Origin of the sequence: Pedobacter suwonensis (assembly GCF_044762335.1) — a bacterium.
Lineage (GTDB): Bacteria > Bacteroidota > Bacteroidia > Sphingobacteriales > Sphingobacteriaceae > Pedobacter.
In genome coordinates this window covers 403,565-460,699 of record NZ_JBIWEB010000002.1, presented here as the reverse complement: position 1 = coordinate 460,699, position 57,135 = coordinate 403,565, and the positions used below count along the sequence as shown (strand labels likewise).

Below are 57,135 nucleotides of genomic sequence, written 5' to 3'. Positions count from 1 at the left end.
TGGTATTGCCTTCGGTTCTAACGCCCCTGGAATTGGAGGGAACGATGCCAAAGGCCATATAAGGTCCGGCTACGTTATTATTTGAGCCCAGGTCCGCCTGGTAGTTAAGTCTCAGGTTTGGAAGGGCATTCGCCGCGGTTTCTTTCAACTGCGCGGCGCGGATGTCCACTGCTGCAGAATCAGCGGCGAGCGAGGGTGAAAAAGCGGTCACGCGATCAATAAGATCAGCGATAGCGATGGGTTTTGGGGCGGTTTGTCCATGGCTTTCCAGCCCCATATATAAAAGTGGGAACAAACAGAAAATCTGTTTAATACGGATCATGTCTTTAAATTAAAATTTAAGGAAAAAGATTTGACGGACGTCTTGGACAGGAAATACGGTGATTAACCGGCCGTCGTCACTTCATCATGTGAAGGACCTGTCAATAAAAGAAATCTGGAGATAAATCTCAGATGCGAAAGACCCGGTTGGAAATATAAATTGGGACTGATCCGGCAATCCTGTATCTGATCTCAAGAAAACACCTGTTGAGGCTGGAGGCTAAAAGTGAAACTCCTAAAAAAACAATGATCCCGATGATAACTGCTTCCAGAGCGGGCAGCACCGTTTTCTTGCGTTCATCAAGGATACACTTAAATTGTCTGGTGATTTTGGAATCCTTTCCGATCGGAGAAAAGCTGCCATTGTACTGAGCGGCTGTTTTTATTCCCCGGGCGGATTCTAAAAGAGAAAGGTTGGATAGAAAAAAGATGTTGGATAAAGAAATAATCAGGTACAGCAAAACGACTCCGATTATAGAGCAATTGGGCACCTGCTTGATTTTTACCGCTTTCAAATTTAACAACCTAAATATATTGGTGCTAAAATCCGGATTAATCTAAAAAAATGACAGCATTAAAGGCAACAAAACCGTTACAGGGCATTATAAGTAGGCAATAAAAAGGCTTAACTACCTAGCTCAAGGGCAATACCCAAGCGGCAAATATCTCCACTATGCTCAGTTAAGAATACCGTTTGGCAAATTGACGGATCTTCGGTGCTCATTGTACTACCGGCAAAGTTGCCGTCATGCTCCATAGCCGAAAACCATGGCTCAAGATCAGCTATTCCCAACTATAGATTTTTTCAAATGCGCTTAGGGGCTATTTAAACCTAGATCCCCAGGCATGCCGTAGCATGAATATAAATCAATAATATATAGATTTTACACTACTTGTTCGCATCAATTTAAAGATTCCTATTCCGAAAAATAGTTCTCTTCTGCGGATCGCTTGATGCTCACTTCAGGCGCGGAGCGCCCCCCCGGCTTTCTGAAACCGGTTTGAAAGGGCGGCCCATTGGCCGCCCTTGTCAGTTAAAATTGATCGTTCCGTTTTTAGCAAAATCGTTACAGCAGTTGAAAGCCATTTGCACTCTTTGCAGGCCGGTGCCATTCATGATACTTTTGAACTTGGCTTCCTGATCGGAAAAACTCCGTACGTTCTGAAAATATCCACTGACGGCATTATAGGCACCGAACAACGTTCCCTTTGTGGTCTCTTCCAGTTGTGATGGTGCACTGGATGCAAAGCGATAAACATTTTCCACGATATTCAGGTAATGGCTGGATAGCGTATCCCTTTTTTCTTCCTGCAGACTGGTTAGCACTTTCCTGCTTGGCGCCATGGCTACTTCGATCAGTCGCTTCACCTCCCTGTCGTTAATGCGAATTTTTGCCCAATGATTATAGAGTTCTTCCATTTCCTGCCCCAGGCGGCTACTAATGCCCATCAACTGATGCGCTTGCTTAAGCCTTTCGGTCGCACTGGAAGTGTGCCTGATCCTGATGGTATTCTGCTGATTTTTCATCGCTGCATTCAAGGTGTTACGGCAAACTATTCTAACGGGCGTAAAAGCAGCAGTGATGCTGCCAAAACCATCGTGCGAGGTGGTAAGAAAAAGATACTGTTCAATCAGATCGTCCCTTCCCACTCTGATATACTCGGGAAGTTTGGCGGTAATAAAGATCCGCTCTCCTTTACCCAAAGCTCCTGCGGTTTCGTATTTTATCCCATCATCATTTCCCACGATGCTGTCAAAGAAAGAAAAAGCTTCCATATTTTGCACGATTTGGTAATCCTTTCCTACTACCCCAAGCACCTCGTCTGTATCCGTTCGGACATTGGCGTAGTAGTTAGGAACGCTTACCCCTGGTTCAATCCCATCTGTAAGTGCATTGAGGAGGTCAAAGTTTACATTGTCGAGGGTAAAAAGCGGTCGTTTTTCCACGGTATAATTCAGCCCTGCAAACTTTAAGGCTTCGGCACTGGTCGGATAATCTTCAATGATCGTACCCAAGCTATGCCATGCTTTTTCTCTTACGGAAAAAAAGCTGTGTTTTTCTGTCCGCTGATTGTAATACAAGTTATGCGCCATGTCTTTAGTTTTTTGGGTTTCTGGTTTTTGTGGTCAGGATTTCTGAATTGACCACTTTAACGTTTGAGGTATCGGTCATGAGAAAACGGGATTGTTTTTCCATTTCCTTTAGGGTATCATTGATATTTTCATGCCCGGTCTGTACTTCGATGCGTACAATAAAAAATAGCTCTTCTGTTTTCATGATATTTTAGGTTTGGTACTGATTTAAAAATTGACGTTATTGGATCTTGAAGGATTTTGGATTTTGCTCCTGCAGGTTTTCAGCATATCCTTTCCAGTACAATTGGTCGAGTAATTCAAAAAATGCGGCATACATAATTTTTTGGGATTAAATTAGCCCTGCCACAAACGGGCAGGGCTAAAAGGAATTAAGCTGGTATTGTAATTTCGGCCTCAATTTCAGCGAGGCGATTCGTACATAAGTCACGTACAAATAGTGCAACGGCTTTGATGATAACAGGGTTTTTGGTAGAAAACTTGTTGCGTTTATCGTCGGTGATTTCGAGTTCGCAGCCCTGATAATAATTTGAGGTGGTGTCTTCGGCTTCTTCCTTTTGCTCGATCTCAAACTTATCAAGGTTGTCAATGGTGTGCACCAGTCTACCCCTTTGCACCATTCGGCGGTGTAGTTCTTCCACCAATTTTAAGGTGCCTTCCAAATTCAACGCAGTTTTTTCGGGTTTTCCGTCAGCCATTTTCGGTTGGCTTGTTTCTTCATTAACCTGCGGCGAGTGTACGACCGCTCCGATGGACTTTGGTACCTCGATATTTTCCTTTGTATTTTCAGGTGTCGAAACGCCTGCGGTTTCTTCTTTTTTTAATTCCTCTTTTTTCGGTTCCTCTTTTACCGTGGATTTATTATCCGTGTTCAAATTTGCCTTACCTGCCATCGGTTGATAGAATGGATTTTTTGCAGTTTTGATATCCAAGAATTCGGCTTTTCCGTTGGTGTTGTTGATACTTTGATTTTTCATGATTTCTGATTTTTAATATTGAAAATAAATTGATTAATGATCTCCCTGACCGGGGCAATGTTTCCTGTGCGTTCCGATGGGCGCGGGGTCCGGGTCGGTGGGCTTCTGTCTTTTAATGGGTCCATAGCTTAATTATTTTTTGTTCAAAGTCAGTCGGCAGGAGCCTCCCGGCTTTTTGTTAAGCCACCTCTCCTTGATACAATCCAGGTTGCAAGGCAAGACTTTGCGAAAAACAAATACGCTTTGGAGCGCAGCGAGAAAGGAAGATTTTTTTTCAGCAAACCCTTTAGGGCCCGGTCTTGCCGGCAAACGGATTGTTCAGAAATTTGCTACTCAAAATGCCTACAGGTACTTTTATTGAGTTTAAAGGAAAAGTCTTGATACCGGAATACTTTCCGGAAAGGGGAATTAAAGTGGTGATGAAGAAATAGCATGATAAAATTGTCTTGCGCGTTCACTACGAATAGATGGGATGCATAGAAAAAAAGCTCCTGCAAATCTTGGGAAATTCACAGGAGCCGCAAGTTATAACAGGCCTTCGTCGAGAAAGCTAAAATAGCGATCTGAGCAAACGATGATATGATCAAATACCTTGATGTCCAGAAGTTTTCCAACCTCCACGAGCCTTTTGGTGAGACTGATATCTGCCTCACTTGGACCGGATTCACCTGAAGGATGGCTATGGGATAGAATGATACCACTGGCACATGCTTTAAGTGCGACTGCAAAGATGATCTTGGGATCGGCAATTGTTCCGGACATTCCGCCCTGAGAAATGTTGACCATGCCCAGTACGCGGTTCCTCCTGTTAAGCAGGATGATCTTAAACTCTTCGATAAGTTCTAACTTATCCTGGTTCCAATTGTCCAGTAAAATTTGATAGGCCTTGTTGGAACTATCGATCTGTGGCCTTTCATTGGCCTTGAATTTTGGGCGGTAGCTGATCTCGATCTCTGCGAGCTGATAAAATGTGTTTTCCATAATATTTTGAATTAATTATGGTGCCCGCACAGGTTTTACCGGCCGCCAAAGCGGGAGAAGCAATGGAATAAATGGACAGGGCGAGACGGATACAGGCGGGTTTATGCCGGAATTTCTCTCCGCGTGCCGGAGGTAAAACCTAAATTTGTACTTGATTAAATAACAATATTGACCTCATCAACGTTAACCCGCTGATGGGCTATCTAAGGGCAGCTCGCTTTGCATTATCCCAAAGGGGTGGTCAAAAACGAAATTGATACCCATTTATTTATCAATATTACTCGAGGGATGTCCGGAAGTATCATTTCCGCCCTTTTGTATCATTTTGAAAGTAGATTCCACCGCACCTTATGGTCTTGCATCACTTTAAGAACTTAGGTATCGCAAAACTCGGAATTATTGAAAATCCACGCGCTCAGCCTTCTGTTTTTTTAGTTTCAGGTTCTTCCGCTAATGAATATATTTGAAGTATGGACATCATAAGATCATTATCGATATTTATTCTGGCTGGCCTTTGTGAAATTGGCGGTGGCTACCTGATTTGGCTTTGGCTTAAAGAAGGTAAACCACTATGGTATGGCATCATCGGAGCAATAATACTAATCGGCTACGGAATTGTGGCCACCTGGCAGACGGCCAATTTTGGCAGGGTATATGCGACTTACGGAGGGGTATTTATTGTGTTGGCTTTACTATGGGCTTGGAAAATTGATGGGTTTAAACCCGATAAATGAGATATTATCGGAGCTACAATAGCACTGATCGGGGCGTGCATTATCATCTATATGCCCCGGAATACCTAAAGCGCATTAATTCGCAGGCCTTATCCGGCCAGGCGCAGTGCGTCTGCAAAATCCTTTGGAAGAAGACTGTTTTCAATTGCAACAACTGAGGCCTCCACGTCATATTTCACTCTGATGAAATCGACTGTTACGCCATCGGCAATCGAGGTTGAACTATTGTCATGTAGCGTTAAGATCACATAACAGAGTCTTGGATCACCATCTTTAGGCTTTCCGACTGAACCCAGGTTGACCACATGTTTAACTTTGCCATTCGACGTTTTCAGCGGCCTATGATAGGGCTTATGTGAATGTCCAACACAGAGTATATCAGCATCCGCTTCCTCAAGCATTTCCAAAACATAGCTTTCATCGGTATCAATCAAAATATATTCATCAATACTCCTGGTGCTGCCATGCGCAAAAACAAGATTGAGTTTTTCGCTGTTCACTTTATATTCCAGCCTGATGTGTGACGGAAGTGTTCTAAGATATTCCCTGTTATCCTCACGGATCAGATGACAAGCATAGTTTTTACCCGATTCAACTAAACTCTCCGCTCTTGTGGTGATGTTTTCTACCTTTTGGTCACGGTTGCCTTTAAGGGTTGCAATACCACGTTTTCGGATTTCATCGATGACCTCATTTGGGTAAATATGGTAACCCACCAAATCCCCGAGGCAATAAACAGCATCGGGTTTTTGGCCGTCCATATCCTTTAGCATGGCCTCAAAGGCAGGAAGGTTCGCATGTATGTCTGAAAAAAGTGCTATGCTCATGGCTTATCCGTTACGTAGCATATCTGCATATTCATTTGGCAGCGGGCTATCCTCAACTGCTTTCGCGGCTTTTTCTATATCGTATTCAAAGCGAATAAATTCAACCTGGATGCTATCCTTATCAACAACCGTGCTGTCAGGGTGAATGGTTAGGATCACATATCCGCCCCGTGGGTCTTTGTCCTTTGGTTTACCGACCGATCCGATATTGATGGCATGTCTGAAGTGATCATTCCCTGCAGTTCCGGAATTTAAAATGCGGTGATATGGCTGGTGGGTATGTCCAAAGCACATGATATCAGCATCCGCCTGTTCCATGATCCGGAGCATGCTTTTTTCCTCCCGGTCTTTGAACAGGTATTCGTTTACCTTTCTTGGACTGCCGTGCACCAACAGGATATTTTGTTTGTCATGGTTCAACTGGTATTCCAGTCTGATGTGGGCTGGCAAGGCTCTCAGGTAGGCACGCTGCTCATCTTTGATGGTCTCATTGGTATAGGAGATAGAAACTTTGCCCATTGCTTTTTCCTCATCAGTCTTATAGGCACAACCGCAGTCATCACCGGAGCGACCAATTCCCCAGTCATAATTTCCGGCAATGGTAGGTATACCACGCCTGCGAATCTCATCTATTACCTCATTAGGCCAGATGTTATAGCCGACAAGATCACCCAGGCAATAAATGGCATCGGTATTTCTTGTTTCCACGTCTTTAAAGAAAGCCTCCAGTGCCGGAAGATTGGCATGGATATCAGAGAATAAAGCAATTTTCATAGAATTATTATAGGATTTGTTTCGTTAGATTAATTGGTAGCATCCTCCGTTGTGTAATATTTTTTCCGGAACCAGAAGGCCAGGTTTACCAAAGCGATCAAGGCCGGAACTTCTACCAAAGGGCCGATTACCCCTGCGAATGCCTGACCTGAATTGATCCCGAACACACCTATCGCTACAGCAATGGCCAGTTCAAAATTATTTCCCGTAGCGGTAAAGGCAATGGAAGTACTTCTGGAATAATCTGCCCCAAAATACTTGCCCGCAAAAAAGCTGATGACAAACATAATAGAGAAATAAATAACCAATGGTATGGCAATACGCACCACATCCATTGGTATCTGCACGATCAGCTTACCTTTCAGACTGAACATGATGATAATGGTAAACAGCAGTGCAATCAAAGTAATGGGCGAGATAAAAGGTACGAACCTATTCTGGAACCAATCCTCTCCCTTTAGCTTGATCAGGGTATACCTCGAGATTATGCCCATTGCAAATGGCAACCCTAAATAAATGCCCACACTTTTTGCGATCTCACCAATGGTGATATTCACTTCCAGGCTTTTCAGACCAAAATATGGAGGTAGCACGGTAATAAAAATGTAGGCAAAGACGCTGTACAAGAGTACCTGAAAGATACTGTTCAGCGCAATAAGGCCGGCGGCATATTCGCGGTTACCTTCGGCAAGCTCGTTCCATACCACCACCATCGCGATACAGCGGGCAAGTCCTATCAGGATCAGGCCAACCATGTATTCCGGGTAATCCCTCAGAAAAGTAATGGCCAGAAAGAACATCAATAACGGGCCGATCACCCAGTTAAGAACCAGGGAAACGCTCAACACTTTGGTGTCCTTAAATACTTCACCCATCTTTTCATATTTCACTTTCGCAAGGGGCGGATACATCATCAGGATCAGCCCAATAGCAAGTGGGATGTTGGTTGTCCCGCTGGAAAACGAGTTGATGGAGCCGGAAGAGGACGGGATAAAATATCCTACACCTACACCAATGGCCATCGCTATAAAAATCCATAGCGTGAGGTAACGGTCAAGAAAGCTCAGTTTTTTCCGTTCTGCAACGGGGGCACAATGGTTTGCACTCATGGCTTATTTGTTTATGTATTGACTTATAAAATCTGCTGAATAAGCTTTGATCAGCTCGCGCACCCTTCTGAACTCGTCCATCACTTCTTCTGGTGTCCCTGTAAGCTTTGCAGGGTCAGGGAAATTCCGGTGGAACCGATCAACCTTGCCCGCAAAGAAAGGGCAGGCTTCGCTGGCATTATCGCAAACGGTGATCACTGCATCAAAATCAATTCCCGAATATTCATCCACATGGTTAGAGGTATTGCCCGAGATGTCAATGTGATCTTCTGCCATCACCTGTATCGCTTTTCGGTTAACGCCGTGCGTTTCAATCCCCGCACTGTAGATCTCGGCATCATCTCCGGCAAAGTGCCTTAAATAGCCTTCTGCCAGTTGGCTCCTGCAACTGTTCCCCGTGCACAGCACGAGGATTTTCTTGGATTTCTTCCTCATCATTTTAGCAACAGCCTCCACCCGGAGTACAGCTTGAACCATTAGCGAGATTTACCATTTCAACCTTTTGTTTCTCTTGGGGGACCCTGCACTTGTCCATGGCAAGGCAAGCCGTCGTTTTTGCGATCAGTACAAAGTTTTTACCATCAAAGCCAAGGTCATATTTGCCTATAGTTGCTGACTGGTATTCCACTTCTATTTCCAGGTCTTCCATACCCAAAATCTGTTCTGAAAGGGAGATGATATTCAATAACTTTCCTGCTTTCAGGCGGTGCTCGTAGTCATCTGCATCCCATAACTGGAAGTTTGCTACCTTCTCATGGCGAACCTTTCCACCACAGTCAATAAAGTCTTTTGTGATGATGCCAACTTCTGTTACGTGAAATTGTTCCGGTACGGTTTCTCCGTTTTCAAGTCTAAAATTAACTGCTTCAGCAGTCTCCAGGATGGTTTTGATTTGTGATAATTTCATAAATTTTCTATTTTATTATCGTAATTTTACGATTGATTTAAGCAAAAAAAAGGCTTAGCAACAGCCCTTGGGATCTTGGTAAGAACCCATAAAGTCCCCAAATCGTTTTTGTAAAAGGCTCCACGTTTTGGGCTCTATACAATAGCATACTTTCACTCCCTCAATTGTACCCTGGATAATACCAGCATTTTTGAGTTCTTTCAAATGTTGCGAGATCGTTGCCTGTGCCAGTCCGAGTTCTTCCACGAGGTCCCCGCATATACAGGCATTGGCAGCAATAATCTGTTGCAAGATCGCAATGCGAGCAGGATGTGCCATTGATTTTAAGAGTATTGAAAGCTCGTTCTGCTCCTGCGTGAATATTTCTGTCTTGGTAAGTCCCATAGTTTTATATCGCAATATTACGATATATTTTTTAAATTGCCAAATATATCCGGAGACATAGAATATAACAGGTACTCATCTTAAAAAAAATCCCGACCCATGGCCGGGATTTATCACTTCCCAAAACAGCGATGTTCTTATTTTGCGCTATTTTTCTTTTCTGTAACTTCTGCTCTGATTTCCTGGGCTAAGACTTTAAGGTCCTGCATCGCTTTACGCACACGTGTGCCTGCCGCTGCATTGCCACCATCATAAAATTTAGTTGCATCTGCTTCGATTGCCGATACCAGTTCTTTTACTTTTTCAAACTTTTCCATAACTGTTTCTTTAGCTGACCAAACCGTCAGCGATTATAAAATTTAATATTCGTTTACAAAAAACGAGCCGCTAAAATACAAAATGCGCTTAAACGCCCAAGCTCTGGCTGGCGGAAACCTCTTTTCCCTTTGATTTTGTTACAGCTTTATTCAATGTGGGCTCTTTGAGAAACTGCTCTCTTTTTTCTGCCCTGCCATTTGCAGCGAACATATTCAGCTGTGAATAACGCGGCACTGCTTCCACATGCAACTTCACCTGTTCGCCATTTTTTTCTACGGTGATAGACGGACGGTCACCATTTTTTAATTGGGCTTCCAGTTTTTCTCTCTCCTTTGGATTTTCCAGTTCCTTGATGTTGAATTTATCAAGCACTTCCTTAAGGTTAAACCCATAGGAAGGATCGTGGTACTGGTTCATGTTAAAGTTCATGTGCCTGTCGCGGGGCCCGTCCAGATCAAGCTTCATCCATGCCTTATATGGTAATCCGCCCTGGGTAAGCATATCTTCACGATATACTGCCCTGCCTTCAATCAAGTTTACCGATTGGGATGCGGTAAAGCCCTTGCCCCTTTCCACCCAGATGGTCTGTGGCAATGGCGGGTTTCGGAAAGTCCTGCCGAATTCCTTGTCGACATAATTGATCTTCCCTTCTTCCATGGTGGCCAGCTTGGTCTTGTGGGCAGCATCCTTACCTACGGCCAGTTCGGCATTGCCGGTATGCTTCTTGAATACTTCAATGGCCTCGGCTACATTTTCCCTTTTGAAGACATTATTTTTTCCGGCGGTTTCGCTAGGAGAAATGACCAGATACTTTTGACCAGCCTCTAAGGGCTTGCCTTCATTGAGCGCCACATCATATTTATTCAGATAATAATTTTCGGACTGGCCGGATTGTTTGAAGTAAAGATTAAGATCAATCTGTCCCTTATGTCCGTTGATCTGATCCTTTAAAATAAACTCGGGAAGATTGGATTTCATGTTTTCTTCCATTTTTTCCTGAAGCTCCTTGCTGAAGCCAAGCGCTTTCATCTCAGATTTGAGATTTTCTAAATTGTTTAAGTTCATACTATTTATGTTAATGGTTAACTGATTAGCTGTTTTTAACTCTTGAATTAACTGGTCGGCCTCACGATAAAAAACGGGAAGATCTTCTCCCCGACCGGGCAGGTAGCCCAGACCTTCCCTTTTTTCGAATTCGTTTATTGCCTCGTCCAGGGTCTTGAATACTGATATCTGATGGGGTTGCAGCCCCATATTTGCAGGCTGCATTTCAAATACTACATGTATTTTCCCTACGCGTTTTGCATTTTCCAGAAGACGGATGATTGCTGCTGCATGATTGGTCTCCGGCCACATAGATTAATTTTTAGTGATTTTCTTATCTACCCAATCCCTGGCTTTTGTCCTTCCTATTGGTCAGATCAAGTTTTTTGATGCTGAGCTGCTGATGGTGCGGATCTTTTGACCTTTTTAAAAGATTTTCTTTAAGCTCATATAGCGGAATGACCCTTTGATTCTCATCGCGAAAAATGAGGCCCTTATCTCCGGGATTTGCTTCCAGATAAAAGGGATCAACATTTTCCGGATTGAAAACAGCCTGTGCTCCGTTTTTGATGATTTCCAGCACTTCCTGACTATTGATTGCAGGGTATTCCAGCTCTTTGGCCTTTTCAGCAAGGACCTTATCCAGTGAAAAGCGTTCATCAAGCACATGTTCCCGTAACGGGAATTGGCCGTTATGATCGGTATGCTCAAAATCCAGCTGAAGCCATTTTTCGGCCTTAAGTTCAGTCTCCTGATCTATCCTGACTGCGCCACCCTTGAGTAAATAAATTGCATGGTTGACATGCAATGCGTACCGCTCGGGAATGGAACATTTTCTGTCATATTCGCCTTTGGCAAGCAGTGTGGCCTCCATGGAAACAAGCTGATACTCATTAAATTTCTGCTCAAAAGATAGCGTGACTTCCAGAGCGCCGTTTTGCTCAAAACGGCTTGATATGGGGAGATCAATTCTTTCCCTTTCATAATCCAACTGAGACCTGAGGTGACCGGAAAGGCCGGTGATGCCCATAGCCGTCAGCCTTTTGTCCATCAATTCGAAATTTTGCTCCCGCCTGGCCTTGAAATACTTGACCAGCCCGGGCATAATGAGCAGGCGTTCTTTCCATTCCATGTACTTTCTTAATAACGGGTTTGGGAAAAAGTCCTTGCGAAGCTTTTCCATTATGGCACGAATAATCCCTGCGTAAATACGTTCGTCCATTGTTGGATCAGTGGCTAGTCTGGCCAGGCCCCGCCTTAAGAAAATGTATTTTTCTCTTTTAATCCCTCCGGACAAATCGCCTGCGCTTTCTCCAAGCAATTCGAGTTCCCGTTGTTTTGCATCCCAGTTTTTCAGGATGATTTTTCCGCGATTGACATCAAAAGCCATATTATTTTCTGATTTGGTTATTTCTAAGCAGTACCGGAAAGCCAGCCTTCACTTTCATTTTTACCCGCCTTACCTTTTTGGAAAACAGTCCTTTGGCGGCATCAATTCCAGCACCTGCTACCTGGGTACCTATCGACTGATCCATGCTCAGTAGCTGAAGACTACGCACGGCATCATCCGCTCCGCCCGATATTGCATTATCCACTATGGCATCCGGCGCTGCAATTCCTTTTATCCCATCCAGGCTGTATATGGACAGGTCTACGGGGATGATATTCTTATCAATTCGAATGGTTTTGATATCTACCAATAACCGTTGATTGGTTAAATTACAAAGTCCAAAGATTTCGTGCCCTTTGGGTATCAGGGTGCCGTTGATGGTGACGGTATCGGAAAGCACCAGTCTGAGCACTGCGCCCTGAATGAGCGTTTGCTTAGCCGCAACCTCGGCGGGAATTGCCGCAAATCTTTCTTCAGGCGCTGCATTGACTTGTTTAATGTAGGCGTCCCGCACGCGGTCGGGGTGCTGAATATCCAGTACCTTTTCCAGCATGCCGGAAAGCTGTTTCATTTCCTGATCTTCGCCAGTGCTCCCCTGCATGGAGGACATGAGCTTTTCCAGCCTGTCGACATCAGTGCTCATCCCGGGCACTTTTATGTTGCGCTCTCGTGAAGACGGCAAGACCTTAGTTTCGGTCGGGGCATTGATCTGCGCATTTAACTGCTGCAGTTTAAGATCGATGTCCCTTGTCGGATCCGGTGTCCCTGAGGTGCTAAAGCCAAATCTGCCGGCGACCTCTTCCAGATGCCCGGAATTTGTTTTTGAGGAGTCCAGCTGGGTTTCCTGATAAATCCCCATTTTGCCCGCCGGTTTTTCCTTACCAAAGCTGGCATTGGGGAGCGAGGCATTGATGCCTGCATTTTCGCTCGGTTTATGCTCTGCATTCTTTCCCCCGCCCATGGCGTAAAAGGCCAGGGAAAGAAATGGCAGGATCAGTATTGGCAGGACGAGCAGGATTTTTCTTTTGTCCTTGATTCTTTCATTTTTCATTTTTTTAATTTTTAATGGTTATTGAATGGCATCGATGATGAGCTTCAGCAAGATGGCACTCATCAGGGCAGTGAAAATGATCAGTGTAACTAAAAGCCCTTTTGAGGAAATGTTCCGGCATTTGAGATTGAGGTAATCTGCCAATCTTTTTTGCACGGAAAGTATCTTATCATTAAGCCCGGACATCCCGGTGGACTTACTTCCCTCAATATTTGATTCTTTTTCCATTGGCTATGGGTTTATGGGTTCATCGTGATTGTCAAGGGTCTCCCAGCGCTGTATCAAAAATCCGTGCGGATTGTTATCCGAGCGGGAAACATTTCTCAAGGTTCCGGCCGTAATGAGCTTTCGGGTGACCGTGGAAGTTGCCCGGATCAGTTTCTGCGTCGCGTAGCACCTGAAGCGGTAAGGATACTCCGCAAGATCAAGCGAAGTACTGTCGATGCTAATTTCCTGAGAGATATTTGCAGAGATCAGATTATTGAAATAGCCTTTTTCCTTGAGGTTATCATAGGCCCGCTTAGCACTTTCATCCGCCAGGTTCAAAGCGGACGAAATATTGGACTGAATGACCTTTTCATCCGGGTCGAGGGTAAAAAAGTAATGGTGGAACATTTTAATGTGATCACGGAGCTCCACTGCGATATTATCCTTCCTTTCCCCGGATACTGCTTCGAGCACCTTGCCATTGGCCAGGATGTAAACCCGCTGCTGGGCAAGATTTGCGAGGCTAAATCCCTTGTAGATCGCAAAGCCTGAAATGCAAATGCAGGCGACGATCATAAAAAGGCTGAAGCGCTTGATGTGCTGAAAAGCCGTATCGATGTTTTTGAATTGCGTGAACATAGGCGATAAGTTTTTAAGAATGTTTACCGGAAATTTTGTCTTTTTGATAACTGCCCTGATCAGGGAAGTAGTCCCCTTGGGCAGCCGAAGCATATCCTTGCGATTGAACACGGGCCTTATCCCCCAGCGCATCGGCGACCATGCCACCTGCTCCGGTGGCAGCACTCATTCCGGACCTTGGTGCGGCAACGATCAGTGAATTGACCTTTGTTAATATCGCATTTCCCCCACCTGCATGCACGACGTAATTGGCTACATTGGGAACCGAGAAATAGCCTACAATCCCGATGATGAGAAAGACCAGGTAAGCCGTATCGGTGGAAGAAAAAAAGGTATCCCCTTGGGCCTCGATCTGGGAAAGATCGACCTTGATCATGTTTTCCTGAATCTTTCCCAATATGCTTCCAAAGATGTTGGCAATGGGCAGCCATAAAAATATATTGACATACCTGGCGAGCCAGACGGTGAGGGTTTGCTGAAAACCGTCAAAGACGGCAAAGCCAAATACCAGCGGCCCCAGAATGGCCAGCACGATCAGAAAGAATATGCGAATGGTATTGATGCAGAGGGATGCTGCTGCATAGAGCACTTCCAATACTTCCTTAAGCCAGGATTTGATCGAATTGCGGAGATTATAGCTCTGTTTTTCCATCCAAAACTGCATCGAGTTTCCCAACCCATCCAAAAAAGTTTCATCATCCCTGTTAGGATCTTTTGGATGGGTATATTTATACCATTTGTCACTATCTCCCTGACCACTTTCCCCGACGTACATCTGCCAGTTCTTTGATTTTTTGATGGCCGCATCCTTAAGTTTTAACAGGCGCTCAATGGCTTTGTTGCTGTCGCTGACCATTGCACCGGTAGCAGAAACGGTTGGTTTGAGCACACCATTCATAATCCCGAGCACCGCCGGGAACATCATGATGCATAGGCCCAGGGCGAAGGGGCGAAGCAAGGGATAAAAATCGATAGGCTCCGCAGCTGCAATCTGCCGCCACACGCGACTGGCAATATACCAAAGAGCGCCGAACCCCGCTATCCCCCTGGCCACATCAATCAGGCGGGAACTCAAGGGGATCATCTCTTCGTACACATGGTCCAATACCGCCTGCATTCCTGAAAGCTCACCGGATATCCCTTGAGCAAAACCAGCGAAGGGAAAAACAAAAAGTATAAGGCAAACCCATGCTCCCTTAAAAGGGAGATTAAATAATCTTTTCATCATCTTAAATTTTAATTGATCTTAAACAGGTCTTTTGCGCCCTCAACATCCGTTAGTGCACCCTTTCGCTGAAGCAATAACGTACCAGCCTCCCGGTTAAAGCTTCTTAAGAAAACCAGTTTATCGGAGGTATCCTTAAAAATCCGGTCAATCGCGGAAAGTCTTTCTTCGTCATTCATTCGGAGCGAGCCTGCGGTGAGCACCAGGGTTAGTTCTTCGAGGTTGTCCTTGCTTTGATGAAATAGAACGGTATATACCCTGGAAATATAATCCAGCTCATTGCCGTTCATCAGACCCGAGGCACTGAAGTTTTTCAGGGTACGTTTATACTCTGAAACAATATCCTTTTGCACAGTGATGATGTCCGCGACCCGGCTATACTTGCGCACTTCAGGCGAGACCAACAGGAGCCCGTCCAGAAAGGTTTCGTGCAGGGAAAAATTTCCCTGCGAGATATTTTTTACCGCATTATATCCCGAGGAAATAATGGTATAACCCTTTTTCATATCGCTCAGGATATTTTTCAGCTGGCTCAATTTTTCGACATTCAACAGCAGCTGCCGGGCTTCAGTGGATTGTGCAAAGCTTTTGACACAAAATAAAATGCTGAGTATACCGAATAAAGCAATGCTGGTTATCTTACTTGTTTTCATACCATTCCTCCATTTTTTTTATCGTTTCCAATTCTCTCATCCGCTCGGCAACAAGCTGCCGGAAGGTATTTGAGAAGCTAAGCGCAAAGCTCCATTTCTCCTGCATTTGCCCATGCAAACGGTCTATGCGCAGTAGCCGCTGATCATCTGTCAATTGGGCCCTTCCGGAAGTGATGATGAGTAGCAGTTCGTCCATATCCCCCAGGCATTCATCCAGCAGATTGCTGCTGACCAAATCTAAATAAGCGATATGTTGAGCGGTTAAGCCCTTAACATCCCTCAAAGCATGGAAGGCTTTTGATACATCAATTTGCATTTGAATGATCTCCGCTACCTTTACATTATTTCTGATTTCCGGGTTTACCGCTTTTAGTGAACTGAAAAACGCACCGTGCAGGTCAAACTCTCCTTTACTGGCATCTTTAATAAAGTTGAGTCCGGAGCGGCCGATCTTATACCCTTTTTTTAAATACCCGGCGTAAAGCTTCAGGGCGGCAACCTGTTCGAGTAGATACTTTTGCTGCGTCTTTTTCTGTGCAAACCATTCCGACCAGGTCTGCGCGTTTGCGGTCCCGGACATCAACAGCACCAATATCATTAGCACTGAAAACCTTCTTTTAATCGATTCCATATAGCTCCTTTAGTTTGGCCACTTCCTCCAGCGAGTTAGAGCGTTTGATACTCAAATCGATATTCCCGGAATTGAAAGTCCTGAGGTCCGTATAATTTTCTTCCATTTTCGCCGCTGCATTACTGATGATTTCCAGCCGCTTTCCGTCACTCATTTGGGTCTTAAAGGAATTGACCACCAGCAAAACCTGATCAAGATTCTTTACGCTTTCTTCCAAAATCCCGAGATAGGTCTTTTGCATCTGATCCAGTTCGTCCCCGGTGAAGTGCCTGTCCTTTTGAAAGAGTCCCCATGCCCACTTGTATTCATCCACGATGGCAATCTGCCGCTGGGTAAGGTCTTTCACTCTTTTATAATAAGTGATCGCGGTTTTTACTTTCCAAAGGGAGGTATAATATTCACTGTAGAGCTCCTTTTGCCTTTCCGTCCAATCGGCGATCTCGGTAAGCTTGAGCTTTGAAAGCTGATTTTCCAGGACCTTTTGCGCATTCTGTAACCAGATCGTTTCGTTTTGAAGGCGCTGAACTTTCAGGTCCACCGCGCGGATGACTTTTTTTACCCCTGCCTTGATCACTTCCAGTACAGCGATCTGTGCGTTGGCTCCTTTTGGAAGGCTCACGCAGATGGTCATGGCACTGACCGGCAGGATTACCATATAGTTTTTCATACTCTTTTTGATTTTGGTTGCCAGCAGTCCCAGCATTTTCCGCGGACTGCTTAAGCTGTTTCTGATTTTGGTGCGTGGCCCTGCACCGAAGATTAGAGATCTCATATTTTTAAGCGCTATTTTTTGATGTATTTTCTTTTTCCAATCAGCAGGTATCCCGAATCAGGGTAGATGGTGATGAGTTTTCCTTTTTTTAATTCGGTTAAGGATTTGGTCCCCTCATCGTAAAGGGCTTTCCATTCTTCCCGCTCATAATGCCTTTTGCCGGCTTTTCCGTTTTTGATCAGGTTAAACCCTGTTCGGCGATGGATCAGGAAAATGTTGCCTTCACAGGCTTGAACAGCGAGCGTATCGTCAGCCTTGCTGAATTCACCTCCGGCGGAATTAATGAATGTTCCGGGCAGGAATGACCTGGACTTATCGGTCTGACAGCCCATGAGCTGAATGAGGCAAACTGCAGCTAAAATCAATCTGTAACTTTTCATAATCAATTTGTTTTTATAGGTTAATGGATTTGTTCCTGATATCTGCAGCCAGACTTGCGATACCTTTCTGCACACTCCCAAGCTTTTCGGCATATTGCTGCACCAAAAGCTTTTCCTTTTCTTCAGTGGTATAGCAGAGATATTCTTCCAGACTTACCTCGGTGCGATAGACCTGGCTGTGCTGGCCACCAAGGGAGATGAATACTTCCTTGTATTTTTTGGTTGGATCATTGTTCCGGTTCATGGAAAGAATCTGGGATTTTTCCTTTTCGGTGAGGCCAAGCAATTCCTGGATATCGCTGAACTTATTCTGATACTTGCTTTGATCAAGCAGGATTTTACAGTCCGAGTTATTGATAATGGCCTGCTTTACCACCGGAGAAGAAATGATATCTTCCACCTCCTGGGTAACCACTACAGCTTCCCCAAAGAATTTCCTGACAGTTTTGAACAGGTATTTGATGTACTCCGCCATTCCCTCTTTAGCGATGGCCTTCCAACATTCCTCAATAAGAATCATCTTGCGGACACCTTTGAGCTTTCGCATCTTGGAAATAAATACCTCCATGATGATCAGCGTGACAGCAGGAAAAAGAATAGGATGATCTTTTATGGCATCGAGTTCAAATACGATGAAGCGTTCAGAGAGCAGATCTAATTGCGCGGTTGCATTGAGCAGGTAATCAAATTCCCCACCCCGGTAATAGGGCTTTAGCACATAGAGGAAACTGTTGATATCGAAATACTGCTCACGAACCTTGTTTTCTTCGAGCACCGAAAGATACTCCCCGGCAAGAAATTCATAGAATGAATTGAAGCATGGAAAGATATCCGGATGGGCCTCAAGGTGTTTAAAGTAAAGGGTCAAACCATTTGAGAACCCAACATATTCAGAACGGGAAAAGGTTTCACCTTCCTTTTTGGAAAGCGCAAGGAGCAACGTTTTAATGCTTTCCTTTTTTTCGGTGTCCAGCATATCCCCGTCTGCCAAATAAAATGGGTTAAAGGCAATGGGACTGGCTTCACTATAGCTGAAATAATATCCATCGACCAGGTCACAAAGCCCTTTATAGCTATGTCCAACGTCGACTAAAAGCACATGGGTACCCTGTTCATAATAGCTGCGCACCATGTGGTTGGTGAAAAAGGACTTACCGGACCCGGACGGACCAAGGATAAACTTGTTTCGATTGGTGGTAAATCCCATGGAAATGGGCTCATCAGAAATATCCACATGGACGGGACGGCCTGACAGCCTCTCGCCAAGACGAACCCCGAAAGCTGACCTTGAATCCCGGTAATGGCTTTCCATATTAAACAGGCAGGTGGCCTGCTCTAAAAAAGTATCAAAGGTATCGTTCATCGGAAAGTCCGCCTGGTTGCCGGGAAATCCCGCAAACCAGATTTGCGCCTGGCCATCTGTTTCGCGTTTGGCGACCGCTTCAATAGCAGCCATGGCAGAAGACACCCGGTTTTTGATTTCCTTTTGTTCCATGGGATCATCTGACCAGGCCATGATGTTGATGTGTGATTTTACAGGCAACCTGCCCAGTGCGACCGCTTCATTAAGAAAGTCGTTGACCGCGTCCCTGGAAATAGAATTCTCCCGGGAATAGCCGGAAAGGGATTGCAGACGAAGTTTTTTTGCTTCCAGGCGCTTAATGGTTTTCTGAGCATCCCCAATGAACACATATTGATTGAGGATATGATTGCCTTTTAAAAGCTGCCCCAGCGGACTGGCAAAGCCGACGCTGAACTTGGAGCGGTCTGTTGAGTACGGCTCATAATTGATCCGGCTGCCGCAGAATGGTGGTAAGTCCTCGGTGTCGGCCAGAGTATAAATTTCCATCTTCTTCTCCCCTACAGAAATCCCTTCCTGCAGATTGATATCGCGGATTACCGGCATATCGCCTTCCCCTAACAAAAAGCAATACCGCTCAATAACGCCAGCCTTATTGGCGGTTCCGGAAAGATCGTCGTCGGATAACCTTTGAAGACTGATGAACCCGGAATCATGCAGAATACGTTCAAACTGTCCGGCTTTGTCTAAAAAATCTGCTACCAGAACCGAATTGATCGTCTGAGTGGGAACTACTGATCTACGCAGTATGTTGCTCACCGCGGAGCTGGAAGGTTTTCTTCCGGCAGGTTTTTTGGTCAAAAAAACATAGCAGGTATGCTGAGTAAAAGGGCGCTCATTAAAGAATCGTTCACTGGAGCGGGAAAGGAAGTTCTGTCCATTTTTCTCAAAATCTGCACGGAAACTTTCAGTTAAAAACCAGTCCTGTTTATGGAATATACTATCTGCGGGCAACACTTTGATCGCTTTTACCCAGGCCTGATGATAGGCTTCATAGTCCCGGTCGGAAAGAGAAAAAATCTCAGGCAATGTTGCTTTAAATCCTATGGTAATGTCCCCGCTATGAGAAAGGATGCAGCTGTGTTCTATTTTATAAATGGGCAGTATGTTAATGGCCTCTTTCATAAGCTTAGTTATTGATGATCGGGATATTTCAGTCCGGTGAAGATTCTCCTTGAAGAGAATCGGATATATTTGGGAATGCCTTTTTTGGCGATGTACTTCATGAGCCCATGTTCACCAAAGCGGTGGCTGAGGCGAAAGGTGGTCATGAATAAAGCACCTCCTAACAAGGCAATCAATGGCAGAACAATCAGCAGACTAAGGCCCGAGATATAAAGAATCGCAAAGGACAACAACAGCAGCACTAGTCCGATAGCCAGATAAGCGATATACTGCGCCTTTAATCCTTTAAAGACGATTGGCTTGGATACGCCCTTATTGATCTGATAAATGGTTCCCATATTTTCTAATTTTCTTAATAATTGATAAGTTAAAGCCGAAAAAACTCCATCTGTCTAAATCCCGAAAAAGGACTTGAGTACAGTGGCGACTACCACCAGAAATATGCAGCTACCAAACCAGGCCGCGGCGACCTTATTGGTATCGGATTCTCCGGCGTTCCATTTGTTGAAGACCTTAATGGCACCGATTATACCCACGACCGCCCCGATGGCATACATCAGATCACATCCGGTATCGAAATACCCTTTAACCTTGTTGGTTGCTTCCTGAATTCCGGCATTCCCATCCTGGCCGAAGCAGGAAACGGAAAAGATATAATTGAGTGTCAGCCAGGCAATGGAGAACATTGCGGTTTTTAACAGAGCTTTTTTTTTGGCTTCTTTGAATGAGTTATTTTCCATGATAAAATTCGTTAAGTAAAGAAATAAGATGATTAGTCCCAGAGGTATTCCAGTTCTTGCAGGGTAACTGCAAAAGGGGCATGGTCACGGATAAACTCATTGATCTTGCCGATGTTGGGATTGGATCCAATGCGTCCGTACTTCTCACTGATCATCGCGGCCAAAGAGAAAAAGTCCTGCTTAGTGCCATCCTCTTTTTCGAGGATACCAAATATTTCCTTCAGCTCCTGAATCACATCAGGCACCAGCCCTAATTGATCTGATTTTAGATTTTCATCATTGTAAGCGGAAGGATCACCAACAGAAAAACTCAATGCACCCATACTCACCACTTCCAGCCCTTCGGGCATTTTGGATTTGCCCATAATTTCCTGCTCTACCGGATCAGCTTGTTTATCAGCAGATCCCGCATTACCTACTGAAATTGTTGTGGGTTCAGCGGCCGAACCTGAGAGAAAAGCAATCGCATCTTTACGGAAGACGGTAAGCAGGAGCGCGAGATACCAGAGTGCACTTAACACTGCGAAGAAAATGAGGAAAGTTGTCCAGGAAAATTGTTGTAACATAAATTTGAGATTTTCCGGCCTGCACCATTGCCGGCCTTTGTTGGTACAAATGTTGGGAAGTGGCAAATTTTTGATTCAGTAGTACGCAGGTACTACCCAACGATTTTTTTTAAAAACAAGCCTTAAAAGCCATAACGGCTTCTTTGATCCTCAGGAATCCAGGCATCGCTATCCTCAATTCGTTTCGATACCAGTTGTTGCATTTCATCTAGGTAGCGCGTTTTGCTCATCGACTTACGCCTTTTGATATCGGCGAAACGCTTGAAGTAGCCCGAGATGTTTACCTGAAAGGCCTGACCGAAAAATTCCATGAGTTCTGACAGGCTGATCTTGCCCCCATTAACCTGACCCGTTTCATATACCCCGTAAACCAGTTCCACCATATTGACTGCTTCCCCTGTCCACTTGAGATCTTTGAAAGCATTTTTCTGCATGGCATCTTCACCACCCTTTCGCATTTCAATCTCCTGTTTGAGCAATTCCTGAAGCTTTTCGTAGGCAATGAATTTAGAGAAAAGGTAATCCGCCACAGTTGAGAATGAGGGGTCCACATCAGGAACTTCAGCAAAACCTACCAGCTGGCTACCTCCATTTCTGGTAAAGTACCGGTTGTCCAGATCAACAGCCCCGAGACGATAGTATTGATAGATAAACTCATTCTGCCTGAAAAATCGGTCAATAAAATAGAGCTGGGATTCCAGATGAGCGATCTGCTTATCCTTACCCAGAAGCGGCATGCTGGTCTCAATCGCGTATCGTTCGGTGATCAAAATCAATAACGAATAGATCTGAGGCTTTCCCTTCTTAAAAAAATAGATTTCCTCTTCTTCATCTGCAAAGCCACTCTTGGAGAGTTCGATCTTCAATTGAGCCAGCGCTTTTTGAACGAGCGCTAAACCACTCCTGAATTTCTCCATTGAATTTTCAATGGATGTGGTTTCTTCAACTTGAAGCGAAACTTCCGCATACAGTTTTTCTGATAGTTTCTTTAGGTTCATGATCATACATTTTAGGTTAACGATTTGAGCAGCAGTCAATCAGAAATTGAAAAAAGAAATTTTTAAGGAACCAAGTAAAACAAAAGCCAAATAATTCCGTTAAAAAAGTATCTCCTTCCGACAGGACAATATTATTCAGGTAAATGCAATGAAAAGTTGATTTGTGACACAATCGACACTGCATGAAAAATCATTCAAGAAATGAGGCCGATCTTTTAGAGACATTGGGCTTTATCATTCCTCTACCCGCACCCTTTCAAAAGCGCGTAAACGAAGAGGTTATCACCGAAACATTTAAACGAAAACACCAGTTGCTAAAGCCTGGTGAAACTGCCCGAAGGTTATACTTTATCCGGCATGGCTTCTTACGTGCATATTTCATTGACAGCAATGGTAAAGAGTGCACCACCTGGTTCATGGGAAAAGGCGATCTGATGATCTCGGTGTATAGTTTTTTTACCCAAAAACCCGCTTATGAGTACATAGAGGTACTTGAAGACTGTAAACTTCAATCACTGACCTGGAACCAGTTAAATAGCTATTACGCTGATTTTGAGGAAGGAAATCTGCTTGGCCGTATCGTTACCCAGAAGTACTATTTGCTAAGCGAAGAAAGGGCACTTTTCCTGCGCACCCAAACCCCGGAAAACCGGTATGAAATGCTGATTGAAAAATACCCTGATATCGAACAACAAACCACTCAAAGCAATATCGCTTCTTATCTGGGAATAAGCCGGGAAACCTTGTCCAGAATTCATCGAAAAAAACTGGGATTGTGTCACGTGACACAAAACGGCACCCAAATTTAGTATTGTTTTAAACCTCAAAATTCCGTTATGAAAACAAAACTTAAAATTTTCATCCTCTTTATGTTTACTCTTTCCGCCTGTAAGAAAGATAGCCAAGAACAATATAGCCCTGCTCCCTTTCCTACAAACATCACCCTGACATTGGCAGATGCCAAGGCTTATATCGCGCAAGCGCAAAATGACCAGGCAAACGAAAGTTCTGTTATAAATGATTTGCAATTAGATTGGCAGACTGCAACAAACACCATATTAAAGGATGGCAACATCTGGAAATTAACCCTTGCTGGACGGCCAATTTACCAAGGCGTTGAACAGGGTTATAGGCAACTAGCTATAAAAAGAAACAGTAAAACCAACGAAATTGAAGCCCGAATTGTAGAAGTATTACCAGACGCGATATATCTTCAGAAAGGAAACGTCCGAAATTCTAATTTTACGGGCCGGGTATTCGAGTATGACCTAGCGTATAAACTAACAGGCGGTCAACTATATAGTGATGGTAAGCAAATAGGAGAAATCGGACCAAAAGAAAACTTTGAGCTTCAAAAACAGGGCGTACTTGGGGATCTGAACCCACTAAAGGGTGCTCAGGGCAAACTGATGAAGATGCAGGTCATTGAAAGTTGCGCCTGGTATCAAGACAGCTATGTGGATGCCAGTGGCGAATTCACAGTTCATTCCGAAAGAATTTGTAGTTATTCCTTTTATGATGACGGGATGAGTTTCTGGGGAGGCGGTGGTGGAGAATCCTCTGGCGGAGAAAGATCAGGAGGCGGAGGTGGCGGAGGGGCTCCTTCCACAAATCCAACGCCTCCCACTCCCGCACCATCCAACCTACCCGGAGAAAACAATAATAAAGTTGATCCAAAAAAAATGATGGAATGCTTTTCACAAATCACAAATCCAAATGCTGCGTTTGTTGTAAGGGTTTATGTTGTGGAGCCACAGCCTGGAACTTCATTTAATGTTGGTGCAAATAGTTTCGGTCATGTTGCAATATCACTGAGCAAAACAAGTGGCAGCACCACGATTACCCAAACTGTGGGGTTTTATCCAACAGGTTCCGGATTAGATAAACTCGACTCCAAATCTCAAGTTTTAGACAATGGAGATATTCAATATAACATAGGCGCAACCTATTACGTTAATAGTGAAAGCTTTGAAAAGGTTATCAATTATGTGAGCAATCCACCACAACGATATCATTTTACGGATTTTAATTGCTCGGCTTTTGTATATGGAGCCGGTCAGGCGGGCGGCATTCCCATCCCAGATCCTACAACAATGATAGGAATCAGTGGACCAGGTGGTGCAGGGTATGCAAAAACACCTGCAGGTATGGCAAGCGCTTTACGAGAACAGAAAACAAGTAATCCAAATTCAGACATCAATGAAGGCGGTGGAAATGTCCCTGCTAGTAAAGGGGAATGTAATTAAATACAAGGATCATGAAAAAGAAAACCAAAGTCATATTAGGTGCTGTTTTGGCACTTATAATCATATCTAACTTACCACCAATTGCATTCTTTTTTCAAGAGAACTATTCCTATCAAAATAAAGATGGTAGTTTTAAATATCAAGAGCAATCGGGTAAAAGCTTAGATTTTGAAGTTTGTAAAATAAGGTTCGACCGATTCAAGAAGTTGAACCCAAGTAACGATCAGGTTCTATATCGAAATTTTACAATAAAGCCATGGAGATTCTGGGAATGGTGGCAAATGGTTGCTCATTTTGAAAAATTTACTTTGCCTTATAATTCAAAGACCAATTCTTAAAAGACAACTTCAATTCTGGAAAAAATGCCTAATAATTTATAATGGATACAATAACTTTAAAAAGGGAGTCAATTCTTAAGATTATTGACTTCCTATATATAAGAATCTATTGCTCCTTGTAAGAGGTTGATCAATGGATTATTTTTGGTTATAAGCATTTCTCCATAAAGCATTTCATCTTTAAATTTTGTATTTTTCTTGATATGAAGAACTTTGCCGGCGAGTGATTCAGCATGCCATTTGCTAAAAGTGATACTTCTGTGCCTAGCAAACTCATCATTCTCATAACAAAAGTATAATATTGCGTTATCACCATTTTTCCGAAAAAACTCATTGATAATATTAATAATGGTGACAGTGACATGACTTTTTCGTCAAAAGAACTGGAAAATTTTCAGAACTAAAATTTTCCCGTCTTTAAAAAGCAACACTATAGACGGTGTGATTGTAACCTTCCTTATCTAGAACTGGGCAATCGATAGAGAATACAGCATACTCAAGACCAGAGTCTGTAGTAAAAAGTTAAGACCCACTATCTGATGCAGTGAGATTATATAGGGCTGACAAATTTTATGCGTTTTAATTTTGACAAATCTTTACCCTCACGAATAGCATTGATAACACGTTTCTTATCTTCAATCATTTTGATCAAAGGATTTGGCACAGATTTTTGAGCATCTTTACCCACTACTATGTTTATATTTCTTGACATTATTGTACAAATATAATTGTGTATTGTTAATACAAAGATCTTGCTAATAATTATTCTGTTTGAATACGAGATTGAGGAAGAACCTTGAAGTATTGTTAACTAAAATTTACCAGATATCTTTTCTAGTATATCGGAGAACTGCTTTTTTGCAAACTCTAACTCAGTCTTTAGAAATTCAATCTGCTTATCTTTTTCGAGAATCACAATATCAATTAATTCCTTTTGAGTTTCATAATAATTTTGAATGAACGCCTTATCAATCGTGTTATTATGAAAACTAACAATAGGAGTATCATCAGATAATAATTGTGTGATTGTAATGTTATATAATTCTGCTAGTTTTTCTGCTTGATCTTTAGTTATTCTTTTGGGATTTTGTTCAAGTCTGGAATATGTATTTTGACTTATCCCTAAAATATCCTCACCTACGTATTTTTGTGTAAAATTATTTAATTCTCTAAAGATTCTCAGCTTAGAAGTAGGAACTGTGTTAAGTGGATTTTGCATATGATCTTCGATTAATCTATTTGTAAAGTTATGATAAATTATCCATTTTTTGCGTTTTTTATCCACTCTAAAATTCCAATATTTGTTGTTTAGTAATAAAAAATTAAAGTTTAAAAAAATTAATAACTTTGCAGTTCTCTTTTGATATATAAAGAACTGCTTACAAGCCTCGCCAACGAATCTGGTAAATTTCACGCGAGCGTAAGTGATGCATCTACACCCTATAAATAGGGTCGGTGCTCGCTTATGTTTAACGTGTGAAACCATTTCATATGAAATGGTTGGCTTACCAGAGCCTGTTGGCGTTAGACTTCGCGAGTGCCGACCCTATTATTCAAAACATCGGTGCCGCTGTTCTATTAAGGCTTGATATCAACACTAGCAAGCAATGTCGGCGTATCAAACCCTTTCTGATACTGAATTACTAATCCAATTAAAAAACGGAAACCATTCTGCGTACACCGCAATTTACAACCGCTATTTTTATTTAATGTTCACTTTCGCTTACAAGAAACTTAGGGATGAAGAACTTGCGAAAGACTTTGTTCAGGAACTTTTTATAAACTTATGGAACAAAAGAGAATTACTTTCAGAAAGCGGGAAACTCTCGTCTTACCTATACATATCTATCAGGAGCAGAATGCTTGATTATTTTGCCCATCAAAAAGTACAAACAAAGTACTTAGACTTCTTAAAAAATTATCAAATTAAAACATACGACAAAACTGATTATCTTGTAAGGGAAAAGGAACTAAATAAATATATTGAGAAAGAAGTCCAAGCCTTACCTAGTAAAATGAAGCAAATTTTTGAGTTAAGCAGAAAAAAGCATCTCACTCATAAAGAGATAGCAATAAAACTAAACACTTCAGAACACAATATATCCAAGCAAATCGCTAATGCGTTAAAAATTTTCCGTGCGAAGTTAACGAGTATCTTTTAAGAAGATATAAAAGCGTGACAGCATCATCTTATTCCTCCAAAAAAGATGTGACAAACTTATAAAGCACCATTGTTTTACCTGCTAAAGAAGTCTTCAAAATTGACACAACATTATGGTCTTTGATTGTTTCAATTAACTTTGGAGTGTACTTAAGTTGTTTTATAAACTCGACCCAACGAGCTGCAGGAAGATTTTGCCTCAATTTATATAACACTCTTCTGTCGTTAATAAAACATTCTTCGAAATAATAAACCCATCTATCAAAAGTAATATTATTTAAAACTTGGTTTGCCGCATCTTGCGCATTCCATGCATTCCCCCATTGGTTACCAAGCTTTACGCATAGCGTTGCACTGATTGCTACTGGTAATGCTGGTGTGGGAATTACACTACCCATGTTCATCAATATTTTTACGGCACTTGGTTCAGAATAGTAGTTATCAGATCCTTCATGGGCACTTATAATTTCATTCGCTGCTTTTATGAAAGCATTTGAACGTAAATCTTCAGGCACGTAATCAAATCCTTTGACTTTCAACAATAACTTCTTAAGGCCACTTACAGCAGTCAACTTACCTTCTGAATTCAATTCAGCGTAGGCTTTACCTATTTGCCATCTTTCCGGTTGCTTTAATTCAGTCCAAATTTTCGGAATGATTATATTTGCGTTAGCTAAAGAGTTTTCCAATTGTGCGCTTTGCCGGATTTTAATAATCGAAAGAAGTATTCGTAAAGTAGCTCTTTTAAAAAAATACGGCGCTGTCACTAACTTCTTTAGATTCTTATCCTCTTCAGTCAGAGTTTGATTTTCCAAAGAGTCACGGAATTCCAAAAAATTAAGAGACAGATCTACTTTTTCGTGACCTAAAATACTCTGAATGCAAGAAAGCAGCACAGTCTCTGCGTCATGTTTAGAGAAGGTATCAATATCTTCACCCTCTTCGTTTTCAGCATTATTAAAATAATTAACAAGGTCCATGGACTGTTTAAGTCTAAAACTGCTTTTATTCGTAATCAAACCTAGATCTTGAGCAAGTTGAAGAGCATCAAAGTCTGTAATAGCATTTTGAAGATTTGTAGATTCAGTAATGTCTGCTCTATCAAGCATTTCCCCAACAAATGCACTACCCATTTTAGCAAGTTGTGCTTTGAGTGCAGAGATAGTCTTCGTCCATACGTAGGTGGATAGCATCTGATAGTTTCCACTATTATATGCTGAAATTATTTGGTTTTTATCATTATCACGAAGTTGAACCGCGACATTAAGCGCGCTAGAAATATCTTGTTGATTTGATATTGCAACATCAGAATTGCTTTTCCATACTTCCAATTTACTCATATTTTCTTGTCTCCGTTTTTCCGTCTTGTGATTGAATATATATTGATTTGATTATGGAAGAAAGCCTGCCTCCTAACACAGCAAAAGTACGACTTCTTGCTCCACCTGATACATCTTCAGTATCTTTCTTAGGATGTTTAATAAAAACATTATAAGCTTTAACTGTTCCATTATCAGTAAAAACAGTAATTCCGTCGCTCATCATCATTCCAGCAATTAAATTAAACGTACCATTCAATTTTGAATTGATTTCTAAAGTATTTGACGTTTCAATAGTTGTTGATAGTTGGCGAATAGTTTCTGAAACTGAAATTTCTTGATCTAAAAGTATACCATCTGTGAGAAATTTTGGGTAAGCTTTTTTATAGTCTATTACTGTACATAAATGCCCATGTCCATTCTGAGTAACATAAAGAAAAAGTCTCGCAAAAAATATCGTCATCTGATCTTTTATTTTGGGGTCAACCTTCTCTAAGATATTTTGGATGAATTTTTTCTGTTCATCAAGAATGGATATTCCAGAAACACTGTTAACGCCAAAATTTATCGTAAGATATTGACCTTTCACACCTTTTACTTCCACAACTTTATCCGCAATTTGCCTTATTCCAATTATCCTTTCCTCTGGATCTCCATCATCAATAATATCTTTGTATATAGGTATTGAGATTATGGTCGCACCAGCTCTGAACATGCCATATTCAAATGAATCATCCGTACGTAAAATATATACACACCATCCGCCAAATGCAAGAGGGGCACATTTTTTTAGAGCTTTTGCCATAACTTTTGGTAGACGTTCACCAACTCCAATTTTAATAAAGTCAGCATTAACCAGCGATTTTTTGATTGCACTCAAGCTATCCGTTATGTAGACTTCTGGAAACAACGCTTTACCCTCTTCTTTGTAATTTGAGATTTGAACTGCTAAATCTATAATCCCTTCCAGAGTGTTAGGACAAGTCATATCCTCTTCTTTCAAAAGAGACTCCAGTTCATCAGACAATTGACTATTTAATGAGATTGATTTGTTAGGCATGAGAGACGCTTCAAACTTGTGATAGGAATTAGCTGATCAAATATATTAATTAACATAGAGTTTGCAATTAGAAAAAAATGAAAGAATTATAATATTAAGAGTGACCCTCAAATAGAATTGGTTCTATAACACTCATAAATTTTATAGAAAAAAAACTTACTACCTCCTATTCGATAACCGTACTATATCCAAATCAACTCGCTGAAATGGACAACGAACAAGCAAGGGAACTTCTAAACAAATACAATTCGGGTCAATGTACTGAAACTGAAAAGGCATTGATTGAGAAATCATTCTTTGCATTCAATGAACAGCCGGTCGAAATTTCTCAGGAAAAACTCATAGCGCTTAAAAAACAAGTTTCAAAAAAATTACCTATATCCAAATCACGTTCTTTAAAAGCCGTTATCACTATCTCAACTGCCGCAGCTGCTATTGTTTTTGCAGTCTATATGTTTTACCCCCAACCAGAGAACAATATAAACAGAAGTCTGCGCATCGCAAAACAGATTTTCCCCAAAGGAAATACAGCATTGATCACGCTAGCCAATGGAAAAACTATTGAACTTGATCCAACTCAAAGTGAGGTAAAAATAGCCAATTCTGGATTAAGCTACAGCGATGGAACAAAAATAAAAATGAATTCCTTGGCGGAATCTCAAACCATCTCCACCCCTAAAGGTGGAGAATATAAGATAGTGTTGTCCGACGGCACCAAAGTATGGCTAAACGCCGCTACTATTTTACAATATCCTACCAGTTTTAGAGAGCGAACTGAACGTAGGGTAAAATTGTTCAGCGGCGAGGCCTACTTTGAAGTTGCCAAAGACAAAAACCACCCATTTATTGTTTCTTCTAAAAATCAAAATCTCACAGTTCTAGGAACTCATTTCAATATTAATACCTATGAAAAAAATGTTAGCACTACCCTTTTAGAAGGTTCGGTTAAACTAGATACTAAAAATGATTTTGCTTCCATCATATTAAAACCAGGGGAGGAATCCATAGCAGACGGCGCAAGTTTAAAAAAAACTGATGGGGATCTGGATTTGAATATGGCCTGGAAAAATGGCAAGATAAAGTTTAGAAATGCAGATTTGAAATCGATCTTGAATGTGGCAGAACGATGGTATGATATCAAGGTCGAGTACACAGAAAACATTCCAAAGATTTATCTGACGGGTGGAATTTCAAGAAAATCCAGCCTTTCCACATTACTGAAATTGCTACAGATGAGTGGAGTGAATTTTAACTTGAATGAAAAACAAGGCATTAAAATCCTGACGATAAAATCTTAACACACAATAAAAGTCCACCTTAACCCTAGATCGCCTATGTAGAAAATTTGAAATTTAATTTTAGTTAATGATTCCAGATAAAAAAGCCGGAGGTGTTTTCGAAGAACACCACCGGCAAGTTCTGGTAAATTAATATCAAGCAGACATTCTAAGAACCAAACTAAACAAAAGTATGATTTTTTATCATTTGACGAGAAAACACGTCCAAAAACTTCCCTACCCTCCACCGAAAAATTTATCAATCCAAAACTGTCTGAACTATCTGGATAGCTTATTTATTCAAACGGTCTTATCGACAATCTTCCTGCTACTTCTATTTGGGTTAAAAGCCCACACTCAGCCCATTACGATTGAAACAAAACAGGAGCCTTTAATTTCGGTAATGAACAAGATCGAAAAACAGAGCGGTTATGATTTTTGGTATCAGCCAAAAACAATTGATGAGCAATTTAAAATAACATTGACATTAAAGAATACACCATTAAATGAAGTCTTAAAACAGGTTTTTGTGCCTATAAAAGTAAGCTATGAATTGATAGAGCAAACAATATTGCTCAAACCGATAGAGAGAAAAACTGGTACGCCAGACAGGAAAGGTATACCAAACGTTGATCAGATCAAGGGAAAAGTGGTTGGTGAAGATGGAAAACCTATTCCAGGGGCGACTGTGAAGATCAAGAATACCAATATAACAGCAATAACTGATGAATTCGGAAAATTTACAATAAAGAATACTGGGAACGGTGTACTATTGATCAGTTCCATCGGTTATGAGAGCCTTGAAGTAGGTTATCAGAGAAACAGTTCTCCTATTACGATTATGCTCAAAGAGCGAGATAATAAGCTTAATGATGTAGAGATCAATGCTGGATATTACACGGTTAAGGATCGTGAGCGGACGGGTAATATCAGCAGAATTCAATCCGAGACCATAGCAAAGCAACCCGTTAGTAATCCTTTGGCAACCTTGCAAGGCAGGATAGCTGGCCTTGTCGTTACCCAGCGCAGTGGTCTTCCAGGATCAGACTTTAGCGTACAACTGCGAGGTAAAGGTTCTATTCAGTCGGGCACTGTACCTTTATTTCTCATCGACGGGGTACCTTATCCTACGCAAGGGCTAGCCCAGACCAATTCCTTATTTTCTAACAATCCTTTGAATAGCATCAATCCTGCAAACATCGAGAGTATTGAAGTGCTGAAAGATGCTGACGCGACAGCGATTTATGGCTCCAGGGGTGCAAATGGTGTGATTCTCATTACGACAAAAAAAGGCAACGCAGGTGCTACCAGCGCTGATCTGATCCTGTCCACAGGCTTTGGTAAAATAACCAGAAGTGTTGAGATGATGAATACGGCGCAATATATCGAAATGCGAAAAGAAGCCTTTGCCAATGATGGCGTGACCCCTACGCTCGCTAATGCATCAGATCTTTTGGCCTGGGACAATAATCGTTATACTGATCTCAAGGATGTTTTACTGGGCGGGACGGCAAGAACACAAAATACACAATTCACCTTAAATGGAGGTAATCAGTCGACCAGTTACGCTTTCGGAGCCAATTACTATAAGGAAAGCACTGTTTTTCCTGGAGAAAACGCCCTGCAGAGAAAAGATGCAAACCTGAGCCTTAACCACCGATCGGCCGATCAAAAATTCCATATCAATTTACAGACAAGCTATGGTATCAATACTAGCGATTTATATATCGCAGACCTTACCATACTACAAACCCAACCACCGAATCTACCTCCTTTCTATGATGCAGATGGTAAACTCAACTGGAGCGAAAATGGCGTTAGTTTCTCGAATCCGTTTGGCAGAACACTGGAAGGCAATGATATCCGCACGAATAGGTTCACGGGGAATGCGGTAATGGGTTACAAACTCTTACCTGGACTTGAGCTGAAACTTACTGGTGGATTCAATTCCATTTCGCTAAATGAACGCAGTAAGGTACCCATTGCTGCGCAGAATCCTGCAAACGCACCAACTGGAAATGCAACATTTGGTGATAGCAATAATGAAACCTGGATACTGGAGCCCCAATTAAACTATTCTGCGGATCTTAAGCATTACGGAAAACTTTCTATGCTGATCGGTGGAACTTGGCAAGAAACTACAGGCAAATCCATGTTGGTAAGGGGATCTGGTTACACCAATGACTTGCTTCTGGGTTCCATTGAGGGGGCAGTGACCAAGACTCCTGTGAATGCATTTAATGAGTATAAATATCAGGCGATATTCGCCCGTCTGAATTATAACTTGCTCGATACATACATCATTAACCTTACCAGTAGAAGAGATGGCTCCTCCCGCTTCGGACCCGGAAACCAATTTGCAAACTTTGGCGCAATCGGCATCGCCTGGATCTTAACGGAGGAGGACTTCATCCGCAACAATTTTTCCTTTTTGAGCTTCGCTAAAATCCGGGGGAGTTTTGGGTTGACGGGCAATGATCAGATCAATAATTATCAATATCTGGACAGTTATATCTCTACTCCTGTTTACGGCAACCAAGCCGGGCTTATTCCTGCAAGGCTTCAAAATAAGAATTATGGCTGGGAGGCGAATGAGAAACTTGAAATGGCATTGGAAATGGGTTTTTTACAAGATAAAATCCGACTTAGTATGGGATGGTATCGCAACATCAGCGACAACCAGCTCATCTCCTACACCCTTCCAGGGCAAGCAGGTTTCCCAGCTATTTTGCGCAATCTAGATGCACGGATACGAAACCAAGGTCTGGAAGTCGAAATGAATACGGTAAACATCAAAAAAGCAGATTTTAACTGGTCAACCTCAGCGAATATTACCGTATCACGAAACAAATTGCTAGCTTTTCCAACTCTGGAAAATTCGAGTTACGCCACAACTTATGTCCTTGGTGAATCACTGGGAATCCTTCAAGGTTACCACTATCTTGGAATTGATCAAAACACTGGTGCATACCAGTTCGAGGATAAGAATGGTGATGGACTGCTCAATCGGCAGGATTATAGTCTGATCGGAACTAAGGATCCCATATTCTATGGCGGAATTGGCAACGCTTTCCAGTGCAAGGGATTTTCGCTTGATGTTTTTTTTCAGTTTGTCAAGCAACGAGGGAACCATTTGGTTTATGGCTCCTCTAACTTTGTGGGTGCCAGAGTAAACACATACAGCCTCTTGACGGACCGCTGGACTCCAAACAATCCGAATGCGAAATACCAGGCATATACGCAGGCGGTAACCGGACCTGTTAATTTAGCCAGGACGCTGATAGGTCTTTCCGATGCGGCTTTGGTTGACGCTTCCTTTATCCGGCTAAAGAATCTGGCATTTGCCTATTCCTTCGATACCAAAATAATCAAAAACTTGGGACTCAAACGTGCAAAGTTATTTATACAGGGGCAAAACCTGGTCACACTCACCAACTATCCAGAGATTGATCCCGAGGGTCAGAGTGTAAATAACCTGCCGCCGCTACGTGTATTGACCCTTGGCTTACAAGTAACCCTTTAAGCTCAAAAATCATGAAAAAGAAATTTGAAAATCAGTTACCAACATTCAAAATAGGCTTCATCATCATACTTTGCATGGGAACTTTCTCTTGCAGGAAGTTTATTGAAGTTAATCCGCCAATCGAACAGATTACGGCAGAAAGTGCATTTTCCAATGATGTCACCGCAAATGCGGCAATCATTGGGATCTATAGCAGGCTCTCTCAAAACAATCTCATACAAAATGTTACCCCTTATTGCGGATTATATAGTGATGAGGTTGAGTATTATTTTGAGGGTGCTCCACGTAGTGAGTTCTTCAACAGCCAATTGTCACTTGCCAGCTCCTCTTCCATCAATAGCAATTTCTGGCTTCCAGCCTACCAACTGATTTATCCTGCCAACCTGGCCATTGAAAAACTTGAGCAAAGCAGTAGGATTACCTCCACTCTCCAAACAAAATTGACAGGAGAGGCAAAATTTATCAGAGCTTATCTCTATTTACAGCTTTCGGGTTTGTTTGGCGATGTCCCGCTGGTCATTACAAGTGATTTTGAGCAAAACAGTACGCTGCCCAAAGCTCCAAAAAATCAAGTGATGGATCAGGCCATCAACGATCTACTAACAGCAATTCCTTCACTGGGAGAAAATATAGAGCCTGAAAAAATTCGCGCAAACAGGTGGGCGGCAAAATCCCTTCTCGCCAGGGCATACCTCTACCAAGGAAATTATGCACTTGCAGAACGGTATGCAAATGAGGTAATAGAGAGCAACAGATACGCATTGGCTAGTGATCTCAGCAAAACGTTCTTGAAGAACAGCTCGGAAGCCATTCTGCAGTTCTTTCCAACCCAAAGCAATCAAAACACTCCTGATGGCGTTACTTTTTTACCAGCTACAACCGCCGAATCACCTAAATATGTTGTTAGCCAGAATTTGCTCAATGCTTTTGAGCCCGGCGATTCAAGACGGAATAACTGGATTGGTTCAAGACAATTTCAGGCACGAACCTTTCTTTACCCTGCAAAATATAAAATCATCAATTCTGCAGTATTGAGTGAATACCTCATGGTCATCAGATTGGCCGAACTCTATCTCATAAGGGCAGAGGCAAGAATACAAAATGGGAATATTCTAGGTGGAATTGCGGATTTGAACAGCATCCGAAAAAGATCGAGAATGTCTGCGAGCACCCAAAACCCTAATCCACTCCCCGATTTAAATACTGGTATGTCCAAACCTGAAGCACTACTGGCGGTAGAGAGGGAACGTAGAATAGAACTGATGTTTGAGATGGGGCATCGTTGGTACGACCTTCAGCGGACTCTCAGGGCAGAGACGATACTTAAATCCCTTAAGCCGCTGACCTGGCAGTCCAGAGCTGTTCTCTGGCCTATTCCGGATGAACAACTCCGAGCAAACCCTTTTCTTACTCAAAACAACGGATATTAAATAGATATGAAAAACATAATAATACTTATTCTGCTAGTTTTATTAAACAAGCTGACATTTGGACAGAATTCTGGCATACAAAGGATAAAAATCGGTGACACACTGCCAGATACCAAAATCCATTATTCACTAAATGGGATTCCGAAGACAATTGATACCAGAACGCTACGCGGGAAAATAATCATTCTGGATTTTTGGAACATCTGGTGTGGCACCTGTATTGACCTTATGCCTGAAATGGAAAGACTGAACACTAAATACAAAAATGATATCCAGATCTTTCTGGTGACAAATAATAACCAAAAACAGATCGACGATCAGTTTAATAAAATAAATGCCAGATCTATGGATCATGATGTAAGGGTAGAAATTCCAGCTACATTGCCTTCCATTATAAGCGACTCTATATTTCATCAATTTTTCCCTCATATCAGTGTACCACATCAGATCTGGATTGACAGAGACGGAAAGGTAAAGGTTATCGCATTTGGTGCTGACGCTACTGACCAAGCAATTAGCGATCTGATAGCTGGCAAGGAGATGCATATACCTGAAAAGATCGACATTGAGAAATTTGATCTAAACGTGCCATTATACCAAGAAGGAAATGGACGGCAGTTGAAAAGGCTAAAATACTACTCCATGATCTTCAAGGAAACCCGGGAATACATGAATGCAAGCGAGAGTAAGGTTGTAGATTCTGCCAATGGCGTGTATCGTTTCAGGTGTATGAACAATACCATCCGAAACCTGTTCGTAAAAGCCACCGTCAAAAAACATCAAATGATATTTAATTCTCCCAAGCGTATTGTCCTTGAGGTAAGGGATAGTTCCGCTTTGTTCTGGCCCAAGGACCGATCAAAAATCTCTAAATGGCGAATAGAAAACCTCCACAGTTATGATCTGGCTATTCCATTAAACATGATGGATTCGGTGGGCTCGATCATGATGCAAGATCTTAATAAATTCCTTCCCTATCAGGCAAAGGTTGAAAAGAGACCCACAAAGTGTTTAGCGTTGATAAAAACCAACATCAATAGTCTATTCATCGCAAAGGACGGTACAACGCCTGGTTTGAGAACCGAGAAAGATGGAACACTGAACCTTAGCGGGGGAACCATAACGGATCTGCTCATCAATGGGTTGGGTGAGTTAAATTCTCAAACCAACCTGCCAATTGTGAACGAAACAGGCTATTCCGGCAAAATAGACATCAAGCTATCAAATCGGCGCGACATTGTAAAGGTAAGAAAAGAGTTGCGAGGCTATGGACTCGATTTTGTAGAAAAGACCATAAACTTGGACATGCTTGTCATCAGGGATAAGTTTTAGAGAAAGGATCCCGCAGAAACTTGCGGGATCCTCTTCTTAAAGTTTGAAAACGGTTGTATGCTCAATACTTAGATCGGGCTGTTCCGGATTCAATGAATTGGGTTCAGCCAGAACCGCACAGGTAATATCGCCACCTCCACAGTCAGCCGGCTGAGCATCGGTCGCTGTGTAAGAAGTTGGTGATTCTGGATCGCCTGATACATATCTGTACCATGCCGGTGCCGTTTTTGAACCAGGATTAATTAATGTTGAAGCATAAGTGGCTACACTTCCGCCAATAGCTGTTACAGCCACCAGCATTCCAAAAAATACTTTTTTCATAATAGTAATTTTAATGTTTAAAAAAAACCATATTTCTTTAGACAGGGTATGGCCTTACCTGTTTCCTCGCGTGGATATCTTTGTTTTAAAATTTCTCGTATTGATGATTAGCGTTACAAGCGCCAGCATGATAAAGCCCATATTAAAAAGCAGGTGCTGTAGCCATGTCATTTGAGAAATAACCCCTCCGCAGCTGCATGGTAATGTTGTACCAGTCCAGATGTGATAGGCGAGATATATCGTAAATACGAGCATCAATCCCAACGAACCTTTTAATCCAGAATATCTACTCTTTGGTACAATCAGGAGAATACCCAATATTAATTCTGCAGAGATTATGAATATGGCCAGCAGTGGATAATAATCCCCTACCATTGGCAATCCACTGAGAATTTTCAGAAAAAAGGGGTATGTAATGATCTTGCTCACCGCAGTATAGACGAACAACAAAATATATAGATAGGCAGTCAAATCAAAAAAGAGCTCCCTGTAAGTATATCCCTTTGCCCGCATTTGATCTTCATTGCCAGTGTTGAGCACATTGGCTTTAAAATCTGATTTAATTTCCATTGGTATGTGAATTCGAATTGTTATGATAGATATGAGAAATGAAAGCTTTTATCTCTTCGATGTCTGGACGTTCTTTAGCCAATCTTGAAACTCCCCTTCTCAAAAAATGTGCAATAAGGGATTCTCTGGTTCGCTCCCTGATAATCAGAAAGAGTGAGTCATAATCTGCTATGTCCATATCGGCCGGCCTAAGCCCAGTGAATACGGCAATCATCAAGGATGTAAGCCCGTAAATATCTTCTTTTACCTGTGGTTTGACACCCTTTCCTTGCTCGGGAAATGTAAAACCAGGCGTCCCAAAACCGAATGGAGGCAGCGGGTTTTCTGACCTTTGATCATAGGCGAGCTCCCAGTCCAGCAAAAATATTTTTCTCCTTTTGGTGATCATAAAATTTGCTGTGCTCAGATCCCTGTGAAGATATCCGTAATCATGAACCTGCCCCACCATTCCACAAATGTCCAGCAATATCTCCAAAAGGTATGATCGCTTTTTACACGGCAGTTCAAACCACATTTTACCTCGATAGGTTCGATCAATCGCTTTTCTTAATGTGATGCCCTTAATATGCTGCGTTACCAAATAAGTGTTTTGGTCCTGATTAAATAAGTCAATCACTTTTGGCATGTTTACCACTGAAGATAACTCCTCATGGATTCTATATTGCCATTTCAGCCTGTCCCCCATATCGAGGCCGGCATCATCAGAGATCATCTTATATTTGGCTTCTTTTATTATGCACCAAACGGGAAACATAAAACGATTGAGATAAATCGCGCGAATCACATCCCCCTTTGGAACGGATTTAAGCACAATCAGCGCTATGTATTTTCCATTCAGTACCTGCACTTTAGGCCTTTGGCTAATATTTGCGACAGGATTGGGATTACCATACAGACAATTCCCTAACCTAAGCCTGCCCGGAACCACAGGTCCACTAAAGACTGATAGGAGTTCCGATATTCGCTCCGATAAGTGGTCTTTATGGACGGGCAAAAAGAGAATCATCACTTTCCCCACATGCTCCGGGCCATAAGTACCATTTAGGATTGCCTTGGCAGAATCAGCATTTTTCACCACGGCAAAACCAATATCGTTTTTTACCAATTCAGGACCTATCAAACTCAACATTTTTGAGATTTGACTACATACAACGGAAATGTAAACGCGGCTAGTTTCTTTCTGATCTTCACTCCGATGGATCAGGTAGTGACCATCCACTTCCCACTTAAGGCCATAAGCAGCCAGGATCGAAATATATTCGAATTCTTTTTGTTGCTTGAATTGTGTAACAGTCCTCATCATATCTATTGTTCTCCTTTGAATGTATGTTCATCCATAATGAAGGGGACATGTCAGTGCAGTGAAGCATTCACCCTGCGGGCATACACTTTAAAAGTCTGCAATTTTTAGTTGCGCTGCTGTTTGTGTTCATGTCCTCAACAATAAGGTAAAGTTCAATATTCCAATAAAGAACAAAGAGTACATTTGTACACTTTTAATTTTAAAATGTACTTATTTTAAAGTAGTTAGCTTAGGCAAAAAGAGAGTAATATCGACGAAAACTAAAATCTTTCATTCCAAGGAAGGAGGTAATGTCCTTGTGTTTGGCCACATTGAAAAGTGCGGGGTGGGCACTGTGAAATTTCTGGTATTTCTGTTTACCTGATAAATTGAAGAGATCTTCGTTGTGGTCTAATCGGGCTTTGTCATAATAAAATTTTAGCTCCTCAACCAACCTGTTTACTTCGGGATATAATGCTTTGAGCGTTATAAAATCTTCATAGCTGATCTCCAACAATATAGTGTTTGGCAGAACTTCGATGTCTGAAATCGCTTCTTTTTGATTAAAAAAAACTGGGTATGCCAAGACGAAATCATTTGGATACCAAAACCACGTCGTGTGCATGGTGCTTTCTCCATTGCTATTGGTAATTTCTCTTAAATAGCCTTCAACAACGAACCAGGCAAACTTTGCCCTTCTCCCCTTTCTTAATATGTATTCAGAATTTGGGAATTTGTAGGTTTTTAACATCGGCCTTAGGGCATTCGAAAAAGCCAGGGATATTTCACAAAAGGAATTTATCCTGTTTATAATCGACTGATAGTGTAAATCTGAGATCATATAACGGTGTTGCATTCCGACTTATAAAAAAGAGGGGCTGTTAAACCCCTCTACATACCCTGGCTTCCGACGGCTTGGTAAACTGAAAGTTGAAATGGTTGGTTAAAAATTAAACAATTATTTCTTTTCACAAATTCAAAATTATAACGTGGTGGAAAAATAATTTTATGTGAATGACCGATTTCTTATGCGAATAGCCAATACCGTTATGTGAATGACTTTCTAAGTACGTCCCTCTTGCTAATTAAAAATACAATGTTTATTTTAGTCTTATTCGAGCTGGTAAAAACTGATAATATGACGGAACTAAAATGCATCGTCATCGACGATGAACCCTATTCTATTACTCAAATAGAGGAACTTATTTCAACAACGCCTGGAGTAATACATGAGCAAAGTTTTGATAACGCGTACGATGCTATGAATTATTTACATCATCACAGGCATATTGACCTTATTCTTTCAGATATCGGGATGCCCTATATCAATGGTATTGAAGCGGCAAAGTTACTCAAGCCATACTGTGAATTCCTGATATTCATTACTGGGCACCGAGATTATGGGGAAGAAAGCTTTGAGGTCGGTGTGGATGGTTATTTACTTAAACCTCTAAAAAAGCTCAAATTCATTCAACAAATACAGCGCTTACTCGCAATAAAAATAGCTGAGCCAAGCAACAGAAAACACGATAGTTTTGTATTGATAAAAGGGGGTTTAAAACATAAATACCTCAGTCTACAGTATGAAAAAGTGATGTATTTCAAGGCCATGTCCAACTACCTACAGATTTTCTTAACTGACAATAGACTCATTAGTTATCATACCATCACAGATATGGAGGAAGCTATTAAGGAAAGGAGTGAGTTCTTGAGGATCAACAGATCAGAGATTGTTTCTTTCAACCATGTAAAGCAAATCGATGGTTTCCAGATACAGTTGAGTAACGGTACTAAATTTACCGTTACTAGAAGCTATAGAAAAAAGTTTGAAGAATTTGTTCGTGATAGATTACCCGGTGGTGGGACAAACTGAACTATCCGTAGCGGTAATAGTTGTCGTGACAGAAGTTGTTGGCTCGGTGCTTAATCCGTTTTTCACACGAATTTTTTTAAAGATAAATACTGTTTTTTTTACTAATGTAAAATGTTTCTGAGTTTTCATAACCACTGATTTAATGGTCAATTCTACTTATAGGCTATTTTTTAAGCACTTTTATTATCTGAGATGAGTGATATTTTATCTGGACAACCTATACGGCTTGACAAAACGAGAATGGTCCATATTGCCTGTTGGGCTAGCTTTATTTTTATTGAGGTCATCGTGGCGGGAGCGGTGAAACAGCGATTCAGCGCACCGCTATATTATCTGCTTTTTTATGCGCTAAATATTGGAGTGTTTTACCTTCACGGATTATACGTCATGCCTTATTCCAAAAAATCTGGAATGGGTGGAAAGTTTCTTTTTTTTAGTCTGGTAGTTGCAGAATTCCTTTTATACCTTGTCGGTGCTGTTGTTGCGAGTTTGATTCTTAAAGAAGTCCTTGATCAAAAGAAAACACCATTTGTTTTCGACTATAATTACGTTGTGGTTGTGTTGTATCGAGCGCTGTTTTTCATCACTTTTGGTACTGGCCTATATCTATTGAATGAATATTTAACTCGTAGGGAAAGAGAAATGGCAAAATCTCTTGAGCTCGAGAAACTTGAAAACCAGCTGCTGATCGCTCAACAAGATTATTTGAGGGCACAAATCAATCCCCATTTATTGTTCAACACGCTTGACTTCATCAAAGCCGTTTCAAAGAAAAACCCTGAGCAATCGGATGAAGCAATTGACTGTCTTTCAGAGATCATGGATTACGCCCTGGAAACCAATCATAAAGAATTTGTAATTGTTGAACAGGAAATTGAACAGATAGATCATATGATCCGGTTAAATTTATTAAGGAGTGCCAGTCGTTTAAATCTTGAATTTACGAAGGAACTCCATTTTAAATCTGCACCTATCATTCCTTTAGTGCTTTTGACTTTAGTAGAAAATATTTTCAAACACGGTAATTTACTGGATAAAAGTAATCCTGCACTAATTGAGCTGAGCACAACAAGCAATGATCTAATATTTAGATCCACAAATCTAATTGCCAACACCCCACCATCCAAGGGGGAACACACCGGAATTAAAAACATTAAAGCAAGATTATTGCAATCATATCCAGATAACCACTCCTTTCAGATCAAGGTGGATAGAGATATTTTCCATACTGAGCTTAAGATAACACACGAAAGGATTTAATTCATAAGGTAAGCTAAGAGTCTACTATCAGCTTTATCTGACCGCTCTTCGACACTTTACCCCCCTGAGCCGACTTAATTTGTCATCCATCCTTAAAAAGATTGGCCTCTTTTCGAAAACTATAATTCCAATTCATGCTGAACATTACGGTAACTTCAGTTTTTCAAACTAAGGGTCTTACCGATATTGCAGCGCAAAAACTGGAGCCATTTCGATTTTATAGTGATAGCGAACCGCTAGACTTTCGCTTAATTTTAGTATTAGCCCTATCCTCCCTGATTTTTTTTGCTCTAACCTTACCGCGCCTGTCAGAATTTTCAACATCATTTTCCGTATTGGAATCCGGAAATGTAGATTCTGCCTTGAGCAGGTCTGCAATATGAGCTTTAATGCATTCATAATTCTCCATTATTTCCTCGGGAGATACCATTTTCACGACTGGTATCGGTTTATATTGCTTTTCCTCCTTTGCAATTGCATCATGATCATTCTGAATCTCAGAGTGAAACATCTTTAAAGCGATTTTTTCTTCAGGATTGTCTGCAACCATACCAACAAATTCTCCAGAAGACAGGGAGGCAATCTTAGACGCCGGAATTGCATAATCCAATTGTGTGGATTGGGAAATCGAGATATCGCTACTGTTAATACTTTTTGACTGCCTATCCTGCATTATTTTACCAAAAGTCTCGCTCAGCGTTTTGGCCGTACTACCAGTAACCTGACCTGCTATAATGTTCCCAACAATTCCGGTGATGACTTCAGATTGCTCCGCACCATAATCCTTTTTTAACTGACTAAAGTCCTGCACGGCTAAAGCCGTGGCTACCTTATTACTCCGGGCTGTTGCGATAAGACTATCCATATTATTGAAAAATATCGTTGGGAATTCATCAAAAATCAGTGCGCTTTTCAATTTACCTTTCTGGTTGACCAGTTTAATCATCCTGGATATGTAAAGCGATAGTACCGCTCCATAAACCTGGAGTTTTTGCGGATTATTGCCCACGCAAATAATCTTTGGTTCTTTAGGATTGTTTACATCCAAAGTGAAATCATTGCCACTCAATACGTAATAAAGCTGTGGCGAAGAAAGTCTTGCCAGCCCAATTTTTGCCGAAGCGATTTGACCCTCCAGTTGTGCCATTGCTTCATTCCGGTAGGCACTAATAAAAGGATTGATCAACACCTTTATTTCTTCTTCCTGCTGAAGCACATTAAAAAGCTGTTCGTAATCCGCCTGCATTAGTTCGATTACATGTGGCAGCGTACAGTATTTTCCGTCCTTATATTTTTTCAGGTACCAGATAATGGCTGTGAGAAAATTGATGGGACTTTCCACGAAGAAATCTCCCTGCTTTTTAATCCAGTCGCGATTCAGGCCCATCATTATGGTTCTGCTCGCTTCCGTAGCATCTGTGATATCGGTCATAGCAGCAGGATCGAGTGGATTGCACCGATGGGTACGGTTGAGGTCATCAAAATTTATCACGTAAAACTTAGGCTTAACCTTATACCTGCCAATATATTTAAGCAGGCAATTGTACGCGATTACGGAGAGGTCATCATACTTAAAGTCATAAATAAACATGCTGAACCCTTTTCCCATCAGCTGATCAATGAGGTGGCGGATCACGAAATAGGATTTGCCGGCGCCTGGTGTTCCTGCGACCAACAATCCCCGGAATAGATTAATGAGATTGATCCAGCTATCCCGTATCTCGCCCTTATAATTGTATTTAGCGGGAAGGTTTACAGAATATTCGTTTTCGAGTAGCCTTTCTTCCTGGGGAAAGGTTTCATTTTCTGAATTGAATATGTCTTTTACCAGACCTTGCTTAATTCTTCTCGAAATCCAGGTACCTGCAGCCAAAATCATGAGAAAGCCACTGATAGTTACCAAACAATAAAGTCCAATCAATAATGAATCTGACCAATGTAAATACAAAAAAAAGATCCCGCAGAAATATAGCAATAGCCCTGCTCCCATATAGTGATAGATCTTTTTATAGGATATGTTTTCATCTTTCCTTCCCTTTACCCCGAGCAATGATATCGCAAGAAACAAGAGTGCAGCAAACTTTGCGAGCCACCAGCCGTCAAAAATTATAAGTCTTGCCAGCTGGCCCACTATCCGATCCGTAATCTCAGAATGCCATTCCCAGCTTTTAAACATCTGGAAAAACCGGATGTAAAAATGCATGGCCAGTAGAAAAACACTGATCATTCTGCTTAAGTCGAGTATTCTTCTAAGCCCCTGAGTATCTTCACCAGTATTCATAATTTTATATTTTATTTGATAAATCTTTATTTTTTGAATGCCCTTTTTTCTTCTTCTTCTTTCTAATGTGCATCAATGGCGAGCCTGGGTCTGAGACTGGTTTCTCAAATAAAAAGTGTAAGAGCCCATCTCCCGATGATTTAGCATGATCATCCCCCAAGAACGAATAATCAGGAATTTGAACAGGTCGGGTTTTTATATTTCGGTTTGTAGTCTCCGATAATTGAGTTTCACGTTTCTTCAATATTTCCAGGACTGCTTTTGCACTGAACTGTTTGCCAAGATCACTTCCATTAAATACGAACCGGGTATTGTGGTCAACATAGGTCAGTCCATATATTCTACCCTCGTTATTTTTTCGGTATATCATTGAAACTCCCTTTCTCCCCAATCCATCCACCAATTGATTTGAGGTCGACCCACTTGCATTTGTAAGTTGCTCAAGAATAATCCCTTTCAACGATTGAGCATGCTCTTTCCTTCTTTCCAGGTTTAATCTGAACTTACTTTCAACCTTTGTCAATACCGGATTGCCTGCAAAAGAACTGGCCTTGAATGGTATACCGATACGGCTGCCGTTAATGTCCAAAACCGAATAGACAAGTCCTTTTTTTTGAAACATCACCGAATCTTCCGGTCCCCGGTCAGCAATTACATTGAAGCTTTTTAGCGCTGCATTATATTCTGAAAATGAGGTGAACTTATAACTTCTCAAGACTGCCGTGACTACATTATAAATTGATCTTTTGGTTTGTTTCTCTCCATAATGGGCCCTGTCAATATTCACTGCGGCAATTAGCTGTTCTTTGCCACGCCCCTCAGCTTTAACGAGATTATATTTGATCTCAAGCTCCTTTCTCGTCTTTTCTGAAAGTACTTTGCCAATATTGTGAAGATCAATCCTGGTCGAATCCGCTTTGATATTGGTGGTAACAATATGAATGTGCGGATGGTTAGCATCCTCATGCTTGTACACCAGAAAAGGCTGCTCATCAAATCCAATCCCATTCATGTAGTCAATAGCGATCATTTGCAATTTTTCTGTTGGCAGGATTTCGGCCGGGTCGAAGTTGAGCATAATGTGGACGGCATTAGTCTTTACTCTGCTATTAAGCTTAGTTAAATGTTCGAACCTTGCCACCTTATGACGCAGCTTCAATTGCTCAATATCCAGCCCGAATTTACTAGCAAGGATTGGTGTTGCAGTTCCCAAAGTAACCTTGGATTCGTTGTAATTAATCAGTCCCCGAATACTCTTGCCGGTTAATATCCTCGCAACCATTTCATTGACATTTTAGTTACCAGTTCCAATAACCTGTCTACCTTTTGACCAACATTTTTATATAGGTCGCTGGTCCGCATAAAATAAAAAGACCGTTGCGCCTCATTTTCCGATGTATGGAAATGCCGGGTTTGCTGATTGATATTTATCCCAATTGACCGAAGTTCTTTCCGTATGGAAGCAAGTTCTTCCATTGGTGCATTCATGGTAATATCCCTGGTCAACATAAGGATTTTTTCTTTTGACAGAATATTTCTTGCAACCTCACCTATCGATTGACAATTGCTATTGAGCAGAATTTTCTCCAACCGCTTATAGGTATTTTCGTTGACCCTGATAATGATCGGATGAGTCAGCAGCTGCTCTGGATTTTTGGATTTTTTCCTTGGCATAATCTTGCATTTAAATTGGCTTCAGCATTTTCGAGTTCCGAGAAAAATGCCCGACCTCAAGGGCGCAAGATTTTTTTGTGTATACAAAAATACATCTTGCAAAACACCCGAGTGGTTAAAGTATTCCTGTAGGTCGCTCGAATTTGTGGGTATTCAACTTTTTTGGGGTCCTGAAAAACCATGTTTTTTAATTGCACTTTCCGGTTTGAGAATAGAGGCAATTGTCTTACGCAGGTTCAGTCTTAATTCCCGGTAATAAAATGAATAGCCAGGCTTGGTTCTTGTTCTTGGGGTACGTGCTTTTTTCGGTCTGATCATAATCAAAAATTTAAAAGCAAAAGTGATGGGTTAAGAAAAGGGAAAGTGGTACTCCCGAACGTAATATCGTTATTTTATAACGATACCCGATGGCACGGATCTATCCATATGTTATCGTAGATAAAGAAAATTACAGCTAGCCTAAAACAGTGTTAACTGTACTGAGGATATTTCCAGTTTGTCAATGTCCTTCAGTGTTGCAGCGATTATCTTTTGGTTGTAATTTATAGTGTCTTTATCGCCAACCTTGGTTAGCATCATCCTTTTGAGTTTGGCTGTTGCATCCTTAAGTGCTTCCTCCCTATTGGCAAAGATTTGATCATATACGCAAATTCCAGAAGAAGACCCCGCAGTACCATATGAACATGATAATCCATAAGTCCAGATTTGATTCGGCCCGTGCCCTAATGTAATTGTGCTGTAGTTGCCATATCTACCTTTATCCGGCAGTCCAAATAACAATTCTTCGATATCTTGAAATGTTGGTCGCCTTAGCCAGTCATATTCATCAAATTCAATGTTGTCAAAACCAAACCTCAAACCCATGCGATAAGCGTGGACATTGAAGAGAATTTTTCTTAAGGTATCCCCGAACTGGGCAAACCATTCGATTGCGGCATTATCTTCTCTAACTACTGCGGCTGAAATTTCTTCAACTAACAATTTTTCATATCCAATTAGATTGTAATTCTCTACATGGTAGGTTAGTGTTTCTTCTGTGAGCAAACTGACGTTTGTTCCCATAATAATAAAAATTAGTTTTTTAATGCAGGAAATCATAACTGGCAAATACCCGTCAAGGGCAACCGGCAAGGTTGTTTATATACCCTTGTGGGTAAAAAGTTGCCAGGTATATTTTAGCATTCAAAAAAACTGATTGCTTGGAACTGTTAGGTAGCCAATGTCACCCCAAATTGAAAAACTTGTTGAGACATTGAATTTTGATACTTATCTCTAGAATTACAAAAGTAGATTTAAGGGATATGCATCCATCACAAAGCAAAAACGCAGTGCCTTCGACGTTGGATTATCATTATAACAGAAAAAATATTAGTAGAGTAAACTCAAACTGATTTTTTTAGTCAATAAAAACAACCAGTAAGAATATTACAAAAGCAGCCTGAATTTTAAATGCGTTTTTTTTACTATTATTATTGAAAAAACAATCTCAAAATAATCTAAAACGCTCTATGACCATAAAAGATTTGGTGAAATCTGGGTATTTCCCTGAAGAATTACTGCCGGTTTTTTCAACAGAAGAACTCGCAGACGCCTTACCAAAGATCATCCCATTACTTGCAAAATACATTAAGAAGCGACCCGTCAGCAAATTACTGCCCTTTTCAATTCCAAAAGCAAAAGGCTACCGACGAAATTTGAGCATTCCAAATCCACTGCAATACATTCAGCTTGCGAAGACAATTGCAGAAAACTGGGATGACATTCAAGCGCATGCAGAGAAATCTAAAATTTCAATATCTCGCTTAAATCCAGGGGGACCAAGAGCAATCAAAAAATTTAAATTTGATGACTTTATTGATGAACGTTTACACAGGTCAGTGGGAAGTCGCTATCTATTAAAGATTGACATTACCAGGTTTTATAATTCTATTTATACACATAGTATTCCCTGGGCAATACACACCAAAGCGGTAACAAAAGTTGAAAGAAGTAGAAAAATTCATTTTGGCAACGGCCTTGATCAAGATTGCAGGAATACTCAGGATGGGCAGACTATCGGACTTCCAATCGGACCAGATACAAGCAGAATTATTTCTGAAGTTATATTAGCAGCTGTTGATAAAGTTATTCAAAAATCGATTCCTGGTTTACAAGGCATAAGAATTATTGATGATTACTATCTGTATTTTAAGACCATAGCTGAGGTTGAGATCGCAAGAAGTATCATACATAAAACCTTGCACGAATACGAGCTCGAGCTCAATCCAAACAAGGAAGCCGTAATTGAAATACCGGAAATTATTGAAAGCAATTGGTACAGAGAACTTAAAGGCATACGCTTTTCCAACGATGCAACTAAACAAAGGAAAGAACTGATTGCATTTTTTGATGTAGCATTTATGTATGCTAAAAAAAATCCGGAAGATGCGGTACTATCCTATGCGATTTCAAAGATCAGACCCACGATATTCAAGAGAGTCAATACCCGGGTTTTAGTTTCGTTGTTAGTAAATGCACTAATTCAGGAACCAAAGATCATTTCACAACTTTCAGAAATCTTAACCAGCTATGACAAAAGTCGCCATCCACTCAATAAAACACTCCTTAGTGCTGCATTAAATGAATTTATATTGTTTCATTGTTTACATAATAACGATTACGAAATCGCGTGGGGGCTCTGGACCATTAAAAATTTAAAGTTAAAACTTACAAAAAATACTGCAAACCAAGTTTCTGAAAATAGAAATTCCATCATTGCATTAGTCAGTCTTGACCTGAAAAGAAGTGGCTGCATTCCTGCTGGACTGAATACAAAAATCTGGAGAAGCATGCTCACGGCAGAAAATCTTTACACCGAATCTTGGCTTTTGGCCTATGAAGCAAAAGTTAAAGGATGGTTACGGACAGCAGATGATTATATTAGCACAGATCCTTTTTTCAATCAGCTAAAAACAGAAAAAGTCCGGTTTTATAATCCAAAGAAAAAGCTCGATATATCTCGGGTGAAAGTGAGTACCAGTGATTCATCCGTTTCAGGTTATGAAGATGATGAGGAGGAAGAAAAGGAAACCCCGCCTCATCGGAACAGACCTAAACGAGTAGCATCAACACCTACCCAATCAGATTTAGATGATGAATGGTTTAAAGAAATCTTTGGCTAAAACATTCAAATTGTTCTTATTATTTATTTGATTATCAAATAAATTTCTTCATATTTGGTTAAAGCTTTTAGCGGAAGCTTGCCACTTGCCATAGCTAAGCCGTACCGGCACCGCCTTATCAAACTGATTCGTAACCCAATTTCTCGTTACGGAGAACGGTAGGCAAGTGACGTTTTTCTTCGGGAGTTTGGAGCAACGATGACTCAAAAAATAAATGGAGGCAACGCTGATGTTATCAAGCGCAGAGCCACAAAAATCAAAAAAGAGATGGGAATTCCTCATCACCAGGCATTAGAAATAGCCGCAAAGGAATTTGGATACACCAATTTCAAAAACTTAATCAACAACACAGAAAGACCTGAAAAGCGAAAAAGGTTAATTCCTCAAGAATTGGCTGTTCTTCCAAACCCGTTAGTAATTTCTTACAGTATGTTTGGAACTCCGAACGGAAAGCGACCGAATGCTAAAGCGTCCATCGACATGCATCAAAAATTGGGTGCTGTACTCAAAGAACTGCATAGTGCATCAGAATTTAATAAAAAGGCAAAGACTGCACTTTCTTCTGTTAAATCTACATTAGATGATTGGATCCAGCTTGAATACACGGACAGAAAAGAATTAAGTGATGAGTTGTTTTTCACTATGTATTACGGAGATACAGATTTCCCATCGGATCCTTGGCCAACAGAAAAACGGAAAATGGAATTACAGCAATTGGTGAAGCGTGCCAGAGCAAACCTCAAAAGCGCTTATCATGAATGCTTGCCGATACAGAACATCAATAAGAAGTTGGACGTAGTTGTTAAAGCCATCGGTAATTGGCCATCGAATAAACAAGTCAAAGGATTAAAAGAAATTAAGGGAAAAATTCCGGCAGGTACATTGATTTATCTAAAAAAGCATCATAAAAATCCGGCAATTGTTTTATCACATGATACGATAAACAACCTAATCCGGTGTTATGAAGATGCGGGTCCAACTGCCATGTCGAGAGAGGATATAACCGTTTCGAAAAACCAATCGGAGGCTAAGAATTTCCAGCCAATGAGGCTATTACTCCCGTATGGAAAATGGACCTGTGAAAATGGCATGGAAGTATTATTCAATCGGGATTATTTGCCAATCTGGACCAGGGACACAAAAAGAAAGATAAATACGATTGATCCAGATACCCACATCAATTACATCGGCGAGCCGGAATTTTATTTTGGCGACGGAAATGCTCCCTGGAATGGCGACAAAAACACCTTAGTGAAATGTCGAAATATTTTAAATCATTGGAATGTTGGACACCAAAAATCCAAATTAGTTTTAGCCTTAGCAGACTCAGTTCAGACAGGTAATGCGAGAAATTTAAAGTTCAAGGACAAAACGAAAATCTATCCTTGATTATGAGTATTTTAAGCCGGAAAATTTATTCCGGCTTATTTTTTCTAAAAGGCTCAAAATTAAATGCCTCAGTACGCTGCTATGAATACTACAAAGAGATTCGCAGTTTAGCTGCTTTAGGCTTTACAGCACCGTGAAAGAAGCTATCATAATACTTTTTCGACATCCCTAAAAGTTGGGAAAGGGAATCGAACGTATAATCCAATTGTTCTAAAAGCGCTTTCTGAACCAGTTCCAGGATTCTGGGCGGATCTAAATCAACATCATGACTCTCCACCTTTCGCTCACCAGCACGACTAATTTCTATCATTAAAGTCGTATATCTGGATTGGTTTATTAGACCAAGTGTATGTGCTCGTCTAATCAACGCTGCCTTGGAAACCCTCCAGTAATTTTTAAGATCAGAAAGATCTCGATACTTTAATCCAACCAAATCTCGTTTAATTTGCGCTTCAGGCATTAAAAATTCCGAAGCGAAGCGGTTTGCTTCTACCTCGACATCTGCATAAGGATCAAGTTCCGATGAAAATGGAACATGCATGATACAATGCGCTAACTCATGGGCAATTGTAAAACGTTTTCTGTCATTCGGAATGATCTCATTAACCACAATTATTTTCTGACCCGACTTACAGATAATTGTTGTACCATCGAATTTTTCAGGGGCATCATCAAGAAAATGGATAATGATCCCATTTTTTTCTAACGTTCGGACCAAATTGACAATTGGGCCGGCAGTAATGTTTACAGCTAACCGAACTTTTCTGGCAATTGCCTCAGGCGTATTATTACCTTCTACCTTTAATTCGGGAAAAGCAAAGTCTCCCACCTCAACCATATCCAAAAGGTCCTCAAACCATAATCTTAATAAATCAAAATTTGCTTCTAACTTATACAGGTCTTTTTTGGCAGTCGAAACCCTTTTTCTATAAAAATATTCGACGCTGTTTACATGTGTACTTTCCTTATAAAAGAAGGTTTCAGGAAAATCAAGCAACGATGCAATGTGCGACAATGTTTCCAGCGGAAGAGGAAGCAATCCTTTTTCCATTCTGGAATAATTACCCTGTGAGAGGTTTGGTACTTTTTTAACTAACTCTTCCTGTGTTAACCCTTTGGCCTCACGAGCCAGAGCTAACATCCTAAAATTGAGTTCTTTTGACATTCAATAGGTTTTTGTATTTTTGACGTATATTAAGCTGGTTTTTTAGGGTTTTTGATTTTCACAACAAGCTCATCGTTATCCGGTAATATTGGATCCGGACTGAAAAGGTCCGCAACCCTTCCAGCTCCACCTTTATAGTTTATTCTCAGATCAATTTTCCAGTCAATGGCAAAGTCTTCGATGGTAACCGCGTAAATATCAGAAACCTCCTCCCAGCTATTTTGAACCACATAGCCGATATAAACTTTCTTCTTAACCTTAAATCCGGGGAAATCGAATACACCCTGAGCAAGCTGCTTCTTAAGAGTCGAGGTCAGAATGCCTGATGGCTTACCCTTTTTCGTCAACTTCTTAAAAACAAAAGCATAGCCATCATTGATGTAGGCAAACGTATTGGTATTAACAACATGCATGTGATTGGGAAAAGTCAAAAACAGGGCCCCACGTACATTTTCGTTTACCCGAATAGGTTTGGAAAGATGTGTAATTGAACTCGGGTGCCTTCCTTTCAAATCATCAAGCATAATTTGTTTGCTATCGTCAATAATGCTGACGAAGTCATCAAGTAAAGGGCGATGTTCGTTTTCAAACTGCCCTTCTTCAATCGCACGTAAATTAATACGATGCTCATTGGAAAATTCCTGGTCTCTTAGTATGTTTGCGGCCATATAAAAATTTTTAATTCAACAAATGTTAGCCGGGGTCTGCCAACTCCGGCTTTCTTTAACAAAGCTAATAAATATTTTTAATATAAAAGTTGTAAATATTTTTTATTGATAAATTGCATTAGTTATTATCTTAAACGTAACTAGACATAAATTATCTAATATTTATCAAAGAATTATTTATTAAATCAACTAGACTGAAACTAATTCTCATTTTTCCAGTTATCTGCTTCATGCCCTCTTAAACAATGGTGCAATTTATCGGCATCCGCCTTATCCGTGGGATGAAAATTAGCATAAAGTGTAAGGCATGCGTTTTGAACTATGGGTTCAGCATGATGCGTTTTACAAAACAATGGTTCTATGGTGCAATACTCATTCGCTCCACTTCGCCCCCAAAGTTACTGGTTATAAATACACTCGCCTGTCCCTTCTCTACCTTTTGCTCATTGTAGACCAAAATTCCCCTCATATTTTTTCCGCTTAAGATTTTTACAAGTACTTTTCCGTGAGTTTATCTGCTATCTTGAGCAACCTGTCTGTAACTTCTCCAATCTGTCCGTAGAGTGTTGGTGTTCGCTCCTTATAAAAACAATTTTTCTGCCCTGCTCTTACTTACATGAAAATGATAGGTTTGCTGATTAATGCTGATACCAATAGCTTTTAATTCTAAACCTATCAAATAAACCCTGGCCATCCTGGGAATGGTAGCAGTACATCGCCCAACATGGCAGGTTTGAGCTTGATTACAAGGCTTTGCAACACACGAACCACTAACAAACTGCCTCAAATAAGAAATGTGAAACCATTATAAAAACACTCCGCATTTTGCCCTTATATTTGACCTATGACAATTCACGAGCTCAAAACCTGGTTCAGCACGGTCGAACTTCCCCAGGCACCACTTTACCTCAACCCTGCAACAAAGATCAATGATGTCAACAAGTTTTTGGAAAGCTATTTTTACCCGTTGGAAATCAGCCCCTACAGCAAGATCAATGAACCTTTTATGGAGCGACTGGTCGTTTTTAAATTGTTGATCGAGGCCAACCTTTAATCTATGGCGACCGTAAAACAGCACTTCGGGCAATGCTTTGAACTGTCGAACCATAAGGAAGCTCCACTCTGGGACCTGCCATTTTCCTTCGATACGCCGATCTTGGAGCTTTTGATCTATACCTACGAAACGGAGATCATCCACTCGGGCGATGACCCCGAACGAATAATAGGCTTTGGCAAGGCCATGCTTGCTGACATTATCGAGCTTAGGAAAAATGAGCCTGGAAAGCGCGTACTTATCAATTACCTACAGTTCCATGCCTCCGTGGATGTGCTCCAATATTTCAGTGACCGAAGAATGAACGGCTATTGTTTCGACTGGATATGCAATGGGCTTTCTGATAGCATAGCTGAAGATGGCCAATGTACATTCGACCCTGTTAGGTTAACAGAATTTACCGCGACGGAAAACCCCTACATCCAGAACAACCTGCTGCGAACGTTAAAGCGATGGTGCCAGGACCTTTTCTACTATTCCTCGTACACAGGTGGACATAAACCTCTCGCCGGTATTTTCATCGATCATTGCCTAGGGATATTTCTTAAAATAATGGAATTTCAGCCCGATACGCTTGGGGTCAATGCTCTTTGCCAGATATGTGTCTGGTGCACAACCTACAAAAAGCAACAGGCGCTGGAACAATGTAGTACTTTCCTTGCAACGTTATACCAAAATTCAGCCGATCAAACAATCAAGAAAATAATCGCCCTGCACTTTGCCTTTGCTGACTTTAATGGAACGACCAGAACAAAGGCTGAATGGTGCATCCAGGCGCTGAGTTATGAAGGATTGCTCAACCCTCAGGAATTGCTCCAGATAAAGATTAATGTCACAGGTCGGGACATTGGGAAAATCAGCAGGGAATTTGACGATATCATTGCGGCCATCAAAAACTTCAGGCACGCTACCCCTGCCGAGGATCTCGACTCCTACTATCTCAACCGGATGTTCACACTCTTCTATAGAACTTTCCACGCATTGCTCCACGCCGGAAAAGTGGATATGGTGAACCAGCTCATCGGTACGTTCTATAGTCTTTCGCAAGAACAGCAGATTACAGGCAACAACCTATATATCATCCCAAACGATAACCACTGTGTATTATATGCATTCGAGGGAACTGTGCTTTACAATGAGCGCGATAACGATAGTATAAAAGATATCATCCGACTGGAAAACGAATTTCTTGGAGGATCCCATCAGTTAAACGATGTGCTAGATTTCGAGCCGGAGATGCCCCAGCGAGAGATAGGACAACCAAACCCCAATAAGTCGCAAGCCTACTACCAAGCCCTTTCCCAGATGCTTGGCTTGCAAAAACTCCTCGAAAAACCCGGGTTCGAAAACTTGGCGGGCTTCAATTGTCTTTACGGCACGATGCTGCCCATACAGTCTATGATTACCAAGCAGCTCGGCATCACCTTGCCTGTCATCCACAGCCATCAGCAGCCATTGCCACAACGACAAATCATAAAGGTTTGTATTTGGCAGGGAGAAACCCAATTGGCCGAGCAGGAACAGGCGGGGCTAAGCGCCGTTTTCGCGTCCGCAGGTATTTTGGTTGAGATAATGGTCGCTGCGGGGTCAACAAAAGTAAATTTCTTGGATCATTACCACAATCCAGACTTTGACGTTTTCTGGATTATCTCCCATGGACAGTACGACCACTATACACCCCATAACTCTTATTTAGACCTTGGCAACGGAATCCATATCAAAGCGGCAGAATTGAACTATCGGCATGAAAAGGCAGAAAGGCGGCTGCTATTGCTTGATGTGTGCGATGGGTCGACAATTACAATGAATAACAACTTTTTTGCTAGGGGGATCGGCCCATCGCTAGTCAATAGCCATCAGTCGCTCATCGCCCATTGCTGGCCCGTGGCCGACCTCGCCGCAATGGCATACGGACTACTGATCGCCCATAGCCTTAGCCAACAGCTCCCATTTGCCAAGGCACATGCAAATTCGCTGCTACTACTTTCGCAAGGCCGAGAAAAAGTGATTTCCTTTTTGGAAGCTTTATGGCCAGATATGGAGGCGCTTGAGCGCCTACACAATAGCGGGTTGGATTTTCAGAATTTTTACTACTGGGGATCACTCAATTATTTTGAGTAACTTAAAAACATAGAACAATAAATCATTAATATATTGTGGGCAACGGATTTGATATCCACCACGACCTCAAGACCCGGTACATCAGAGGCCGTTTTATTATTTTCTTCACTCATCGCACGTAGAAGATGAGGCAGTTCGTAAGGCTGGACAAAACGTTCCCTGCTTTTCTCTTTATATTTTTTTAGCCTCGCAGTAGGATTCATTCCTTGCCAGCCCCATTCAATCGCTTTGTTGTAGATTGCCCTGGTACGAATAAGGATTCGATTAGCCTGGTAAAGGCCATTGTTTAAATAAATAGTTTCATGGATTTTTTGAATTTCTTCCCGTTTGATATGAGATAGTTTGTTCAAAAATAAATGACCTAAGAATCTTGGCACCTCAACCTCATCTTGTTTCCATGTCTTTTTATGGACTTTACTATATCTGCTAAGGTACTGGTCGAATAATTCACCGAAGGTCATTTCATTGCGGATTATACCCGTTTCTTTATTCGGGTTGATACCAATTGCAATTTTACCAAGTTTGATTCTTGGTTGATTACGGGCGTTTTCGACGCTCAAATCGGGAAATTGTCCCAGATATATTTTTTCTGTTTTTCCCTCAATTTTTTTGGTTAGATAAAAGGATTTTGTTCCACTAGAAAGGACAACTAGGGCAAGCCCTTTTACTTGTCCATCTCTATAATAAATCCTTTTTCCTTTTGAAGGTATTGGAAGCGTATTAATTGTAGTTTTGATAAAGTTAAAACGTTCGTCGGTCATTTAGGATACTCCTACTTGCTCGAGCGGTTCCCCTTTGGTTCCCCCTTCGACATTAAAAACGATTGAACGCTGTTATTGTCGAATCCTTCGATTTACCTCTGTAAGTCTTTGTTTTTCAAATACTATTAATTATTATCAAACTTCGTTTAAGTTGCTAAATAAACTTCGTTTTGCACCATTAGGAAGATGACCATAATTATGGAAATTTAAATTGTGTTTTGTTACAGTGGCTTAAACTTTCTAGTACTCCAAAAAACAATATCGGTTCCCCCTCCATGATTAAAGAAAGATTTTAATTTAAAAAATCAAAATCTTCTAATATCATAGTGTAACTCGATAAGTTAACAAGAATAAATTCTATACTAACATATATAATTATTGTCCTTTTGTCCGAGTATTGCCGGAATGGTTAATAGAACAGTAATTTTTATGCCGCATATTTATTGATTAGCAGATGATTTCAACTAATTATTTTGATTACGCAACTTCGAAATAATTCAAAATACTTTGAGTAAAAATAATTCAGGCGTTTTCGATAAATAATATCAATGTCAAGGAATTTAATCAGTGGAATGCTTTTCCCCTTGTATTCCAGCCCATACAGTACATTCAACAACAATACACCTTTCTATTTTGATTTTATTTTTTGTTAAAGGAGTGG

60 protein-coding genes and 1 pseudogene (2 of these 61 only partly in view) are annotated in these 57,135 nt (G+C 41.2%); 15 read left to right on the top strand and 46 right to left on the bottom strand.

What is annotated here, in order from left to right:
- From ACIQXP_RS05540 to ACIQXP_RS05510, 7 genes are all read right to left on the bottom strand, one after another.
- On the bottom strand, positions 1–322 hold the start of the coding sequence (locus ACIQXP_RS05540; protein ID WP_387504785.1) for a TolC family protein. 1,070 nt of this gene lie to the left of the window's left edge; the window shows 322 of its 1,392 coding nt (coding positions 1–322); the start codon lies at positions 320–322; its stop codon lies beyond the left edge, outside the window.
- 127 nt (positions 323–449) lie between these two features.
- Positions 450–836 (bottom strand): hypothetical protein, encoded by a 387-nt coding sequence (locus ACIQXP_RS05535; protein ID WP_387504784.1) that lies wholly within the window; start codon positions 834–836, stop codon positions 450–452.
- 110 nt (positions 837–946) lie between these two features.
- Positions 947–1,114, bottom strand: a complete 168-nt coding sequence (locus ACIQXP_RS05530; protein WP_387504783.1) for a hypothetical protein — start codon at positions 1,112–1,114, stop codon at positions 947–949.
- Positions 1,115–1,351: 237 nt separating this feature from the next.
- Positions 1,352–2,416 carry a DUF932 domain-containing protein gene (locus tag ACIQXP_RS05525; RefSeq protein ID WP_387504782.1) on the bottom strand — a complete coding sequence of 355 codons (1,065 nt, stop codon included), beginning with the start codon at positions 2,414–2,416 and terminating at the stop codon, positions 1,352–1,354.
- Between the two features lie 4 nt (positions 2,417–2,420).
- Positions 2,421–2,600 carry a hypothetical protein gene (locus tag ACIQXP_RS05520; protein WP_387504781.1) on the bottom strand — a complete coding sequence of 60 codons (180 nt, stop codon included), beginning with the start codon at positions 2,598–2,600 and terminating at the stop codon, positions 2,421–2,423.
- Between the two features lie 187 nt (positions 2,601–2,787).
- A complete protein-coding gene (locus tag ACIQXP_RS05515; protein ID WP_387504780.1) occupies positions 2,788–3,393 on the bottom strand; it encodes a hypothetical protein in 606 nt (201 codons plus the stop codon).
- Positions 3,394–3,918: 525 nt separating this feature from the next.
- Entirely contained in the window at positions 3,919–4,374 is a 456-nt protein-coding gene (locus ACIQXP_RS05510; RefSeq protein WP_387504779.1) for a JAB domain-containing protein, read from the bottom strand.
- Between the two features lie 470 nt (positions 4,375–4,844).
- On the opposite strand from ACIQXP_RS05510, the gene ACIQXP_RS05505 reads away from it, so the two are divergent.
- Complete coding sequence (locus tag ACIQXP_RS05505; protein ID WP_387504778.1) at positions 4,845–5,108, top strand: YnfA family protein; 264 nt, start codon at positions 4,845–4,847, stop codon at positions 5,106–5,108.
- Between the two features lie 89 nt (positions 5,109–5,197).
- Here the strand turns inward: ACIQXP_RS05505 and ACIQXP_RS05500 are convergent, their stop codons facing one another.
- The 22 genes from ACIQXP_RS05500 to ACIQXP_RS05395 form a co-directional block, all read right to left on the bottom strand.
- A complete protein-coding gene (locus tag ACIQXP_RS05500) occupies positions 5,198–5,935 on the bottom strand; it encodes a metallophosphoesterase family protein (protein ID WP_387504777.1) in 738 nt (245 codons plus the stop codon).
- A gap of 3 nt (positions 5,936–5,938) precedes the next feature.
- Positions 5,939–6,709 (bottom strand): metallophosphoesterase family protein, encoded by a 771-nt coding sequence (locus ACIQXP_RS05495; RefSeq protein ID WP_387504776.1) that lies wholly within the window; start codon positions 6,707–6,709, stop codon positions 5,939–5,941.
- Positions 6,710–6,738: 29 nt separating this feature from the next.
- Complete coding sequence (gene arsB, locus ACIQXP_RS05490; RefSeq protein ID WP_387504775.1) at positions 6,739–7,818, bottom strand: ACR3 family arsenite efflux transporter; 1,080 nt, start codon at positions 7,816–7,818, stop codon at positions 6,739–6,741.
- Between the two features lie 3 nt (positions 7,819–7,821).
- Entirely contained in the window at positions 7,822–8,253 is a 432-nt protein-coding gene (locus ACIQXP_RS05485; protein WP_391527749.1) for an arsenate reductase ArsC, read from the bottom strand.
- Between the two features lie 4 nt (positions 8,254–8,257).
- Positions 8,258–8,725 (bottom strand): DUF6428 family protein, encoded by a 468-nt coding sequence (locus tag ACIQXP_RS05480; protein WP_387504773.1) that lies wholly within the window; start codon positions 8,723–8,725, stop codon positions 8,258–8,260.
- A 54-nt stretch (positions 8,726–8,779) separates the two neighbouring features.
- Positions 8,780–9,109 (bottom strand): ArsR/SmtB family transcription factor, encoded by a 330-nt coding sequence (locus ACIQXP_RS05475; RefSeq protein WP_387504772.1) that lies wholly within the window; start codon positions 9,107–9,109, stop codon positions 8,780–8,782.
- A 137-nt stretch (positions 9,110–9,246) separates the two neighbouring features.
- Positions 9,247–9,426, bottom strand: a complete 180-nt coding sequence (locus tag ACIQXP_RS05470) for a histone H1 (protein ID WP_387504771.1) — start codon at positions 9,424–9,426, stop codon at positions 9,247–9,249.
- An 88-nt stretch (positions 9,427–9,514) separates the two neighbouring features.
- Positions 9,515–10,783 (bottom strand): hypothetical protein, encoded by a 1,269-nt coding sequence (locus ACIQXP_RS05465; protein WP_387504770.1) that lies wholly within the window; start codon positions 10,781–10,783, stop codon positions 9,515–9,517.
- Between the two features lie 22 nt (positions 10,784–10,805).
- A complete protein-coding gene (locus ACIQXP_RS05460; RefSeq protein ID WP_387504769.1) occupies positions 10,806–11,861 on the bottom strand; it encodes a hypothetical protein in 1,056 nt (351 codons plus the stop codon).
- A 1-nt stretch (position 11,862) separates the two neighbouring features.
- On the bottom strand, positions 11,863–12,912 hold the full coding sequence (traM, locus tag ACIQXP_RS05455; RefSeq protein ID WP_387504768.1) for a conjugative transposon protein TraM: 1,050 nt from the start codon (positions 12,910–12,912) through the stop codon (positions 11,863–11,865).
- Between the two features lie 18 nt (positions 12,913–12,930).
- Positions 12,931–13,140 (bottom strand): hypothetical protein, encoded by a 210-nt coding sequence (locus tag ACIQXP_RS05450; RefSeq protein WP_387504767.1) that lies wholly within the window; start codon positions 13,138–13,140, stop codon positions 12,931–12,933.
- 3 nt (positions 13,141–13,143) lie between these two features.
- Complete coding sequence (gene traK, locus ACIQXP_RS05445; protein WP_387504766.1) at positions 13,144–13,758, bottom strand: conjugative transposon protein TraK; 615 nt, start codon at positions 13,756–13,758, stop codon at positions 13,144–13,146.
- A gap of 13 nt (positions 13,759–13,771) precedes the next feature.
- On the bottom strand, positions 13,772–14,986 hold the full coding sequence (gene traJ / locus ACIQXP_RS05440; protein WP_427429411.1) for a conjugative transposon protein TraJ: 1,215 nt from the start codon (positions 14,984–14,986) through the stop codon (positions 13,772–13,774).
- Between the two features lie 8 nt (positions 14,987–14,994).
- Positions 14,995–15,636 carry a TerB family tellurite resistance protein gene (locus ACIQXP_RS05435; protein ID WP_387504765.1) on the bottom strand — a complete coding sequence of 214 codons (642 nt, stop codon included), beginning with the start codon at positions 15,634–15,636 and terminating at the stop codon, positions 14,995–14,997.
- The gene (locus ACIQXP_RS05430) at positions 15,623–16,267 is read right to left on the bottom strand and encodes a hypothetical protein (protein WP_387504764.1); all 645 of its coding nucleotides are present in this window, start codon (positions 16,265–16,267) and stop codon (positions 15,623–15,625) included. Before ACIQXP_RS05430 ends, ACIQXP_RS05435 begins: the two co-directional genes overlap by 14 nt.
- On the bottom strand, positions 16,254–17,039 hold the full coding sequence (locus ACIQXP_RS05425) for a conjugal transfer protein TraI (RefSeq protein ID WP_463357681.1): 786 nt from the start codon (positions 17,037–17,039) through the stop codon (positions 16,254–16,256). The genes ACIQXP_RS05430 and ACIQXP_RS05425 overlap by 14 nt, the downstream gene beginning before the upstream one ends.
- 11 nt (positions 17,040–17,050) lie before the next feature.
- On the bottom strand, positions 17,051–17,419 hold the full coding sequence (locus ACIQXP_RS05420) for a hypothetical protein (RefSeq protein ID WP_387504763.1): 369 nt from the start codon (positions 17,417–17,419) through the stop codon (positions 17,051–17,053).
- 13 nt (positions 17,420–17,432) lie between these two features.
- Positions 17,433–19,904 (bottom strand): TraG family conjugative transposon ATPase, encoded by a 2,472-nt coding sequence (locus ACIQXP_RS05415; protein WP_387504762.1) that lies wholly within the window; start codon positions 19,902–19,904, stop codon positions 17,433–17,435.
- Positions 19,905–19,912: 8 nt separating this feature from the next.
- Positions 19,913–20,242, bottom strand: coding sequence for a DUF4133 domain-containing protein (locus ACIQXP_RS05410; RefSeq protein ID WP_387504761.1), 330 nt, complete (start codon positions 20,240–20,242; stop codon positions 19,913–19,915).
- Positions 20,243–20,296: 54 nt separating this feature from the next.
- Positions 20,297–20,590 carry a DUF4134 domain-containing protein gene (locus tag ACIQXP_RS05405; protein ID WP_387504857.1) on the bottom strand — a complete coding sequence of 98 codons (294 nt, stop codon included), beginning with the start codon at positions 20,588–20,590 and terminating at the stop codon, positions 20,297–20,299.
- 86 nt (positions 20,591–20,676) lie between these two features.
- Complete coding sequence (locus tag ACIQXP_RS05400) at positions 20,677–21,210, bottom strand: hypothetical protein (protein ID WP_387504760.1); 534 nt, start codon at positions 21,208–21,210, stop codon at positions 20,677–20,679.
- A 122-nt stretch (positions 21,211–21,332) separates the two neighbouring features.
- The gene (locus ACIQXP_RS05395) at positions 21,333–22,208 is read right to left on the bottom strand and encodes an RteC domain-containing protein (RefSeq protein ID WP_387504759.1); all 876 of its coding nucleotides are present in this window, start codon (positions 22,206–22,208) and stop codon (positions 21,333–21,335) included.
- A gap of 182 nt (positions 22,209–22,390) precedes the next feature.
- Between ACIQXP_RS05395 and ACIQXP_RS05390 the strand changes: the two genes are divergently transcribed.
- From ACIQXP_RS05390 to ACIQXP_RS05380, 3 genes are read left to right on the top strand one after another with little or no spacing between them, the layout of a single operon-like run.
- Positions 22,391–23,017, top strand: coding sequence for a Crp/Fnr family transcriptional regulator (locus ACIQXP_RS05390; RefSeq protein WP_387504758.1), 627 nt, complete (start codon positions 22,391–22,393; stop codon positions 23,015–23,017).
- Positions 23,018–23,044: 27 nt separating this feature from the next.
- A complete protein-coding gene (locus ACIQXP_RS05385) occupies positions 23,045–24,454 on the top strand; it encodes a hypothetical protein (protein WP_387504757.1) in 1,410 nt (469 codons plus the stop codon).
- An 11-nt stretch (positions 24,455–24,465) separates the two neighbouring features.
- Positions 24,466–24,792, top strand: a complete 327-nt coding sequence (locus ACIQXP_RS05380) for a hypothetical protein (RefSeq protein WP_387504756.1) — start codon at positions 24,466–24,468, stop codon at positions 24,790–24,792.
- Positions 24,793–24,884: 92 nt separating this feature from the next.
- On the opposite strand, the pseudogene ACIQXP_RS05375 reads toward ACIQXP_RS05380, so the two are convergent.
- The 3 genes and pseudogenes from ACIQXP_RS05375 to ACIQXP_RS05365 all read right to left on the bottom strand — a co-directional run.
- A pseudogene (locus tag ACIQXP_RS05375) lies at positions 24,885–25,145 on the bottom strand (DUF6169 family protein); the annotation flags it as partial.
- Between the two features lie 197 nt (positions 25,146–25,342).
- Positions 25,343–25,504, bottom strand: a complete 162-nt coding sequence (locus tag ACIQXP_RS05370) for a hypothetical protein (protein ID WP_387504755.1) — start codon at positions 25,502–25,504, stop codon at positions 25,343–25,345.
- Between the two features lie 99 nt (positions 25,505–25,603).
- Positions 25,604–26,011 carry a helix-turn-helix domain-containing protein gene (locus ACIQXP_RS05365; RefSeq protein WP_387504754.1) on the bottom strand — a complete coding sequence of 136 codons (408 nt, stop codon included), beginning with the start codon at positions 26,009–26,011 and terminating at the stop codon, positions 25,604–25,606.
- 388 nt (positions 26,012–26,399) lie between these two features.
- Here ACIQXP_RS05365 and ACIQXP_RS05360 point away from each other — a divergent pair, with 388 nt between their 5' ends.
- Positions 26,400–26,954, top strand: coding sequence for an RNA polymerase sigma factor (locus tag ACIQXP_RS05360; RefSeq protein ID WP_387504753.1), 555 nt, complete (start codon positions 26,400–26,402; stop codon positions 26,952–26,954).
- A gap of 28 nt (positions 26,955–26,982) precedes the next feature.
- Here ACIQXP_RS05360 and ACIQXP_RS05355 read toward each other — a convergent pair whose 3' ends face one another.
- Both ACIQXP_RS05355 and ACIQXP_RS05350 read right to left on the bottom strand, forming a co-directional pair.
- Positions 26,983–28,293: a hypothetical protein gene (locus ACIQXP_RS05355; RefSeq protein ID WP_387504752.1), complete on the bottom strand. Its 1,311-nt coding sequence runs from the start codon at positions 28,291–28,293 to the stop codon at positions 26,983–26,985.
- Positions 28,286–29,332 (bottom strand): hypothetical protein, encoded by a 1,047-nt coding sequence (locus ACIQXP_RS05350; protein ID WP_387504751.1) that lies wholly within the window; start codon positions 29,330–29,332, stop codon positions 28,286–28,288. Before ACIQXP_RS05350 ends, ACIQXP_RS05355 begins: the two co-directional genes overlap by 8 nt.
- A 206-nt stretch (positions 29,333–29,538) precedes the next feature.
- Here ACIQXP_RS05350 and ACIQXP_RS05345 point away from each other — a divergent pair, with 206 nt between their 5' ends.
- The 4 genes from ACIQXP_RS05345 to ACIQXP_RS05330 all read left to right on the top strand — a co-directional run bounded on the left by ACIQXP_RS05345 (position 29,539) and on the right by ACIQXP_RS05330 (position 36,894).
- Positions 29,539–30,630 (top strand): FecR family protein, encoded by a 1,092-nt coding sequence (locus ACIQXP_RS05345; protein WP_387504750.1) that lies wholly within the window; start codon positions 29,539–29,541, stop codon positions 30,628–30,630.
- Between the two features lie 382 nt (positions 30,631–31,012).
- Positions 31,013–34,132, top strand: a complete 3,120-nt coding sequence (locus ACIQXP_RS05340; RefSeq protein WP_387504749.1) for a SusC/RagA family TonB-linked outer membrane protein — start codon at positions 31,013–31,015, stop codon at positions 34,130–34,132.
- An 11-nt stretch (positions 34,133–34,143) separates the two neighbouring features.
- Positions 34,144–35,562 carry a RagB/SusD family nutrient uptake outer membrane protein gene (locus ACIQXP_RS05335; RefSeq protein ID WP_387504748.1) on the top strand — a complete coding sequence of 473 codons (1,419 nt, stop codon included), beginning with the start codon at positions 34,144–34,146 and terminating at the stop codon, positions 35,560–35,562.
- 6 nt (positions 35,563–35,568) lie between these two features.
- Positions 35,569–36,894, top strand: coding sequence for a TlpA family protein disulfide reductase (locus ACIQXP_RS05330; protein WP_387504747.1), 1,326 nt, complete (start codon positions 35,569–35,571; stop codon positions 36,892–36,894).
- A 36-nt stretch (positions 36,895–36,930) separates the two neighbouring features.
- Here the strand turns inward: ACIQXP_RS05330 and ACIQXP_RS05325 are convergent, their stop codons facing one another.
- From ACIQXP_RS05325 to ACIQXP_RS05310, 4 genes are all read right to left on the bottom strand, one after another.
- Positions 36,931–37,215 carry a hypothetical protein gene (locus tag ACIQXP_RS05325; protein WP_387504746.1) on the bottom strand — a complete coding sequence of 95 codons (285 nt, stop codon included), beginning with the start codon at positions 37,213–37,215 and terminating at the stop codon, positions 36,931–36,933.
- 54 nt (positions 37,216–37,269) lie between these two features.
- Positions 37,270–37,785, bottom strand: a complete 516-nt coding sequence (locus ACIQXP_RS05320; RefSeq protein WP_387504745.1) for a MauE/DoxX family redox-associated membrane protein — start codon at positions 37,783–37,785, stop codon at positions 37,270–37,272.
- A complete protein-coding gene (locus ACIQXP_RS05315; protein ID WP_387504744.1) occupies positions 37,775–39,088 on the bottom strand; it encodes a protein kinase domain-containing protein in 1,314 nt (437 codons plus the stop codon). Before ACIQXP_RS05315 ends, ACIQXP_RS05320 begins: the two co-directional genes overlap by 11 nt.
- Positions 39,089–39,317: 229 nt before the next feature.
- Positions 39,318–39,818, bottom strand: a complete 501-nt coding sequence (locus tag ACIQXP_RS05310; RefSeq protein WP_387504743.1) for a Crp/Fnr family transcriptional regulator — start codon at positions 39,816–39,818, stop codon at positions 39,318–39,320.
- 387 nt (positions 39,819–40,205) lie between these two features.
- Between ACIQXP_RS05310 and ACIQXP_RS05305 the strand changes: the two genes are divergently transcribed.
- Both ACIQXP_RS05305 and ACIQXP_RS05300 read left to right on the top strand, forming a co-directional pair.
- Positions 40,206–40,940 (top strand): LytR/AlgR family response regulator transcription factor, encoded by a 735-nt coding sequence (locus ACIQXP_RS05305; protein ID WP_387504742.1) that lies wholly within the window; start codon positions 40,206–40,208, stop codon positions 40,938–40,940.
- 192 nt (positions 40,941–41,132) lie between these two features.
- Entirely contained in the window at positions 41,133–42,200 is a 1,068-nt protein-coding gene (locus ACIQXP_RS05300; RefSeq protein WP_387504741.1) for a sensor histidine kinase, read from the top strand.
- A gap of 217 nt (positions 42,201–42,417) precedes the next feature.
- Here ACIQXP_RS05300 and mobC read toward each other — a convergent pair whose 3' ends face one another.
- From mobC to ACIQXP_RS05280, 4 genes are all read right to left on the bottom strand, one after another.
- On the bottom strand, positions 42,418–44,481 hold the full coding sequence (mobC, locus tag ACIQXP_RS05295) for a conjugal transfer protein MobC (protein ID WP_387504740.1): 2,064 nt from the start codon (positions 44,479–44,481) through the stop codon (positions 42,418–42,420).
- A 4-nt stretch (positions 44,482–44,485) separates the two neighbouring features.
- Positions 44,486–45,763 (bottom strand): relaxase/mobilization nuclease domain-containing protein, encoded by a 1,278-nt coding sequence (locus ACIQXP_RS05290; RefSeq protein WP_387504739.1) that lies wholly within the window; start codon positions 45,761–45,763, stop codon positions 44,486–44,488.
- The gene (locus ACIQXP_RS05285; RefSeq protein ID WP_387504738.1) at positions 45,745–46,155 is read right to left on the bottom strand and encodes a mobilization protein; all 411 of its coding nucleotides are present in this window, start codon (positions 46,153–46,155) and stop codon (positions 45,745–45,747) included. Before ACIQXP_RS05285 ends, ACIQXP_RS05290 begins: the two co-directional genes overlap by 19 nt.
- Before the next feature lie 459 nt (positions 46,156–46,614).
- Positions 46,615–47,217: a hypothetical protein gene (locus ACIQXP_RS05280; protein WP_387504736.1), complete on the bottom strand. Its 603-nt coding sequence runs from the start codon at positions 47,215–47,217 to the stop codon at positions 46,615–46,617.
- Positions 47,218–47,627: 410 nt separating this feature from the next.
- Between ACIQXP_RS05280 and ACIQXP_RS05275 the strand changes: the two genes are divergently transcribed.
- Positions 47,628–49,316: an RNA-directed DNA polymerase gene (locus ACIQXP_RS05275; protein WP_387504735.1), complete on the top strand. Its 1,689-nt coding sequence runs from the start codon at positions 47,628–47,630 to the stop codon at positions 49,314–49,316.
- Positions 49,317–49,514: 198 nt separating this feature from the next.
- On the top strand, positions 49,515–50,705 hold the full coding sequence (locus tag ACIQXP_RS05270; RefSeq protein WP_387504734.1) for a DUF5623 domain-containing protein: 1,191 nt from the start codon (positions 49,515–49,517) through the stop codon (positions 50,703–50,705).
- Between the two features lie 88 nt (positions 50,706–50,793).
- Here ACIQXP_RS05270 and ACIQXP_RS05265 read toward each other — a convergent pair whose 3' ends face one another.
- A complete protein-coding gene (locus ACIQXP_RS05265; RefSeq protein WP_400453221.1) occupies positions 50,794–51,846 on the bottom strand; it encodes a helix-turn-helix domain-containing protein in 1,053 nt (350 codons plus the stop codon).
- Between the two features lie 53 nt (positions 51,847–51,899).
- A complete protein-coding gene (locus ACIQXP_RS05260) occupies positions 51,900–52,538 on the bottom strand; it encodes a hypothetical protein (RefSeq protein ID WP_387504732.1) in 639 nt (212 codons plus the stop codon).
- Between the two features lie 844 nt (positions 52,539–53,382).
- Here ACIQXP_RS05260 and ACIQXP_RS05255 point away from each other — a divergent pair.
- Together ACIQXP_RS05255 and ACIQXP_RS05250 are read left to right on the top strand one after the other, a co-directional pair.
- On the top strand, positions 53,383–53,592 hold the full coding sequence (locus ACIQXP_RS05255; protein WP_387504731.1) for a DUF6965 family protein: 210 nt from the start codon (positions 53,383–53,385) through the stop codon (positions 53,590–53,592).
- A 3-nt stretch (positions 53,593–53,595) separates the two neighbouring features.
- Complete coding sequence (locus ACIQXP_RS05250) at positions 53,596–55,713, top strand: CHAT domain-containing protein (RefSeq protein ID WP_387504730.1); 2,118 nt, start codon at positions 53,596–53,598, stop codon at positions 55,711–55,713.
- Here the strand turns inward: ACIQXP_RS05250 and ACIQXP_RS05245 are convergent.
- Positions 55,701–56,474 (bottom strand): tyrosine-type recombinase/integrase, encoded by a 774-nt coding sequence (locus ACIQXP_RS05245; RefSeq protein ID WP_387504729.1) that lies wholly within the window; start codon positions 56,472–56,474, stop codon positions 55,701–55,703. The two genes, ACIQXP_RS05250 and ACIQXP_RS05245, sit on opposite strands and share 13 nt — an antisense overlap.
- Before the next feature lie 560 nt (positions 56,475–57,034).
- Positions 57,035–57,135 carry the 3' portion of a hypothetical protein gene (locus ACIQXP_RS05240; RefSeq protein ID WP_387504728.1) on the bottom strand. Its footprint extends 205 nt past the window's final position, so only the last 101 of its 306 coding nucleotides appear in the window; its start codon lies off the right edge, out of view; its stop codon occupies positions 57,035–57,037.

Excerpts from the sequence above, each read along its gene's own strand:
- ACIQXP_RS05525 (WP_387504782.1), bottom strand. The coding sequence starts at position 2,416 with ATGGCGCATAACTTGTATTACAATCAGCGGACAGAAAAACACAGCTTT.
- ACIQXP_RS05520 (WP_387504781.1), bottom strand. The coding sequence starts at position 2,600 with ATGAAAACAGAAGAGCTATTTTTTATTGTACGCATCGAAGTACAGACC.
- ACIQXP_RS05515 (WP_387504780.1), bottom strand. The coding sequence starts at position 3,393 with ATGAAAAATCAAAGTATCAACAACACCAACGGAAAAGCCGAATTCTTG.
- ACIQXP_RS05510 (WP_387504779.1), bottom strand. The coding sequence starts at position 4,374 with ATGGAAAACACATTTTATCAGCTCGCAGAGATCGAGATCAGCTACCGC.
- ACIQXP_RS05505 (WP_387504778.1), top strand. The coding sequence starts at position 4,845 with ATGGACATCATAAGATCATTATCGATATTTATTCTGGCTGGCCTTTGT.
- ACIQXP_RS05500 (WP_387504777.1), bottom strand. The coding sequence starts at position 5,935 with ATGAGCATAGCACTTTTTTCAGACATACATGCGAACCTTCCTGCCTTT.
- ACIQXP_RS05495 (WP_387504776.1), bottom strand. The coding sequence starts at position 6,709 with ATGAAAATTGCTTTATTCTCTGATATCCATGCCAATCTTCCGGCACTG.
- arsB (WP_387504775.1), bottom strand. The coding sequence starts at position 7,818 with ATGAGTGCAAACCATTGTGCCCCCGTTGCAGAACGGAAAAAACTGAGC.
- ACIQXP_RS05485 (WP_391527749.1), bottom strand. The coding sequence starts at position 8,253 with ATGAGGAAGAAATCCAAGAAAATCCTCGTGCTGTGCACGGGGAACAGT.
- ACIQXP_RS05480 (WP_387504773.1), bottom strand. The coding sequence starts at position 8,725 with ATGAAATTATCACAAATCAAAACCATCCTGGAGACTGCTGAAGCAGTT.
- ACIQXP_RS05475 (WP_387504772.1), bottom strand. The coding sequence starts at position 9,109 with ATGGGACTTACCAAGACAGAAATATTCACGCAGGAGCAGAACGAGCTT.
- ACIQXP_RS05470 (WP_387504771.1), bottom strand. The coding sequence starts at position 9,426 with ATGGAAAAGTTTGAAAAAGTAAAAGAACTGGTATCGGCAATCGAAGCA.
- ACIQXP_RS05465 (WP_387504770.1), bottom strand. The coding sequence starts at position 10,783 with ATGTGGCCGGAGACCAATCATGCAGCAGCAATCATCCGTCTTCTGGAA.
- ACIQXP_RS05460 (WP_387504769.1), bottom strand. The coding sequence starts at position 11,861 with ATGGCTTTTGATGTCAATCGCGGAAAAATCATCCTGAAAAACTGGGAT.
- traM (WP_387504768.1), bottom strand. The coding sequence starts at position 12,912 with ATGAAAAATGAAAGAATCAAGGACAAAAGAAAAATCCTGCTCGTCCTG.
- ACIQXP_RS05450 (WP_387504767.1), bottom strand. The coding sequence starts at position 13,140 with ATGGAAAAAGAATCAAATATTGAGGGAAGTAAGTCCACCGGGATGTCC.
- traK (WP_387504766.1), bottom strand. The coding sequence starts at position 13,758 with ATGTTCACGCAATTCAAAAACATCGATACGGCTTTTCAGCACATCAAG.
- traJ (WP_427429411.1), bottom strand. The coding sequence starts at position 14,986 with ATGATGAAAAGATTATTTAATCTCCCTTTTAAGGGAGCATGGGTTTGC.
- ACIQXP_RS05435 (WP_387504765.1), bottom strand. The coding sequence starts at position 15,636 with ATGAAAACAAGTAAGATAACCAGCATTGCTTTATTCGGTATACTCAGC.
- ACIQXP_RS05430 (WP_387504764.1), bottom strand. The coding sequence starts at position 16,267 with ATGGAATCGATTAAAAGAAGGTTTTCAGTGCTAATGATATTGGTGCTG.
- ACIQXP_RS05425 (WP_463357681.1), bottom strand. The coding sequence starts at position 17,039 with ATGAGATCTCTAATCTTCGGTGCAGGGCCACGCACCAAAATCAGAAAC.
- ACIQXP_RS05420 (WP_387504763.1), bottom strand. The coding sequence starts at position 17,419 with ATGAAAAGTTACAGATTGATTTTAGCTGCAGTTTGCCTCATTCAGCTC.
- ACIQXP_RS05415 (WP_387504762.1), bottom strand. The coding sequence starts at position 19,904 with ATGAAAGAGGCCATTAACATACTGCCCATTTATAAAATAGAACACAGC.
- ACIQXP_RS05410 (WP_387504761.1), bottom strand. The coding sequence starts at position 20,242 with ATGGGAACCATTTATCAGATCAATAAGGGCGTATCCAAGCCAATCGTC.
- ACIQXP_RS05405 (WP_387504857.1), bottom strand. The coding sequence starts at position 20,590 with ATGTTCTCCATTGCCTGGCTGACACTCAATTATATCTTTTCCGTTTCC.
- ACIQXP_RS05400 (WP_387504760.1), bottom strand. The coding sequence starts at position 21,210 with ATGTTACAACAATTTTCCTGGACAACTTTCCTCATTTTCTTCGCAGTG.
- ACIQXP_RS05395 (WP_387504759.1), bottom strand. The coding sequence starts at position 22,208 with ATGAACCTAAAGAAACTATCAGAAAAACTGTATGCGGAAGTTTCGCTT.
- ACIQXP_RS05390 (WP_387504758.1), top strand. The coding sequence starts at position 22,391 with ATGAAAAATCATTCAAGAAATGAGGCCGATCTTTTAGAGACATTGGGC.
- ACIQXP_RS05385 (WP_387504757.1), top strand. The coding sequence starts at position 23,045 with ATGAAAACAAAACTTAAAATTTTCATCCTCTTTATGTTTACTCTTTCC.
- ACIQXP_RS05380 (WP_387504756.1), top strand. The coding sequence starts at position 24,466 with ATGAAAAAGAAAACCAAAGTCATATTAGGTGCTGTTTTGGCACTTATA.
- ACIQXP_RS05370 (WP_387504755.1), bottom strand. The coding sequence starts at position 25,504 with ATGTCAAGAAATATAAACATAGTAGTGGGTAAAGATGCTCAAAAATCT.
- ACIQXP_RS05365 (WP_387504754.1), bottom strand. The coding sequence starts at position 26,011 with ATGCAAAATCCACTTAACACAGTTCCTACTTCTAAGCTGAGAATCTTT.
- ACIQXP_RS05360 (WP_387504753.1), top strand. The coding sequence starts at position 26,400 with ATGTCGGCGTATCAAACCCTTTCTGATACTGAATTACTAATCCAATTA.
- ACIQXP_RS05355 (WP_387504752.1), bottom strand. The coding sequence starts at position 28,293 with ATGAGTAAATTGGAAGTATGGAAAAGCAATTCTGATGTTGCAATATCA.
- ACIQXP_RS05350 (WP_387504751.1), bottom strand. The coding sequence starts at position 29,332 with ATGCCTAACAAATCAATCTCATTAAATAGTCAATTGTCTGATGAACTG.
- ACIQXP_RS05345 (WP_387504750.1), top strand. The coding sequence starts at position 29,539 with ATGGACAACGAACAAGCAAGGGAACTTCTAAACAAATACAATTCGGGT.
- ACIQXP_RS05340 (WP_387504749.1), top strand. The coding sequence starts at position 31,013 with ATGAACAAGATCGAAAAACAGAGCGGTTATGATTTTTGGTATCAGCCA.
- ACIQXP_RS05335 (WP_387504748.1), top strand. The coding sequence starts at position 34,144 with ATGAAAAAGAAATTTGAAAATCAGTTACCAACATTCAAAATAGGCTTC.
- ACIQXP_RS05330 (WP_387504747.1), top strand. The coding sequence starts at position 35,569 with ATGAAAAACATAATAATACTTATTCTGCTAGTTTTATTAAACAAGCTG.
- ACIQXP_RS05325 (WP_387504746.1), bottom strand. The coding sequence starts at position 37,215 with ATGAAAAAAGTATTTTTTGGAATGCTGGTGGCTGTAACAGCTATTGGC.
- ACIQXP_RS05320 (WP_387504745.1), bottom strand. The coding sequence starts at position 37,785 with ATGGAAATTAAATCAGATTTTAAAGCCAATGTGCTCAACACTGGCAAT.
- ACIQXP_RS05315 (WP_387504744.1), bottom strand. The coding sequence starts at position 39,088 with ATGATGAGGACTGTTACACAATTCAAGCAACAAAAAGAATTCGAATAT.
- ACIQXP_RS05310 (WP_387504743.1), bottom strand. The coding sequence starts at position 39,818 with ATGTTAAAAACCTACAAATTCCCAAATTCTGAATACATATTAAGAAAG.
- ACIQXP_RS05305 (WP_387504742.1), top strand. The coding sequence starts at position 40,206 with ATGACGGAACTAAAATGCATCGTCATCGACGATGAACCCTATTCTATT.
- ACIQXP_RS05300 (WP_387504741.1), top strand. The coding sequence starts at position 41,133 with ATGAGTGATATTTTATCTGGACAACCTATACGGCTTGACAAAACGAGA.
- mobC (WP_387504740.1), bottom strand. The coding sequence starts at position 44,481 with ATGAATACTGGTGAAGATACTCAGGGGCTTAGAAGAATACTCGACTTA.
- ACIQXP_RS05290 (WP_387504739.1), bottom strand. The coding sequence starts at position 45,763 with ATGGTTGCGAGGATATTAACCGGCAAGAGTATTCGGGGACTGATTAAT.
- ACIQXP_RS05285 (WP_387504738.1), bottom strand. The coding sequence starts at position 46,155 with ATGCCAAGGAAAAAATCCAAAAATCCAGAGCAGCTGCTGACTCATCCG.
- ACIQXP_RS05280 (WP_387504736.1), bottom strand. The coding sequence starts at position 47,217 with ATGGGAACAAACGTCAGTTTGCTCACAGAAGAAACACTAACCTACCAT.
- ACIQXP_RS05270 (WP_387504734.1), top strand. The coding sequence starts at position 49,515 with ATGACTCAAAAAATAAATGGAGGCAACGCTGATGTTATCAAGCGCAGA.
- ACIQXP_RS05265 (WP_400453221.1), bottom strand. The coding sequence starts at position 51,846 with ATGTTAGCTCTGGCTCGTGAGGCCAAAGGGTTAACACAGGAAGAGTTA.
- ACIQXP_RS05260 (WP_387504732.1), bottom strand. The coding sequence starts at position 52,538 with ATGGCCGCAAACATACTAAGAGACCAGGAATTTTCCAATGAGCATCGT.
- ACIQXP_RS05255 (WP_387504731.1), top strand. The coding sequence starts at position 53,383 with ATGACAATTCACGAGCTCAAAACCTGGTTCAGCACGGTCGAACTTCCC.
- ACIQXP_RS05250 (WP_387504730.1), top strand. The coding sequence starts at position 53,596 with ATGGCGACCGTAAAACAGCACTTCGGGCAATGCTTTGAACTGTCGAAC.
- ACIQXP_RS05245 (WP_387504729.1), bottom strand. The coding sequence starts at position 56,474 with ATGACCGACGAACGTTTTAACTTTATCAAAACTACAATTAATACGCTT.